At 59.6% G+C, this 55,752-nt stretch carries 51 protein-coding genes, 2 tRNA genes, 3 rRNA genes and 2 pseudogenes (1 of these 58 only partly in view); 40 read left to right on the top strand and 18 right to left on the bottom strand.

Annotation, left to right across the window (positions count from 1 at the left end):
• The 6 genes and pseudogenes from LOY67_RS19410 to LOY67_RS28630 form a co-directional block, all read left to right on the top strand.
• Positions 1-193: the 3' portion of a hypothetical protein gene (locus LOY67_RS19410; RefSeq protein WP_265064007.1), read on the top strand. The gene continues 44 nt to the left of window position 1, outside the view; only the last 193 of its 237 coding nucleotides appear in the window; its start codon lies off the left edge, out of view; its stop codon occupies positions 191-193.
• Positions 194-264: 71 nt separating this feature from the next.
• A complete protein-coding gene (locus LOY67_RS19405) occupies positions 265-486 on the top strand; it encodes a hypothetical protein (RefSeq protein WP_265064006.1) in 222 nt (73 codons plus the stop codon).
• A 525-nt stretch (positions 487-1,011) separates the two neighbouring features.
• The gene (locus LOY67_RS19400; protein WP_265064005.1) at positions 1,012-1,500 is read left to right on the top strand and encodes a hypothetical protein; all 489 of its coding nucleotides are present in this window, start codon (positions 1,012-1,014) and stop codon (positions 1,498-1,500) included.
• 219 nt (positions 1,501-1,719) lie between these two features.
• Entirely contained in the window at positions 1,720-2,922 is a 1,203-nt protein-coding gene (locus LOY67_RS19395; RefSeq protein ID WP_265064004.1) for an MFS transporter, read from the top strand.
• 115 nt (positions 2,923-3,037) lie between these two features.
• Positions 3,038-3,265, top strand: coding sequence for a zinc ribbon domain-containing protein (locus LOY67_RS19390; RefSeq protein WP_265064003.1), 228 nt, complete (start codon positions 3,038-3,040; stop codon positions 3,263-3,265).
• A gap of 140 nt (positions 3,266-3,405) precedes the next feature.
• Positions 3,406-3,507 (top strand): annotated as a pseudogene (locus LOY67_RS28630) (TetR/AcrR family transcriptional regulator); the annotation flags it as partial.
• On the opposite strand, the gene LOY67_RS19385 reads toward LOY67_RS28630, so the two are convergent.
• Positions 3,504-4,079 (bottom strand): TetR/AcrR family transcriptional regulator, encoded by a 576-nt coding sequence (locus tag LOY67_RS19385; RefSeq protein ID WP_265064002.1) that lies wholly within the window; start codon positions 4,077-4,079, stop codon positions 3,504-3,506. The pseudogene LOY67_RS28630 and the gene LOY67_RS19385 overlap by 4 nt on opposite strands.
• Positions 4,080-4,251: 172 nt before the next feature.
• Between LOY67_RS19385 and LOY67_RS19380 the strand changes: the two genes are divergently transcribed.
• The 3 genes from LOY67_RS19380 to LOY67_RS19370 all read left to right on the top strand — a co-directional run bounded on the left by LOY67_RS19380 (position 4,252) and on the right by LOY67_RS19370 (position 6,887).
• A complete protein-coding gene (locus tag LOY67_RS19380; RefSeq protein WP_265064001.1) occupies positions 4,252-5,049 on the top strand; it encodes a crotonase/enoyl-CoA hydratase family protein in 798 nt (265 codons plus the stop codon).
• 86 nt (positions 5,050-5,135) lie between these two features.
• Positions 5,136-6,035: an alpha/beta fold hydrolase gene (locus LOY67_RS19375; RefSeq protein ID WP_265067788.1), complete on the top strand. Its 900-nt coding sequence runs from the start codon at positions 5,136-5,138 to the stop codon at positions 6,033-6,035.
• Positions 6,036-6,053: 18 nt separating this feature from the next.
• Positions 6,054-6,887 carry an enoyl-CoA hydratase/isomerase family protein gene (locus LOY67_RS19370; protein ID WP_265064000.1) on the top strand — a complete coding sequence of 278 codons (834 nt, stop codon included), beginning with the start codon at positions 6,054-6,056 and terminating at the stop codon, positions 6,885-6,887.
• Between the two features lie 73 nt (positions 6,888-6,960).
• Here the strand turns inward: LOY67_RS19370 and LOY67_RS19365 are convergent, their stop codons facing one another.
• Positions 6,961-7,893: a helix-turn-helix transcriptional regulator gene (locus LOY67_RS19365; RefSeq protein WP_265063999.1), complete on the bottom strand. Its 933-nt coding sequence runs from the start codon at positions 7,891-7,893 to the stop codon at positions 6,961-6,963.
• 405 nt (positions 7,894-8,298) lie between these two features.
• On the opposite strand from LOY67_RS19365, the gene LOY67_RS19360 reads away from it, so the two are divergent.
• From LOY67_RS19360 to LOY67_RS19345, 4 genes are all read left to right on the top strand, one after another.
• Positions 8,299-9,651 (top strand): MFS transporter, encoded by a 1,353-nt coding sequence (locus LOY67_RS19360; protein ID WP_265063998.1) that lies wholly within the window; start codon positions 8,299-8,301, stop codon positions 9,649-9,651.
• A 92-nt stretch (positions 9,652-9,743) separates the two neighbouring features.
• Positions 9,744-10,436, top strand: coding sequence for a fumarylacetoacetate hydrolase family protein (locus tag LOY67_RS19355; protein ID WP_265063997.1), 693 nt, complete (start codon positions 9,744-9,746; stop codon positions 10,434-10,436).
• 41 nt (positions 10,437-10,477) lie between these two features.
• Positions 10,478-11,236: an SDR family oxidoreductase gene (locus LOY67_RS19350; RefSeq protein WP_265063996.1), complete on the top strand. Its 759-nt coding sequence runs from the start codon at positions 10,478-10,480 to the stop codon at positions 11,234-11,236.
• Positions 11,237-11,265: 29 nt separating this feature from the next.
• Entirely contained in the window at positions 11,266-12,222 is a 957-nt protein-coding gene (locus LOY67_RS19345; RefSeq protein WP_265063995.1) for a 2-hydroxyacid dehydrogenase, read from the top strand.
• A 206-nt stretch (positions 12,223-12,428) separates the two neighbouring features.
• Here LOY67_RS19345 and LOY67_RS19340 read toward each other — a convergent pair whose 3' ends face one another.
• A complete protein-coding gene (locus LOY67_RS19340; protein ID WP_265063994.1) occupies positions 12,429-13,385 on the bottom strand; it encodes a LysR family transcriptional regulator in 957 nt (318 codons plus the stop codon).
• 158 nt (positions 13,386-13,543) lie between these two features.
• Here LOY67_RS19340 and LOY67_RS19335 point away from each other — a divergent pair, with 158 nt between their 5' ends.
• The 8 genes from LOY67_RS19335 (at position 13,544) to LOY67_RS19300 (ending at position 21,195) form a co-directional block, all read left to right on the top strand.
• Positions 13,544-14,275: an AzlC family ABC transporter permease gene (locus LOY67_RS19335; protein ID WP_265063993.1), complete on the top strand. Its 732-nt coding sequence runs from the start codon at positions 13,544-13,546 to the stop codon at positions 14,273-14,275.
• Positions 14,272-14,598, top strand: coding sequence for an AzlD domain-containing protein (locus LOY67_RS19330; RefSeq protein WP_265063992.1), 327 nt, complete (start codon positions 14,272-14,274; stop codon positions 14,596-14,598). Before LOY67_RS19335 ends, LOY67_RS19330 begins: the two co-directional genes overlap by 4 nt.
• A 114-nt stretch (positions 14,599-14,712) precedes the next feature.
• On the top strand, positions 14,713-15,741 hold the full coding sequence (locus LOY67_RS19325; RefSeq protein ID WP_265063991.1) for a sterol desaturase family protein: 1,029 nt from the start codon (positions 14,713-14,715) through the stop codon (positions 15,739-15,741).
• 336 nt (positions 15,742-16,077) lie between these two features.
• A complete protein-coding gene (locus LOY67_RS19320) occupies positions 16,078-18,267 on the top strand; it encodes a response regulator (protein WP_265063990.1) in 2,190 nt (729 codons plus the stop codon).
• 682 nt (positions 18,268-18,949) lie between these two features.
• Positions 18,950-19,357: a glycine zipper domain-containing protein gene (locus LOY67_RS19315; RefSeq protein WP_188258699.1), complete on the top strand. Its 408-nt coding sequence runs from the start codon at positions 18,950-18,952 to the stop codon at positions 19,355-19,357.
• Positions 19,358-19,567: 210 nt separating this feature from the next.
• Positions 19,568-19,777, top strand: coding sequence for a hypothetical protein (locus LOY67_RS19310; protein ID WP_265067787.1), 210 nt, complete (start codon positions 19,568-19,570; stop codon positions 19,775-19,777).
• Positions 19,778-19,865: 88 nt separating this feature from the next.
• Positions 19,866-20,222, top strand: coding sequence for a hypothetical protein (locus tag LOY67_RS19305; RefSeq protein ID WP_265063989.1), 357 nt, complete (start codon positions 19,866-19,868; stop codon positions 20,220-20,222).
• A gap of 277 nt (positions 20,223-20,499) precedes the next feature.
• Entirely contained in the window at positions 20,500-21,195 is a 696-nt protein-coding gene (locus LOY67_RS19300; RefSeq protein ID WP_041021378.1) for an HAD-IA family hydrolase, read from the top strand.
• 69 nt (positions 21,196-21,264) lie between these two features.
• Here the strand turns inward: LOY67_RS19300 and LOY67_RS19295 are convergent, their stop codons facing one another.
• Positions 21,265-22,011 (bottom strand): 3-oxoacyl-ACP reductase family protein, encoded by a 747-nt coding sequence (locus tag LOY67_RS19295; RefSeq protein WP_265063988.1) that lies wholly within the window; start codon positions 22,009-22,011, stop codon positions 21,265-21,267.
• A gap of 125 nt (positions 22,012-22,136) precedes the next feature.
• Between LOY67_RS19295 and LOY67_RS19290 the strand changes: the two genes are divergently transcribed.
• Complete coding sequence (locus tag LOY67_RS19290; protein ID WP_265063987.1) at positions 22,137-23,060, top strand: LysR family transcriptional regulator; 924 nt, start codon at positions 22,137-22,139, stop codon at positions 23,058-23,060.
• A gap of 143 nt (positions 23,061-23,203) precedes the next feature.
• Here the strand turns inward: LOY67_RS19290 and LOY67_RS19285 are convergent, their stop codons facing one another.
• The 3 genes from LOY67_RS19285 to LOY67_RS19275 form a co-directional block, all read right to left on the bottom strand.
• Positions 23,204-23,932 (bottom strand): aspartate/glutamate racemase family protein, encoded by a 729-nt coding sequence (locus LOY67_RS19285; protein WP_265063986.1) that lies wholly within the window; start codon positions 23,930-23,932, stop codon positions 23,204-23,206.
• Between the two features lie 61 nt (positions 23,933-23,993).
• On the bottom strand, positions 23,994-25,523 hold the full coding sequence (locus LOY67_RS19280; RefSeq protein WP_265063985.1) for an NCS1 family nucleobase:cation symporter-1: 1,530 nt from the start codon (positions 25,521-25,523) through the stop codon (positions 23,994-23,996).
• Positions 25,524-25,978: 455 nt separating this feature from the next.
• On the bottom strand, positions 25,979-26,719 hold the full coding sequence (locus LOY67_RS19275; RefSeq protein WP_265063984.1) for a phosphoadenylyl-sulfate reductase: 741 nt from the start codon (positions 26,717-26,719) through the stop codon (positions 25,979-25,981).
• Between the two features lie 156 nt (positions 26,720-26,875).
• On the opposite strand from LOY67_RS19275, the gene thrH reads away from it, so the two are divergent.
• Positions 26,876-27,493 (top strand): bifunctional phosphoserine phosphatase/homoserine phosphotransferase ThrH, encoded by a 618-nt coding sequence (thrH, locus tag LOY67_RS19270; protein ID WP_041021372.1) that lies wholly within the window; start codon positions 26,876-26,878, stop codon positions 27,491-27,493.
• 70 nt (positions 27,494-27,563) lie between these two features.
• On the opposite strand, the gene pabB is transcribed toward thrH, so the two are convergent.
• From pabB to LOY67_RS19250, 4 genes are all read right to left on the bottom strand, one after another.
• Entirely contained in the window at positions 27,564-28,907 is a 1,344-nt protein-coding gene (gene pabB, locus LOY67_RS19265; RefSeq protein ID WP_265063983.1) for an aminodeoxychorismate synthase component I, read from the bottom strand.
• Between the two features lie 279 nt (positions 28,908-29,186).
• Complete coding sequence (locus tag LOY67_RS19260; RefSeq protein WP_047699229.1) at positions 29,187-30,173, bottom strand: alpha-L-glutamate ligase-like protein; 987 nt, start codon at positions 30,171-30,173, stop codon at positions 29,187-29,189.
• On the bottom strand, positions 30,173-31,705 hold the full coding sequence (locus tag LOY67_RS19255) for an inactive transglutaminase family protein (protein WP_265063982.1): 1,533 nt from the start codon (positions 31,703-31,705) through the stop codon (positions 30,173-30,175). Before LOY67_RS19255 ends, LOY67_RS19260 begins: the two co-directional genes overlap by 1 nt.
• 5 nt (positions 31,706-31,710) lie before the next feature.
• Entirely contained in the window at positions 31,711-32,247 is a 537-nt protein-coding gene (locus tag LOY67_RS19250) for an ATP-dependent zinc protease (protein ID WP_047699233.1), read from the bottom strand.
• 291 nt (positions 32,248-32,538) lie between these two features.
• On the opposite strand from LOY67_RS19250, the gene LOY67_RS19245 reads away from it, so the two are divergent.
• The 5 genes from LOY67_RS19245 (at position 32,539) to prpF (ending at position 39,402) form a co-directional block, all read left to right on the top strand.
• Complete coding sequence (locus tag LOY67_RS19245; protein ID WP_265063981.1) at positions 32,539-33,252, top strand: GntR family transcriptional regulator; 714 nt, start codon at positions 32,539-32,541, stop codon at positions 33,250-33,252.
• Positions 33,249-34,139 carry a methylisocitrate lyase gene (gene prpB, locus LOY67_RS19240; RefSeq protein WP_265063980.1) on the top strand — a complete coding sequence of 297 codons (891 nt, stop codon included), beginning with the start codon at positions 33,249-33,251 and terminating at the stop codon, positions 34,137-34,139. The genes LOY67_RS19245 and prpB overlap by 4 nt, the downstream gene beginning before the upstream one ends.
• Positions 34,140-34,266: 127 nt before the next feature.
• Positions 34,267-35,394 carry a 2-methylcitrate synthase gene (gene prpC / locus LOY67_RS19235; RefSeq protein WP_265063979.1) on the top strand — a complete coding sequence of 376 codons (1,128 nt, stop codon included), beginning with the start codon at positions 34,267-34,269 and terminating at the stop codon, positions 35,392-35,394.
• A gap of 198 nt (positions 35,395-35,592) precedes the next feature.
• Positions 35,593-38,184, top strand: a complete 2,592-nt coding sequence (gene acnD, locus LOY67_RS19230; protein ID WP_265063978.1) for a Fe/S-dependent 2-methylisocitrate dehydratase AcnD — start codon at positions 35,593-35,595, stop codon at positions 38,182-38,184.
• A 27-nt stretch (positions 38,185-38,211) separates the two neighbouring features.
• The gene (prpF, locus tag LOY67_RS19225; RefSeq protein ID WP_265063977.1) at positions 38,212-39,402 is read left to right on the top strand and encodes a 2-methylaconitate cis-trans isomerase PrpF; all 1,191 of its coding nucleotides are present in this window, start codon (positions 38,212-38,214) and stop codon (positions 39,400-39,402) included.
• Between the two features lie 156 nt (positions 39,403-39,558).
• On the opposite strand, the gene LOY67_RS19220 is transcribed toward prpF, so the two are convergent.
• Both LOY67_RS19220 and soxR read right to left on the bottom strand, forming a co-directional pair.
• Positions 39,559-40,017, bottom strand: coding sequence for a VOC family protein (locus tag LOY67_RS19220; protein ID WP_265063976.1), 459 nt, complete (start codon positions 40,015-40,017; stop codon positions 39,559-39,561).
• A gap of 102 nt (positions 40,018-40,119) precedes the next feature.
• Positions 40,120-40,572 carry a redox-sensitive transcriptional activator SoxR gene (soxR, locus tag LOY67_RS19215; protein WP_265063975.1) on the bottom strand — a complete coding sequence of 151 codons (453 nt, stop codon included), beginning with the start codon at positions 40,570-40,572 and terminating at the stop codon, positions 40,120-40,122.
• A 94-nt stretch (positions 40,573-40,666) separates the two neighbouring features.
• On the opposite strand from soxR, the gene LOY67_RS19210 reads away from it, so the two are divergent.
• From LOY67_RS19210 to LOY67_RS19190, 5 genes and pseudogenes are all read left to right on the top strand, one after another.
• Positions 40,667-41,032 carry an antibiotic biosynthesis monooxygenase gene (locus tag LOY67_RS19210; protein ID WP_265063974.1) on the top strand — a complete coding sequence of 122 codons (366 nt, stop codon included), beginning with the start codon at positions 40,667-40,669 and terminating at the stop codon, positions 41,030-41,032.
• 111 nt (positions 41,033-41,143) lie between these two features.
• The gene (locus LOY67_RS19205) at positions 41,144-41,410 is read left to right on the top strand and encodes a hypothetical protein (RefSeq protein WP_265063973.1); all 267 of its coding nucleotides are present in this window, start codon (positions 41,144-41,146) and stop codon (positions 41,408-41,410) included.
• Between the two features lie 96 nt (positions 41,411-41,506).
• A pseudogene (locus LOY67_RS19200) lies at positions 41,507-42,120 on the top strand (LysE family translocator).
• Positions 42,121-42,274: 154 nt separating this feature from the next.
• A complete protein-coding gene (locus LOY67_RS19195) occupies positions 42,275-43,441 on the top strand; it encodes a cysteine desulfurase family protein (protein ID WP_265063972.1) in 1,167 nt (388 codons plus the stop codon).
• 48 nt (positions 43,442-43,489) lie between these two features.
• A complete protein-coding gene (locus LOY67_RS19190) occupies positions 43,490-45,298 on the top strand; it encodes an aminopeptidase P family protein (RefSeq protein WP_265063971.1) in 1,809 nt (602 codons plus the stop codon).
• 8 nt (positions 45,299-45,306) lie between these two features.
• On the opposite strand, the gene LOY67_RS19185 is transcribed toward LOY67_RS19190, so the two are convergent.
• Positions 45,307-45,897, bottom strand: coding sequence for a 2-hydroxychromene-2-carboxylate isomerase (locus LOY67_RS19185; protein WP_265063970.1), 591 nt, complete (start codon positions 45,895-45,897; stop codon positions 45,307-45,309).
• A 30-nt stretch (positions 45,898-45,927) separates the two neighbouring features.
• A complete protein-coding gene (locus tag LOY67_RS19180) occupies positions 45,928-46,656 on the bottom strand; it encodes an SDR family oxidoreductase (RefSeq protein ID WP_265063969.1) in 729 nt (242 codons plus the stop codon).
• Positions 46,657-46,746: 90 nt separating this feature from the next.
• Here LOY67_RS19180 and LOY67_RS19175 point away from each other — a divergent pair, with 90 nt between their 5' ends.
• Positions 46,747-47,316 carry a TetR/AcrR family transcriptional regulator gene (locus tag LOY67_RS19175; protein WP_265063968.1) on the top strand — a complete coding sequence of 190 codons (570 nt, stop codon included), beginning with the start codon at positions 46,747-46,749 and terminating at the stop codon, positions 47,314-47,316.
• 10 nt (positions 47,317-47,326) lie between these two features.
• Here LOY67_RS19175 and LOY67_RS19170 read toward each other — a convergent pair whose 3' ends face one another.
• Together LOY67_RS19170 and rhtA are read right to left on the bottom strand one after the other, a co-directional pair.
• The gene (locus LOY67_RS19170) at positions 47,327-47,608 is read right to left on the bottom strand and encodes a hypothetical protein (protein WP_265063967.1); all 282 of its coding nucleotides are present in this window, start codon (positions 47,606-47,608) and stop codon (positions 47,327-47,329) included.
• A 167-nt stretch (positions 47,609-47,775) separates the two neighbouring features.
• Positions 47,776-48,663, bottom strand: coding sequence for a threonine/homoserine exporter RhtA (gene rhtA / locus LOY67_RS19165; RefSeq protein ID WP_265063966.1), 888 nt, complete (start codon positions 48,661-48,663; stop codon positions 47,776-47,778).
• Positions 48,664-49,337: 674 nt separating this feature from the next.
• On the opposite strand from rhtA, the gene LOY67_RS19160 reads away from it, so the two are divergent.
• From LOY67_RS19160 to rrf, 5 genes are all read left to right on the top strand, one after another.
• Positions 49,338-50,874, top strand: a 16S ribosomal RNA gene (locus tag LOY67_RS19160).
• Between the two features lie 81 nt (positions 50,875-50,955).
• Positions 50,956-51,032: transfer RNA gene (locus LOY67_RS19155), tRNA-Ile, on the top strand.
• 30 nt (positions 51,033-51,062) lie between these two features.
• Positions 51,063-51,138, top strand: a tRNA-Ala gene (locus LOY67_RS19150).
• A 246-nt stretch (positions 51,139-51,384) separates the two neighbouring features.
• Positions 51,385-54,276 (top strand): 23S ribosomal RNA (locus LOY67_RS19145).
• A gap of 156 nt (positions 54,277-54,432) precedes the next feature.
• A 5S ribosomal RNA gene (rrf, locus tag LOY67_RS19140) occupies positions 54,433-54,548 on the top strand.
• Together the 16S, 23S and 5S rRNA genes with 2 tRNA genes alongside form the textbook arrangement of a ribosomal RNA operon.
• Positions 54,549-54,689: 141 nt before the next feature.
• Here rrf and LOY67_RS19135 read toward each other — a convergent pair.
• Complete coding sequence (locus tag LOY67_RS19135; protein WP_265063965.1) at positions 54,690-55,091, bottom strand: lysozyme inhibitor LprI family protein; 402 nt, start codon at positions 55,089-55,091, stop codon at positions 54,690-54,692.
• Positions 55,092-55,247: 156 nt separating this feature from the next.
• Between LOY67_RS19135 and LOY67_RS19130 the strand changes: the two genes are divergently transcribed.
• Entirely contained in the window at positions 55,248-55,706 is a 459-nt protein-coding gene (locus LOY67_RS19130) for an SRPBCC family protein (RefSeq protein WP_265063964.1), read from the top strand.
• Positions 55,707-55,752: the final 46 nt, after the last annotated feature.

Genomic DNA, 55,752 nt, shown 5'->3' with positions numbered 1-55,752 from the left:
TCCGGAAGGCATAAAAATTGGTGAAATCAACCACGGTGAGTATTTCGAAGGCGGCTGGCACGCTGGCGGTATTAAAGATAAACAGTTCTACTACGACGGCGCACTGGCTGGCCGAGTGGAGGGATTAACGTTAGTGCGACTCGATCCCCCAGGTGCGCCTGAAACACGTTTTACGTTGGTGCCGACGAAGTAGGGCCGACCGAATTACTGAACGACTCTGCCCGGACGACTATCCTTATTGGGCCAATCGTAGGAGCAAGAACGATGCAGTTGCATGAAGTGGACGTGATTCAGGAGCTATTCAGCGTTAAGGATGTCAACGAAGCACTGGCCGACGGTTGGCGGATTGTCGCTGTGACATCCTCGGCTGAGCTGGCAACTGGCGAATCGGCGCCGGTTGCTTGCTATGTTATGGGCCGCAGGATTAAGAAACCCCAGCCTACCCTTACCGGAGCGGACATCGCCCGTGCGCACAAGCGCAGCTGATGCTCTGCGGATAACGCCACTTATGTAAAGGTCAACCTTTTTGATCAGGAGCAAAGCTTTCATCGACCAAGCGTTGATGGCAAAAACGTAAAAAGACGCCGTAGGCGTCTCTTTTTTGGTAACGCAGATCCAGACACCACTTACGAACCGCCTTGCGCGGTTACGGCTTTTGCCGCTGGGAAGCGCTCAATCTCATCTGGTCAGTCGCTTCGACGGGGCGAAATCTAGAGAAAATTGGCATGCTCGTCAATCGATCCTCGCTGCTAGCTGTTGGGAAGGCCGAGCTGCCCCACTTGAGCCCCGCCCAAATAATCGGTTGGCTATCTGCCTACCTAGCTCCAGCCCTTTCGCCATCAACCAAATCAATTTGTTTATCGGATCATTGGTGAAACCATGTTCATGTAAGCGATTCATGGTCTCGTGCCTTCGGCCGTCTGCGTTGTAAAAAACCGACCGCAAGGGGAATCCCGGTGGCATGGCTCGAGGTATGAAACTACCCTAGACCCCATTGCTCCCCGATTGGAAATGGAAAAAATGAAAAGGATTTCATCGGCAGCGGTCGCATTGACGCTGCTCATCACTTGCTCAACTACCGTTCAAGCTGATGCAGCTTCGCTTAATGAGGCTCGCGTGCTCGTTGCCCAGACTGGACTGGGCAAGAAACTCTCTTCCCTTGCACTGCTGACGGCGAAAAGCACGACAACCTACGCAATGATCGCCGATAAGCTTGGCAATGCCAGCGCGAACAGTGCGCTATCCGACGAGATCAATGCGTTGTTGCCGCAATACCAGCCCAAATGGGATGAGAGCCTTGCCGTAGCTTATGAGAAGTCCTTCTCCGGGGAAGAGTTGTCGTCGCTCGTTGCCCAGGGCCGCGCTTCGAAGTACGCAGCGGAAGTGAAAGAACGGCAAGCCGGAATCGGGCGCTACATGCAGGCCAATGCCCAGCCGATCCTGGTTGCTCTTGTCTCCGATGCGCTTAAGGCGACCTTGTCCAAGCATGTTCAGCAATAGGCTGCGAGGCAACGCAGGGGATCCAGGGTTCCCTGCGAGTTTGCCAGAGGGCATCTGGCAAACAAGGTGGAGTGGGTAGGCATGCCCTGTCGCTAGTGTCCTGCTACTGCGCAGTTCCCAAAAGGTGCAACTTTCCTAATCTTGACTCCGTTATCACGATGTCTATTCTCGCGCGCGGCCATGCTACATAGAGGTCTGGCCCACGCGTGAGAAATACCGATGCCGCTTCTCTCAGATAACAAACCCGCCCATCGATTCGGCCTGTTTTGCGTAGCCAGTTTCCTGCTGTCCATTGCTTACGGCGCCACCTTTCTGGTCTCGTTGCTCGTGTCTACCTTGGGGGGAACTGAGCGCGACGCCGGGCAAGTCTTTGCCGTTGCCATGGTGAGTACGCTCGCGGCGGTGGTGGGCTCGGGGCATTTGATGCAGCGCATCGGCATGGCACGGTGCATGGCCCTGGCTGCCGTCTTTCTGGTCCTTGCATCGTTGGGTTTTGCCCTGCTACCAGGGCTTGGCAACGCGTTGTTGGCTTGCGGTTTGTTGTTGGGGATCGGATGGGGGCTGTTCTATACGGTGGGGCCAATCATGGTCGCGGCCATGATCGAGCCGTCCAGGCGAACTCATTGTTTCGCGCTTCTTTCAGGCAGCATGTTGTCCGGAATCGGCAGCGGACCTTTCGCAGGCAAGCTGGCAAGCCACTGGGGGTTACCTGTCCAGACAGCCTTTTTCTGTGCGGCGGCCTCGGCTGTGCTGGGTGGCTTGTATTTTTGGTGGATCGGAAGGGACTTCGCTGAGTCGCAGCGTCGGTCTGGCAATAAGGTACAACTTGGCCTGAAATCGGCTGTGCAGGTACTGCGCTCACGTTCGGCGTTGTCCATCCTCATGGTGGGTTTGGGAGGCGCGATCTTCGGCGGACTGGGCAGTTTTCAGACCAGTTATGCCGCCAGTCAAGGATTGGACTACTCCCTGTTTTTTCTTGGGTTCATGGGTGCCGCTATCGCTTGTCGGTTGTTGATTGCCGGTTGGGTCGTCAAACGTAATCCATTCGCGACTTCCTGCGCATTGACCACATTGATGTCGATCGCTGTGATGGGTTTCGGTTCGTGGGTTCACGACAGTCTCAGCTATGCATTGACTGCTGCCTTGCTTGGCGTCGGCTATGGTCTTAACTATTCGGTGATTAACGGGCTGGCTGCCAACGAAGCGCCACCGGGATTGACGGCACAGGCGCTCCTGCTTTTCAGTCTGGCGTACTTCATAGGAGTGTTCGGGTTTCCCTTCATCGCTGGCAAGCTCATCAGCAATGTCGGCGTACACGGAATGTTGTTAGGTGTGGGATTGATCGCATTAATTGCCTGGGCCTTGAGTACTGGCCGTTGGTTGGCCTGGCAACTCTGGAAACCGCGAATCCTTCCGGAATGAGAGCTACTCGACGTCTCATGAAAGTTCTATCCAAACGGCTACGCTTGGTTCAGAACAAAAAAGCTGATGAGTGGTCTGTTGAGTGGCCGAAGTCCAACCCACCTGAGGTAGCGCAATGAGTCTGATCGATTGTCCTGAATGCTCTTCCCGTATTTCCGACAAGGCCTACGCTTGCCCTCAATGCGGCAACCCTTTTCGCGAGCCGAGTTTCCGCCTGACGGAGAAAAACGTCGGGCAGATTGCCGGGGTGACCGGCATCTGGCTGACAGCACCGTGGATTGCCCGCATGGTATTCGGCGTGGTGCTGGTGACTGCGGTGGCGGCGGTGTTGATTCTGCGCTGATGCGGGTGGAATGCAGTCTGGGGACACTCATGAAAACGGCTCGTTGAGTAACGAGCCGTTGGCGACGCAATGGGTTTATCACTCAACGCTGCCGCTGGTGACCACCGTGAACTTGCGGCTGAACTCCAGCACTTCACACATTCGTCGCGCAATGGCGCAAGACCCTCGAGGAGTCTGATTTCCAGGCGGGCTGCGCGGTTTTGGCCGTGTCGGTTGAGCAGTATGTGTCCGACCAGATCTAGGCACCAATCCTGGTGAGCTCCAGCTGACGCAAACCACGCTCGGTCACGGCATCGATATAACTTGGATCGCCGTAGATCCGGGCCAGCAGGATCGCCCCCTCGAAATCAGCCACCAATTGCCGCGCCAGGCTTTGCGCTTCGGCCTGGCTGCAGGTAACGCGATAGAGCTCGGCGAACGCGGCAGTCCAATCATCCAGGAAGCGCCGGATCGGTGCCATCAGCTCCACCTTTCCATACGTGGCATCGACGGCAATGACGCCCATCAGGCAACCAATCGAATCATCCTGGAAAAGCCGCTTGGCCTTGCGCCCCATGCGGGCGAGGCGTTCCTGCGCAGACAGGTTCTCATCGAAGGCAATGCTGAACAGCGACTGTTTCAAGCACTCATGCGTCCAGTCCAGCACATCCCGCAAGAGCGCTTCCTTGTTGGGGTAGTGGTGGTAGAAGGACGCCTTGGTCAGGCCGCAGGCGGACGACAATTCGTCCATGGTGGTGCCGTGATAGCCAAGGCGCTTGAAGGTATTGGCGCAGCGCAGCAGCAGCTCATCGCGTGGAATTTTCGGTGGGCGCACGGGTTACTCCTGCTATCAATCATGCAAATTGATTCTACGTCATAAGCCTGGGGCCCTCAATTTGACGGTTACCGAATGTTTGTTTAATTTGTATAAACCGAACGTTCGGTAAGTAATGAAAGGCTGCCTGGATCATTCAGGCTCACCCTCATGAAGCCAGGAGAGTTTTTCCATGAGCGAAGCAAACAGCGGTCCGGGTCGCGTCACCCGGGAGCAGCGCGGGCACCTGTTCCTGATCGGCCTGGATCGGGCCGGCAAGCGCAATGCTTTCGACAGCGCGATGTTGACCGACCTTGCCCTGGCCCTGGGTGAATACGAGCGCGACGGTGAGATGCGTTGCGCCGTCGTGTTTGCCCATGGCGAGCATTTCACCGCCGGCCTCGATCTGATGGAACTGACACCGAAGCTGGCGTCGGGGGCTTTCAAATACCCGGATGAAGGCATTGATCCATGGGGCGTATCGAAGCCGCGTCGTAGCAAACCGGTGGTCGTTGCGGTGCAAGGCACCTGCTGGACCGCGGGCATTGAATTGGTGCTCAACGCCGACATTGCGATCGCCGCCCGTGACGCGCGCTTCGCTCACCTGGAAGTGCTGCGCGGCATTTCACCGTCTGGTGGTTCCACCGTGCGTTTCACCCAGGCTGCCGGTTGGACCGATGCCATGCGCTACATGCTGACCGGCGAAGCGTTCGACGCCGACGATGCGCTGCGCATGCGCCTGCTGGCCGAGGTCGTGGAGCCGGGCCAGGAGCTGGCTCGCGCCATTGAATACGCCGAGCGCATTGCCAAGGCGGCCCCTTTGGCGATCAAGGCCACCTTGCAATCGGCCTTCCACGCCCGCGACGAGGGTGACGATGCGGCACTCTCCCAGCTCAACGAATTGTTGTTCACCCTGATCAAGAGCGAAGACGTGCGTGAAGGCGTCATGGCCATGATGCAGAAGCGTGAACCGGTGTTCAAAGGCCGTTAACTCAAAGGGCAGGGCAAACGATGCAGCAATACCAGGCGCCGTTGGCGGCGCGCAATTTACCCCATGCATCCGTACTGGATCTGGCCATGATCGAGCCATTGACGTTGGTGGCTGACGATGGCTATCGGCTGGCCGCTACCCGATATTCGGCTCGGGGACGATTGCAGGGCAATCTCATCATGGCCGGTGCGACCGGCGTGCAACAGCGCTTCTACCGCCGCTTCGCCGAGCATGCCAGCAAACAGGGTTTCAATGTCCTGACGATGGATTACCGGGGCGTCGGGGCGTCCGGGCCAGATTCCTTGAAAGGCTTCGAAATGTCCTATCTCGATTGGGGACTGCGCGACCTGGCAGCGGCCGTCGAGTACATGGACGATGGCGTGACCCCGCTGTATTGGGTCGGCCACTCTTTTGGCGGGCATGCATTGGGATTACTGCCCAATCACCACAAGGTCACCGCGGCCTATTGCTTCGGTACCGGCGCTGGGTGGGCTGGGTGGATGCCCAGGCTGGAGGCGTTCAAGGTTCGCTTGCTGTGGCGGTGCGTCCTGCCGCTGATCGTCGCGTACAAGGGCTACATGGCCTGGAGCGTGCTGGGCATGGGCGACGACCTGCCGCTGGGTGTCTACAAGGACTGGCGGCGCTGGTGCGTCTACCCCCATTACTTCTTCGACGACCCGTCAATGACCCATGTCGCCGCACTTTATGCACAGGTGCGCACGCCCTGCGTGTTTGCCAATGCGGTGGACGATCCCTGGGCGCCGCCTGTCTCGCGGGACGCATTCATCAAGGGCTATCGCAATGCTCCGTTTCGGGTACGTGACCTCCATCCCGAGACGAAAAAACAGCCCATCGGCCACATGGGGTATTTCCGGCCGTCGGCAGAGCCCCTCTGGGATGAAGTGCTCAATTGGCTCGTTACACAGAAGCGGCAGGCCGTGGGGCGAGCCGATGCCTTTGTTGCCGAAGCCGTGTCCGGTCGATAACAACCACAGGAATCCCTCATGACCTTCACAGAAATCGAATATGAAACCCATGGTCCGGTCAGGATCATTCGCTTCAACCGCCCGGAAAAGCGCAATTGCATCGGCCCCACCACGCACCTGGAGCTGGTGGAAGCCTGGACACGCTTTCGGGACGATCCAGAGGCGCTGGTTGCCATCATCACTGGTGCCGGTGAAAAGGCTTTCTGTGCCGGTGGAGACCTTGAAGCAGGTTTCGCCCTCGCGCCCTCCACAGCGGAGGAAATTGCTGCGCACGACAGGGGGGAGCGCCCGGGCATTCTTGGGCCCAGTCGCTGGACCAACATCTATAAACCGGTGATCGCCGCAGTGAACGGTGTTGCCTACGCCGGTGGCCTGGAGTGGGCCTGCTTTGCCGACATGCGCATTGCCGAAGAACACGCGTCCTTTGGCGTGACCTGCCGGCGTTGGAACATCGGTCTCGCCGATGGTGGCAGCCAGCGCCTGCCCAGGATTGTGGGGATGGGCCGGGCGATGGAGATGATCCTCACCGGCAAGGTCATCGGCGCCGCAGAGGCACTCAACATCGGTCTGGCCAATGAAGTCGTGCCTAGCGGACAGTCACTGGCACGAGCCATGGAGTTGGCGCACTTTCTCTGCACCCTGCCGCAACCTGCCATGCGCTCGGACAAGGAGGCCGCGGTCCGAGGCTATGGCCAGCCTTTGGCGGAAGGCTTGCGCATCGAGGCGGAATGTTTCAACCGCTCGATACACCAGCAGGAAACCCGTGAAGGCCTACGCCGTTTCCTGGAGCGCGACCATCCCGACCGCAGGCGTGACGTACCCACCAGGACACCTGGGTTGATCCGGGACTAAGCCAACAGTCGTGCGGTTTGAAACCGCGTTTGCCCGCTGCTGTCGTCAAATCGGTAGCGGCCCTCAGCAGCGGTCACGTATTCAACGCCGACTGCGGCGTATCCGGATTCAACTGCTGCTTTCTGAACTGCCCCGGCGGCTGGCCGTGGATCTGACGAAAGCGCCGTGAAAAATAAGCCTCGTCGGCGAACCCGCACAACCGCGCCACTTCACCCACGGGGCGCGTTCCATTGAGCAGGTAGTTGCGCGCCGCGTGCATCCTGCGCTCGAGCACCAGCTCGGTGAAGGTCTTGCCGATTTCCTTGCGCAGCCAGTGGGTCAAGTAGGTCGGCGACAGATAGGTCGCGGCGGCCACCTTGATCAGGTTGAGGTCGGGGTCGGCAATATTCCTGCGCAGGTATTCGGACATTCTGCCCAGTGCATCGCGCCGGCTGATTTCGGCCGCGTTCTCTTCGGCCAACTGCTTGAGCGGCTCGGCATACAAGGCACAGACGCTGCCGATCAGTTGCAGCAACAACCCCTTGAGGATCTCCCGGGTGCCGAACTGACGGTGCTTGTCCAGGACACGCATCTGCTCGATCAGCCCACAGACTTGAGTGAAATCCTCTTGGCCCAGAATGAAATCCAGATGCTCCTGGAAACGGAACGGTGACAACTCGGGTGCCAGCAGAATCGAGACTTCTTCCAGGTCCATCGGGTCGCACTGCAGGTGTGGCAGCAGGAAGGTCTGGGAGAAGTTGATCACCATGAAATTGCTGTCCGCCGGGTGCGGAATCACATGCACGCGATGGGGCAGGATGAACGCCAGGGTGTTGCGCGGGAACGGGCGCTCGACATGACCGATGTGCTGCACGGTGTCGCCACCCAGGTTGATCTGGATCTGGAAATACTCGTGACGATGGGGGCTGGTTTCGGCGCGCCGTCCCTTCTTGTCGCGGATGTAAAAGTCCGTCAGTTCGCTGCGTTGCTGCATGAAATAGGTGGGGACTTGGCTCGGTGATGACATCGCCTGGGGATCCTCGACAACGGCTTGGGCGACGTGATTGTGAGGGCGTACTCAGCTGAATTTCAACATCTCATACGATGACGTCCATCCGGTACTGAATTTATCTACTCAAGGGAAGAGGGAAGCTTGTCCAAAAAATGATAGGTGCCAGTTATGTATATTTTCTTTTTAAAACAAGCTATTAGTTAAATTTATGGAAATTATCCGCAAAAAATTCAGCGCGGATTTTTTTGGACAGGCTCACCAATCGCGGTCTCCCAGAGAAAAAATGATCTAACGCCTCAATTGATTTCACATGGTTGTACGACCACATTGGCGGCCATGCAGCCGCCTGCTTATCTCCAACAATCAAGGTGCGCTGCTGGCAAGTATTTCGATTCGTCTAACAATAATGAAGGTCCATCCATGTCGAATTCCCACACCTCCCAGACCACCGCGCCGCCGCTGACGGCCAGCGCCCGGGACGCTGCCGGGTCCGCCCGGCTGCCTTCCCGCCGACGTTGGTTCATGCTGTCGTTGCTGTTGATTGCGACGATCATCAACTACATCGATCGGGTGAACATCTCGATTGCGGCCCCCTTCCTGGCCAAGGACCTGGGCCTGGACAAGATCGAAATGGGCCTGATCTTTTCCGCCTTCGCCTGGACCTACGCCATCGCATTGGTGCCCGCCGGGTTCATCGCCGATCGCTTCGGTTCGCGGTTCACTTACGGGGTGTCGCTGATCAGTTGGTCGACGGTCACCGTGTGCCAGGGGTTCGCCACCGGATTCGCTTCGCTGTTTGGCCTGCGCCTGGCCGTCGGTGCGATGGAAGCGCCGGCGTTTCCGGCCAACAGTCGGGCGGTCACAGTGTGGTTTCCGGCGCGGGAGCGGGGCATGGCGAGCAGCATCTACGTCTGCGGCCAATACCTGGGCACGGCGTTGTTTACCGGTGCGCTGCTATGGCTGGCAACCACCTACGACTGGCGACATGTGTTCTACAGCACCGGTGCATTGGGCATTGTTTTCGGCGTGCTCTGGTTGTACCTGTACCGCGATCCGATGAACTGCAAGAAAGTCAGCAAGGAAGAACTGAAGTACATCGAGGCCGGAGGAGGCCTGGTCAAGAGCAGTCAGGAGCGTACCCGTTTCAACTGGCGGCAGATCGCCGAGCTGTTCAGCTATCGGCAGGTCTGGGCGATCTGCATCGGTAAGTTCGCCAGCACGTCGGCACTGTACTTCTTTCTCACCTGGTTCCCGACGTACCTGATCGAAGAGCGTCAACTGACCATGATCAAGGCCGGGATCTTCGCCGTGCTGCCGTTCGTGGGCGCGACGGTGGGTATTCTGCTGGCCGGGATCATTTCCGACCTGCTGATCCGCCGTGGCTGTTCGTTGTCCTTTGCCCGCAAGTTGCCGCTGGTGGTGGGCTCGATGCTGGGCATGTCCATCGTCCTGGTGAACTTCACCGACTCGAACGCCATCTGCATTGCCATCCTGACCATCGCCTTCTTCGCCCAGGGCATTGCCTCGTCCTCATGGGCTGCGGTGTCGGAAGTTGCACCCAAGGAACTCATCGGGCTCACCGGCGGGATCACCAGTCTGGCCGCCAACATCGGTGGCATCGTCACCCCCATCGTGATCGGCGCGATTGTCCACAAGACCGGCTCGTTTGCCTTGGCCTTCTGGTTCATTGGCGGCGTGGCGCTGATCGGCACCTTGTCCTATTCGTTCCTGCTGGGGCGGTTGTATCGCATCGAACTCAAGACCCGCGCCTGAACCCCGTTTTTCTCCAAGACGAGGCGGCTTTTGTCCAACTTTGACAAAGATTGCCGCCGTACGCTGACGCTTCTACCAGGACTTTTATCAGGATGAACATGACCGAATATGTCTTTACCCCGGACCTGCCAGTGACCTTGCCGGTTGTCGGCACCCCGCAGCGTTTTCCCGTCGGTCGGGTGTTTTGTGTCGGTCGCAATTACCCGTGGCCCGATGCCCAGGGGCAGAACCGCTTGCCGCCGGTGTTCTTCATGAAGCCGGCCAGCAGCGTGATGGATGCGGTCGGTGTGGTGCCGTTTCCGTCGGTGACTGAAGAGTTTGTGCATGAAATCGAATTGGTCGTGGCCATCGGTGAAGGCGGCGCGAATATCCCCGAGAGCCAGGCGCTGGCTTATGTGTGGGGCTACGCCGTGGGGCTTGACCTGACGCGCCGAGATGTCCAGCGCCTGGCCAAGCGCAACGGTTTGCCGTGGGAGGGCGCCAAGGTGTTTGACGGCGCCGCGCCGATGACCGCCATCGTGCCGGTCTCCAAGGCGGGTCACCCCGAGGGTGATTTGTGGCTGAACGTGAACGGCCAGGAGCGCCAGCGCGACAGCCTCGACAGCCAGATCTGGTCGGTCAGTGAAATGATCAGCCGAATCTCGCAATCGGTGCCGCTCAGGGCCGGGGATCTGATCATGACCGGCAGCCCATCAGGCGTTGACGAGCTGCGGCCCGGCGACATTATCAGCGCCGGGATCGACGGCATCGGCCAACTGGAAATGCGTGTCGGCCAACGGCCTTGAGCGCGGTACTTATCCACTGATTCGAGAAAGGAAACAGCAGCATGTCCAACCCATTGAAAGTGGCCCTGGTCACCGGCGCCGGCAGTGGCATCGGCCGCGCCGTGGCCCTGGGCTTGATGGAAGACGGATACACATTGGTGTTGGCCGGACGCCGTCCCGAGCCGTTGCAGGCATTGGTCGAGCTGGCGGCCAGCGAGGGGCGGGAAGCGTTGGCGGTGCCCACCGATGTGCGCGATCAGGCGAGTGTCGACGCGCTGTTTGCAACCATCACCGTGACGTTCGGCCGCCTGGACGTGGTGTTCAACAATGCCGGGGTCAATGCGCCCGCCGTGCCGTTGGATGAGCTGACGTTCGAGCAATGGCGCAACGTGATCGACACCAACCTCAACGGAGTTTTCCTTTGTGCCCGTGGGGCCTTCGGATTGATGCGCCGGCAACAGCCACAGGGCGGACGGATCATCAACAACGGTTCGATCTCTGCCCATACCCCGCGTCCGTTCAGCAGCGCCTACACCGCCAGTAAACACGCGGTGCTGGGGCTGACCAAATCCCTGGCCCTGGACGGCCGGGATTTCAACATCGCCTGCAGCCAGATCGACATCGGCAATGCCCTGACCGAAATGTCCGTGCGCATGACCCAGGGCGTGCGCCAGGCCAACGGCACCATCGCCGTAGAGCCGATGGTGGACGTCAAGCACGTGGCCGATGCCGTGCGCTACATCGCTGGCCTGCCGCTGTCGGCCAACGTCCTGAACATGACAGTCATGGCCACGGCCATGCCTTTTGCCGGTCGCGGTTGAGCCGGCTTTTTTATTTGTTTGAGGTATCCATGAAACCAGAAGTCTTGCAGCTCAGCCCGATCCTGATTCCTGAAATCAACACCCGGCTCAATGAGTTGTTTACCGTCAGGCGCTACTTTGAACAGGCCGACAAACCAGCCTATCTGCAGGCGCACGGCGCCCATATCCGTGGCGTGATCACCGGCGGGCATACCGGCATCAGCCAGGCGCTCATGGCGCAACTGCCCAAGCTGGAGGTGGTTGCGGTCAACGGCGTGGGCACCGATGCGGTGGACCTGGCCTACGCCCGGGATCGCGGGATCCGCGTAACCGCCACCATCGGCGCGCTGACCGAAGACGTTGCCGATCTGGCCGTCGGCCTGTTGATCGCCGTGTGCCGCGGCCTGTGCACCGGTGATCGCTATGCGCGCTCGGGCCAATGGCCCCACAGCCCGACGCCGTTGGCACCGTTGCCACTGGCCCGCCAGGTGTCCGGCATGCGCGTCGGCATCGTCGGCATGGGGCGCGTCGGCCGGGCCGTGGCAACGCGACTCGCGGCGTTCGGTTGCACGATCAGCTACACCGATCTGCAACCCATGAGCGATGTGACTCACACCTTCATCGCCGATCTCAAGCAACTGGCCAGCGCCAGCGATGCCCTGATCCTCGCAGCCGCCGCCGACCAGGCCGAAGCCATTATCGATGCCCAGGTACTGAACGCCTTGGGCAAGGGCGGTTACCTGATCAACGTGGCTCGCGGCAAACTGGTCAACGAAGCCGATCTGGTGGCGGCATTGGCCGCTGGCGACATCGCGGGGGCGGGGCTGGATGTGTTCGTCGATGAGCCCAATGTTCCCGAGGCCTTGTTTGGCAACGAGCAAGTGGTCCTGCAACCCCACCGCGCCAGCGCAACGCTGCAGACCCGCACACGAATGGGGGAGATGGTGGTGGCGAGCCTGGTGGACAGTTTTGCCGGGAAAGTGCCGCAGGGGTGTGTGACGGGTTGAGGCTGTCACGCAGGTGTTGAATGTGCCGGCGTCATCGCGAGCGTGCTCGCTCCCACAGGTTTTGCGTCGTACACAGATGTCAGCGCCACGCAGATCCAATGTGGGAGCGAGCCTGCTCGCGATAGCGGTGGGGCGGTATCAAGAGTGCTGGATGATGCCCCCGGCACCGTCGATCAATTAAGCAGATACGGCCGCTAAACACGGCTCTATCCGTGAAACTGATCGAGCAACCACCCCTTCAAGCGCACGCACGCAGGATCATCCTTTTTATCCTCATTGATCATCAGGTACTGCACCGACTCCCTGAGCGCCAGTTCCTGCGCGACTGGCCGGAGCAGGCGGCCCTGTTGCACGAGATGCCTGACCAGATGATCCCAGCCCAGTGCGACGCCTTGATCATCCAGGGTCATTTGCAGGAGGAGGCTGTAGTCGTTGCTACTGAAGTAATGGGGACTTTCCGATACAGGCAGTTGCAAGTCGTGGGACTGGTAGGCGAACCATACATTCCAGTCGATCTGCTCCGACTGTTGGGAGCGACCATAAGGGTTCAGGTCCAGCAGGGTGCTGTTACGCAGGCCTTCCAATGTTCGCAATTGAGGATGCATCTCCAGATAGCGGGGAGTGCACACTGGATAGATGACTTCGTGAAACAGCGCTTGACGCAGGTAGCCGGGGTAATGATCGCTGCTTTTGGCGATGAAGATGTCCGGATTGATGCCTGGCTCCAGGGTCAGGAAGTGCTGGGTGGTGATGACATTCAGGTCAATGTCGGGGTTGGCGCTGAAGAAGTCCTTCAGCTTGTGGGATAGCCAGAGTGTCGACATTGCGGGGGTACAGCACAGGGTGAGGATGTGCTTTTCGCTTTTTTTCCGGCGGATTCTTTCCGTGGCCTGGAAAATATTGAGCAACGACAGCTGCGCGGCATCGAAGAGCGCTGCCCCCGAAGGCGTCAGCTTGAGTTCTCTTCCCGTGCGAATAAGCAGCTCTGTGCCCAGGTAGATTTCCAGATCGCGGATCTGGCGGCTGATCGCCGCCTGAGTGACGCATAACGCCTCCGCCGCCCGGGTAAAGTTGCGATACCTGGCTGCCGCGACAAAGGACCTCATGGCCTTGAACGAGGGCATCTTCATCAGCGCCTGATCAGGCTGGGCGTTTCTTGCCATAACAAAAACTACCTGTTTACCCGGAAAAAAAGTTGGTTCTGCCCATCGGTTTCCGATGCCTACACTCTATCGCACCCTGCCCTGGGTGATGCTGGCACAAGCGACGTTTTGTCGCGGGTTGGCGACGCTTCGGCGCGTACAGCGAACAAGGAAACGAGATGCCCTACCAAAGTGGAAAAGAAGCTTTCATGCAAGGCGTTCGGATGCTCCTTCCATTGATCCCGGGCGTCATCCCATTCGGGCTGGTGACCGGGGTCATGGCCATCGAAATGGGCCTGTCGCCCGGCATGAGCATGGGCATGACGATACTGTTCTATTCCGGCTCCGCCCAGATGGTTGCACTCCAGTTGCTGCACAACGGCGTCATGCCGGCGGCGATCGTGGCCACGGCCCTGGTGATCAACCTGCGTTTCATCATGTACAGCGCTTCCCTGGCCCCGCACCTGCACCATTTTCCCCGTCGCTGGACCTGGCCGATGGCCTACCTGCTTTCGGACCAATCCTATGCGCTGTGCAGCTTGAAATTCTCGTCGGGCGAATTGGGACCATTCGCCCATCATTTCTATGCCGGGACCGCGGTGGCGATGTGGCTGGCCTGGCAACTATCGGTGCTGGCCGGGGTATACCTGGGCGCGAGCATCCCGGACACCTGGTCCTTGAGTTTTGCCATACCCCTTTCCTTCCTGGCGTTGCTCATTCCCGGCCTGCGCAGCGGGGCGAGTTGGGGCGCCGCAGCGGTTGGGGGGCTGCTTGCCGTACTGGCAGTCCAGCTGCCCTACAACCTGGGGTTGATCACCGCGTCCATCGGCGGCGTCCTGGCAGGGTTGCTGATTGAAAGTATTCGCTCAAACCGTGCAACCGCTGAAGGCGTTGAAGGAGAGCCCTCATGAGCGATCTTGCCTTGTGGGGCCTGTTTCTGGCGGCCGGCTTGGGAACCTTCTTCATACGGCTGTCCTTCATCGAGCTTTATGGCCGCTGGCGGATTCCACCCCTGATCCGTCGGGCCTTGATGTACGTGCCGGCGAGCGTATTGGCGGCCCTGGTACTGCCTGCGGTGGTGTATCCCAATGGGCATGGGGCGTTCGTGTTGGCGAATCCTCAGATACCGGCGGCGATTGTGGCAGCGTGGGTGGCCTGGCGGTGGCGCAGTACGCTGCTGACATTGGTGGTGGGGATGGTGGCGTTGTGGGGCGTGAAGTTCATCGGCGTGTGAGCATGTCCTTTCAGTGAAGGCGTCGATGCTTCGGGGAGCAGCGGTCGGTTCTGGAGTGCCGGGTCCGTCCCGGCTGATCTACAATGGCCTCTCTCCAACAGAGGCCGGCCTTTCGTGGATGTGTTTTCCCTGATCTACCAACAACTGATTGAGTGGGTCATCGCGCCTATCACCGAACAGTTCTACAGCATCTTCAGCTTCAATGGCCGCCTCGGGGTTTTGTTCCTCTGTGCTTCCTATGGCGTGGCCTATGGGCTGTTTCGCTTCAGAAAACAGCGCGGCCTGACTGACGCTCATTCGTTCTGGCAGTTTATCGGTGGCAGTCGGGTGTATTTTCATCGCTCTGCGTGGCTGGATTGTCGCTACTACCTGTTGCGCAAGATCCTCAAGCTCGCGCTTGTATTGCCCATCGTTCATCTGGTCGATCCGTACATCCTGCGATCCGGAGACTACCTGGCATTCTTCAACAACCTCTGGGGCGCGCGGCCGCGCCCGGGGGACGGGTTATCGCTGGCTTTGCTCTATGGGCTGGGGGTGTTCCTGGTGAAAGACTTCGCCCACTACTGGGTGCATCGGGCGTTTCACTCACGCTGGTTGTGGGCTTTTCACAAGGTTCATCATTCAGCACCGGTGCTGGTACCGGCGACGGCGAGCCGGATTCATTTTGTGGAGAGGATCGTCGGAAACCTCGGCATCACCGCCTGCCTTGGCCTCTACGTTGGTACTTTCTGGTACCTGAGCGGCGGGGAGATCAGCCACTACAGGTTGTTCGGTGTGACCTACGTGGTGTTCATCTTCAATAGCCTGGCGGCTAATTTGCGCCATACCCACGTCTGGCTGTCATTCGGCCCGGCGCTCGAACACGTGCTGAACAGCCCCGCCCAGCACCAGATCCACCACAGCGATGCGCCCCGTCACTTCAATCGTAACTTCGGCACCAACCTGTCGCTCTGGGACTGGATGTTCGGCACGCTCTATGTCACCAGCGCCCGGCCCGAGCCTCTGCGCTTTGGCACCGGGGAACAGGATCACCAGCGGTACCTGACGGTGTACAGCCTGATTGTCACGCCTTTTGTCGAAATCGCCGGCAAGTTGCTGGGGAAACGCTTGCGAGGGATCAAGACGCAGACGCCGTATTCATAGCGCCTGTCGTTGCAGCGTGGGCAGCCCCTTCAATCTGCCTGAAGCATTGGCTTGTCTGGTTTCAGGGCCGCTTTGCGGCCCAGCGGGGCGGTGCGACGTTTCGCTAAATCCCCTCGCCACAGAGGGCGGCGCCTGACAGAGCGTCACCCGATGTCCAATGATTTGTAGGACATCACCGTAGTCCCACCAGCCTTCCCCGCCACTCACCCACGAATTAATACGCTCCGTCCTTCAGAATCCGTCGCACATTCCCACACCGAGCGGGATAATACGCACCGGTCCGAAGCAGGAGCGCTTCGGACCTCGATTGAATGGGCGGCAGAAGGATCTAACGCAATGACAGACTGGCTGCAAAGCTATGGGGAAATGGCCGAACGGGTGCGGCGCCATGATTGGGCGAGCACACCCCTTGGGTTGCCGACGCAGTGGCCCGATGTATTGAAGACCACCGTGGCGCTCAGTTTCGCCTCCCATTTTCCCCAGGCCATTGTGTGGGGGCCGGACCTGATCATGCTGTACAACGATGCGTTTGTGCCCATCCTCGGCAATAAACCCGATGCGCTGGGCCGGCGGTTCGATGAGGTCTGGCAGGAGGCCTGGAACGAGATCGGCCCGATCGTGCAGGCGGCCTTCGACGGGCAGGCGACCTATATCGAGAACTTCCCCCTCGTCATCGAACGTGGCGACGGTCCCGAGCAAGCCTATTTCACATTCTGCTACAGCCCCATCCGTGACCAGTTCGGCAAGGTCGTGGGCATGCTGGATACTGTCACCGAAACCACCTCGACGGTGTTCATGAACCAGCGCCTGGCTGTGCTGGATGCCATCGGTACTGCCGTGGCGAACGTCACTGATCCGCAGGACATCATGGCGGCCACCACGCGCATCCTGGCGGCGCACCTGAACCTGTCCAATTGCGCTTATGCCGACATGGATGAGGACGAAGACGGCTTCACGATTCGCGGCGACTGGGCCAGGGCGGGCTCGCCCAGTATTGTCGGGCATTATCGGCTGGCGGATTTCGGTCGGTTGGCGGTCACTAACCTTCGAGCCGGCAAGGCCTTGGTGGTGGGCAATAACCTGGCGGAACTGGCGCCGCAGGAAGCGGCGGCGTTCCAGTCCCTCGGCATCGCCGCGACCATTTGCGTCCCGTTGATCAAGGGTGGGCGGTTGACGGCGCTGATGGCGATCCATGACAAGACGCCCCGGTGCTGGTCTTCATACGATCTGGCACTGCTCAAGGAAGTCACCGAGCGATCCTGGGCCCATATCGAGCGCGCCCGTGCGGACGCTGCCGTGCGTGAAGGCCTGGCGGCCCTGGCCGAGTTGAATGCAACGCTTGAGGAGCGGGTCGAGGAACGCAGTACGCGCCTGAAGCAGACTGAAGCTGCGTTGCGCCAGTCGCAAAAGCTCGAGGCCATCGGCCAGCTCACCGGCGGCGTGGCCCATGATTTCAACAACCTGTTGACGATCATCCGTTCTTCCGTCGATTTCCTGCGCATGCCCGACCTGTCCAATGAGCGCCGTCAGCGCTACATGACGGCGGTTTCCGAAACGGTGGACCGTGCCGCCAAGCTGACCAGTCAGCTATTGGCTTTTGCCCGACGCCAGCCGTTGAAACCGGAAGTCATCGATGTCGGCAAGCAGGTGCAGAACCTGGGAGACATGCTGGAAACCATCACAGGGGCGCGGATGCAGGTCAAGGTCGAGGTGTGCGACCGACCGTGTTACATCCGCGCGGACCTGAGCCAGTTTGAAACGGCCCTGATCAATATGGCCTTGAATGCCCGGGATGCCATGAGTGGCCAGGGCACGTTGTGGCTTCGACTCAAATGCGGTGAAGGCATGCCGCCGATCCGTGGTCATGCGGGGTCCGGCCAGCCCTTTGTCGCGGTAGCCCTGGCGGACACCGGTACTGGCATTGCCTCAGAAGACCTCGAACACATTTTCGAACCCTTCTTCACCACCAAGGAGGTGGGCAAGGGCACGGGGTTGGGGTTGTCCCAGGTGTTCGGCTTTGCCAAGCAGTCCGGTGGCAATGTCGACGTTTCGACCGTGGTTGACGAGGGCACCGTGTTTACGCTGTTCCTTCCGGAAGTCGAAGCCGAAAAACTGCATGACCCCGCCCGGGAAGAAACCATGCACCTGATCCTGGAAAAGGGCAGGCGCCGGGTGTTGATCGTGGAGGACAACCTGGAGGTAGGGCGTTTTGCCAATCAGATCCTGCAAGACCTGGGCTACGAAACCGCCTGGGCAACCAACGCCGAGGAGGCGCTGGAGATGGTCGGCCCGGACGCTGCTGCATTCGATGCGATATTTTCCGATGTGGTCATGCCCGGCATCAGCGGCATTGCCCTGGCCCGGGAGCTGCGTCGGCGCCGCAAGGATCTGCCGGTGATCCTCACGTCGGGCTACAGCGAGGAACTGGCCTATAGTGGTCATGAGGGGTTTGAGTTCTTGTCCAAACCCTATTCCGCCGACCAGGTTTCCCGGGTTTTGAGCCGGACAATGCGCGCTACCGATTGAGTGTTTCCCTTTTGAAACAGTGAGTTCCATTCGTCGGGCAGTGCTGTCATGGCCGTGCGGTCTGTTGCTGACCGACTAGTCTCAAGCTCGTGAAGGTCGATATGGTTCAGGCAATCGGTTGATGCCGGTATCGATCTCGATGAAAAGGGGAAAGGCGATGGGAGCACCGTACAGCGAGGAAAACGCAGCCGTATACCCGATCAATGAAGGGCTGCAGTGTGGTCAATCGGCGTATCGGTCGGACTTTGGCGACGAGCCGATCAAGTCCATCCGGACGAAGGTTGCGAAGGTACAGCGAGGGGAAAAAGCCAAGTTCCTGCCCAGGGTACCTGCCAGCAAATAACTCAAACACAACCCCGCCACTGAAGTCATTCAATGGAATGAGCCTGTGGCGAGGGGCTTGCTCCCTCGCTTCAGAGCATTCCTGTCGTTGGTGTAGATATTTCTACTCTTTTTCCTACGAGCGATTTCTTTCACGTTTCTTTCACACTCGGAAACGTAGGCTGAGCTCATCCGTTAGAAAGCAGTACCTGCCCGTTTCCCCAGCGGGCTTTTTTTTGCCTGTCATAAAACTCCCCCTGCATTCGTTGTCCAACCAGCATGGTTGATGCCGTTTGGCGTAAACTCGCGCCCCGCGCGCACCGGCCATCTTTCCCGATGCGGCATTCTTGAGGTTTTTATCATGCGTTTGACTTTGTCCACCCTGGTGCTTGGGCTTGTGGTTGCTCAAGGTGCGATGGCGGCTGGTGATGGTACTGCTGCAATCGGCGGTGGCCTTGGCGGTGTATTGGGTAATGTGGTTGGCCAGCAGATGGGCGGCAGCACAGGCGCAGCGATTGGCGCCGGTGTCGGCGGCGCGGCGGGCAGTGCGGTGGGGGCTCGCAAGGGCAGCCGCACGGAAGCAGCCATTGGCGGCGGCCTGGGGTCGGCCGGTGGTTCGATTGTCGGTAACCGCCTGGGCGGCTCCACCGGGTCGACCATTGGTGCAGGCATTGGCGGTGCGGCAGGTGGTGCGCTGGGCAGCAACCTGTCCAACGACAACGACCGTCATTCCGGCAAGAAGTACAAGCATAAAAGAAAGCATCGCTGAAGCGATGCCTGACTGAGAAACCCGGCCTTGTGCCGGGTTTTTCTTTCCCGGGATTTATCGGAACGTTTACTGTCCCCCCGCCTCGAATTGATACATCCATTTGCAAATGCGAGGTGTGTCATGACGCCGGAAACCGAAGGCAAGGAAGAAAAAGGCCCGTCGGGTGTGCCTTTCGTCAATGATCCGGGCAATGAAGACCCAGGCTCGCTGATGGATGATGCCCTGGTTCCCCTGATCGAGACCGAGGACGAAACCCCGGAATACCCTTTACCCTCGCCAACCAACTCCCTGGGCCGCGACCAACGACCACCGGATGATGAGAATGGCGCGGAGCCGGTGCCGAGCGAGGATGAAGAGGTCGAGGCGAGCCCGGATGATCCGGATATCGCCGGGGACGATGCTTCCGGCAAACCGAGCTGACGGCCTGGCCCGCCTGTCGATTTCTCGGCACCATCTGCCCAGCAGGGTTGCCCACATCTGGTAAGCATCTCGAAAAAGGAGACTCACTATGATGAAGTCACACATGACGGCACTGATCCTTGCCGGAATTCTTTCAATCAGTCCACTGGTGGCTGTCGCCCAGTCCTCGGGCGGCAGTCCTCCCGTGGATAAGGGCGGCATGCCACCCTCCACTCAGATGGATGCCGGCGGCACCACCGACGCCAACGGCAATGCACTGCCTCCCGGTTCCGTGAGTGGCGGTAACGGTGGCGACGCCAACGGCAGCAGCACGAACCCCGGCACCGGAAGCGGCTCCACCAGCGGTGGCAGCACCATGGGCGGCGATTCCTCCAGCAGCGGCACCGGAGCCGGTAGCAGCGACAGCGGCGGTAGCTCGAGCGGTTCCAGCAGCTCAAGCCAATGACCAAGCAGTGATGGAGCGCTGTAGGAGCTGTCGAGCGTAGCGAGGCTGCGATCTTTTCCCGATGCTCACAAGTCTTGGGAACATCAAGATCAAAAGATCGCAGCCTCGCTACGCTCGACAGCTCCTACCGGGCAGCTTCATCCTGATGTCGTACGATTTCCCGTTGCCTCTCCCAGCCCCCCCTCGCTATTCTGCTGAATCCTTTAAGGCAAACACATTGCTCCGGACGCTCCTGAGCCATCCCCTGGAATGTTGTGTTGATAACGGATCAGATGCGATGAATGCACCGTTGAAAGAGTTTGGCCCGATCAAAGCCGTGATTTTCGACATGGATGGGCTGTTGCTGGACACCGAGGGCATCTACACCGAGGTCACGTCCATCATCGCTGAGCGCTACGGGCGCACGTTCGACTGGAGCGTCAAGCAGAACATCATCGGCCGCGGCGCCGGGGATCTGGCCCGCTATGTGGTCCAGGCCCTGGAGTTACCGATCACCCCGGAGGAATTCCTGGTGATCCGCGAGCCGTTGATGCGCGAGCGTTTTCCCCATGCCCTGGCAATGCCGGGCGCCGAGGAACTGGTGCGGCACCTCAAGGCCAGTGGCGTGCCTATTGCGGTGGGCACCAGCTCGTCGCGGCATACCTTCGCCTTGAAAACCACCCTGCACCGGGATTGGTTTGCGCTGTTCGACTTCATCGTCACCGCGGACGATCCGGAAGTGGGCGCGGCAAAGCCGGCGCCGGATATCTTCCTCGTCGCGGCCCGTCGCCTGGGCGTCGATCCTCGTGATTGCCTAGTGTTCGAGGATTCTCCGTTTGGCGTCACCGCAGCGAAAGCGGCGGGCATGACCGCCATCGCCATCCCGGATCCGGCCATGGCCGACGAAAAATATGCCCACGCCGACGGGATCATCCGTTCGCTGAAAATGTTCCAGCCAGGGCTCTGTGGTCTGCCGGAGCTGGAGCGGGCCTGACAACCTGCAGTTCCACAACGAAACGCCGGTCATGGTTGAACCCATGACCGGCGTTTTTTCATGCCCGGCTCAGGCGCCGAAACCACCGTCGATGCTCAGGCTGGCCCCGGTGATATAGGCCGCTTCCGGGCCTGCCAGGTAGCTGACGAAGCTGGCGATTTCGTCGACCTTGCCGTAGCGCCCGATGGCCATCAGCGACATCAGGCTGGACGCGAAGTCGCTGTCGGCCGGGTTCATGTCGGTGTCGACCGGGCCCGGCTGCACGTTGTTGACCGTGATGCCCCGGGGGCCAAGGTCACGGGCCAGGCCTTTGGTCAGGCCCACCAGTGCGGCTTTGCTCATGGCGTAAGGGGCGCCGCCGGCAAAGGGCATGCGGTCGGCGTTGGTGCTGCCGATATTGATCACCCGACCGCCTTCGGTCATGTGGCGTGCGGCGGCTTGCGTAGCGATGAATACACTGCGCACGTTGACGGCCAGGGTCTGGTCGAAGTCTTCGAGCTTGAACTCGTCCAGCGGTGCCATTGCCAGGACGCCGGCGTTGTTGACCAGAATGTCCAGCCCGCCGAAAGCCTCGGCGGTCGCTTCGACAGCGTTGCGGATGGCATCGGCGTCGGCGCTGTCGGCTTTGATCGCCAGGGCTTTGCCGCCGGTTGCGGTGATGCTGTTCTGCAGTGCTTCAGCCTTGGCGGCTGAGCTGACATAGGTGAAGGCCACGGCGGCGCCCTCTGCGGCCAGGCGCTTGACGATGGCGGCGCCGATGCCGCGGGAACCGCCCTGGACCAAGGCGACCTTACCCTTCAGTGTTTGAGTACTCATGATGTTCTCCAAAATGTACCGGGGCGAGATGCCGCGGCGATGGGGGGAGTATCAGGATCGCGTCTCTGGTTGTGTAGACCGTCATTGCTATAGTCTGTGTAAACCAGAAGTTTAGAATGGTGATCATGGAAAAATTTGGTAGTATCGAATGCTTCGTCCGCAGCGCCGAAGTCGGCAGTTTTGCCGAAGCGGCTCGCCGCTTGAGCGTGACCCCGGCGGCGGTGGGCAAGAGCGTGGCCAAGCTCGAGGCGCGGCTGGGTGTACGACTGTTCCAGCGTAGCACCCGTCGCCTGACGCTGACCGAAGCCGGTCAGCTGTTCCTGAGCGAAGTGAGCGGCAGCCTCAATACCATCCAGAACGCGGTCGCCAACCTCGCCAGCGCGGGCGGGCAACCGGCGGGTACGCTTAAGGTGAGCATGGGCACGGCGTTCGGCCGGTTGTATGTGGTGCCGTTGCTGGGCACTTTTCTACAGCGGTACCCGGCGATCAATCCGGACTGGCACTTCGATAACCGGCAGGTGGACTTGATCGGCCAGGGCTTCGATGCGGCCATCGGCGGCGGTTTCGAACTGCCCCTTGGTGTGGTGGCGCGCAAGCTGGCGGTGGCTCATCGAGTGCTGGTGGCCTCCAAGGACTATCTGCAAAGCCATGCGGCGGTGATCGAGCCGGACGATCTGGTGCACCATCAGGGGATCCTGATCCGTTCGCCCCAGACCGGGCGTGTCCGGTCATGGCAACTGACCAGTCGCACAGGGCAGCATCGTCCGCTCATGCTCAAGGCACGCATGACCATGAGTGACTCGGAGGCCGATTGCGCCGCCGCAGCGCAAGGGCTGGGCATCGGGCTGGTGAGCATGCCGGTGGCTGTTCCGTACCTGGAATCCGGTGCGTTGCAACGGGTGCTGACGGACTGGTACGTCGACGATGGCAACATCTCCATTTATTACGCCGAGCACAAACTGCTGCCGGGCAAGACCCGGGCGTTTGTGGACTTCATCATCGAGCAGTTTGCCGCGCAGGGGTTGGGGGAGCGGTTCAGTGCGGTTTGAGCTTGGCTTGGGACCGAGTCGGCTCCATCGCGAGCAGGCTCGCTCCCACAGGGGATTTGTGTTGGGCTTCAATTTTATGTCCACCACAATCCAACTGTGGGAGCCTGCTCGCGATGGAGTCGACTCGGTCTAGAGTGGAGAACTCACCGCCCAAACCGCCCCGGCCAGCCCACAATGTGCTTGGGCCGAGGCGTCGCATAGGTGCGTACCTTCGACGTCGACAACCCCAACCGCACCAACGATTCGGCAACGGTCACCGCCGCTGTCACCCCATCGACCACCGGCACCCCGGTGCGCTGGCGGATCTGTTCATCGAGCCCGGCCATGCCGCCGCAGCCCAGGCAGATGACTTCGGCCTTGTCCTGGCTGACCGCCAGTTCAGCCTGGTGGACGATGGCTTCGACCGCTCGCTGCGGGTCTTCCTCCAGCTCCAGCACCGCCAGGCCACTGGCCCGCACGGAGGCGCAGCGGTCGTACAGGCCGGAGAGCTTGAGGCGGTCTTCGATCAGCGGCACGGTGCGGTCCAGGGTGGTGACCACCGAGTAGGCATGACCGAGAAACATGGCGGTGCTGGCGCCCGCGTCGGTGATGTCCACCACCGGGACGTTGAGTAGTTCCTGCAAACCTTCACGACCGTGCTCGCCGTAGCCGGCCTGGATCACCGCGTCGAACGGCTGGTCGTAGGACATCACTCGATCCATCACGGCGATGGCGGCCAGGTAACTTTCGAAATTGCCTTCGATAGAGTCGGCACCGAAATGCGGCGTGAGCCCGACAATCTCGGTGCCGGGGGCGGCCACGGCCTGGGCTTGCCGGGCGATGGCCTCGGTGATGGATTCGGTGGTGTTGACGTTGACCACAAGAATTCGCATGAGCTGTTTCCCTTAACGCAGAAAAGTCAGCGGCCCGCACCTGGCGGGCCGCCTTGAACAATCAATGGCTGACGTTATCCACAGCGATGGATTCACCGCTGACGTCCTCGTAATACGCTTGGCGCTTGGCGATGATCAGGTACAGCAGCCCCGCAATCGAAGCGCCGATCAGCCAGGAAAACGGTGAGACGCTATCGAAGCCGGGCACCAGTGCCAGGATGATCGCGATCAACGCCGCCGGAATGAACGCCGCCACGGCCCGCAGGTTGACCCCGTTGCTGTAGAAGTACGCACCGTTCGGGTCTTCGCTGTACAACTGCGGCACGTTGATGCGGCCTTTTCGCAGCAACCAGTAATCGACCATGATCACGCCGTACAGCGGGCCGAGCAGGGCGCCGAGGCCGGACAGGAAGTACACGATCACCAGCGGGCTGTTGTAGAGGTTCCACGGCAGGATCAACACAGCGATGGCGGCGCTGATCAACCCGGCGCGGCGGAAGTTCAGGTACTTGGGCGCCAGGTTGCTGAGCACGAAGGCCGGGGCGACGAAGTTGGCCATGATGTTCACCGCCACGGTGACGATCAGGAACGCCAGGCAGCCCAGCACCAGGAAGAAGGTGTTGGGAATCGAGGCGATCACCTGGGTCGGGCTCTCGATGATCTGTCCGTTGATCTGGAACTGCGCACCGCACAACAGGACGGTGATGGCGGCAAACACCAGGATATTCACCGGCAGGCCCCAGAAGTTGCCGACGATGATGGTCCGACGGCACGGCGAAGAACGGGCAAAGTCGCAGAAGTTGAGCACCAACGTGCCGTAGATCGCCAGCCACAGCGCACCGCCGGCGAAGATATTGCGCCACATTTCGCCGCCGGTCAGCGGTTCGCGGATCGACCAGGCAATGGTTGCGCCGGCCTGGGTGTACATCCATCCGGCCAGGGCCGCGACGGTCACCAGGATCACCGGCCCGGCGAAGCCTTCGTAACGGCGCACCGTTTCCATGCCGTAGGCCAGGATCATCAGTTGCACGAACCAGATCGCCACGAAGCACACCCAGCCCAGGCTCGACAGACCCAGGATCGAGTTGTGGTCGTATTCGGCGAAGCCTGGATGAATCGCCGTCAGCAACACCCGGAAAACCACCGACGCGAGGTAGGTCTGGATGCCAAACCAGGCGATGGCGATCACGGCCCTGATCAATGCGGGAATCTGTGCGCCGTGGATGCCGAAGCTGATCCGGCTGATCACCGGGAACGGCACCCCGGTCTTCTGCCCCATGTAGCCGGACAGGTTCATGAAACCGTACACCAGGGCCGCGCCGATCCCCAGGGACAGCAGGATCTGCCAGCCCCCCAGGCCCAGCGCATAGAGGCCGATGGCGAAGGAATAGTTGGCGATGTTGTGTACGTCGTTGGTCCACAGGGCAAAGATGCTATAGCGGCCCCAACGTCGGCCTTCGGCCTTGGTCGGCGCCAGGTCCTTGTTGTGCAGCCTCGGGCTCAGGGCCAGGGCGGCCGCGGTTTGGTCATCGAAGGCAGCGGTTGAAGAGGGTAGATCCAGCGCGATGTTATTGGAGAGACTTGTACGCATTCCGGCAGGCTCCTGATTCTCGGCGCAGCGATGACTGTGCATGAGCGCGGGGCTCGGCAATCTTCGTCGCGACGCGGCAAGCATCATTGGTGATGGGGCATCTGCAGCCTGTACGGGATAGGGCGCTTCAGGCTTGCGGATCTAAAGTGTGTGTATGTTTTATTAGGTTTGTATACAAAACACTTGTCGTCTCAAGCCAGATTTATGCCAGCCTTGGATCTAACAAAAGGCACGTTGATTTCGATTAGTTATCTAATGCGTGTAAGTCGCTGAAATCAAGCGTTTATAAATTGACCGTTTGAACAGGTATTTATTTTTTGAGGTGGGGAAGGGAAAGGCGAAGGTCGGGGGAAGAAACGTAAAAATGTAACTTTTCGGTGCGTTACTCGATGGAGTGCACACAAAAAATGCCACTTGAAGTGACATTTTTTGTGTACAGAAGGCCGGGCTACAGATCAGGTCTTGGATTTGCTGATGATGTTACCGGCGTGCAACCCGCATTCCTTCTGCGTGGCTTCCTCCCACCACCAGCGGCCTTCGCGTTCGTGCTGGTTCGGCAGTACCGGGCGGGTGCAGGGCTCGCAGCCGATGCTGATGAAGCCGCGTTCATGCAGGCTGTTGTAAGGCAGCTCCAGCATGCGGATGTAGCCCCAGACTTCCTCGCTGGTCATTTGCGACAGCGGGTTGAACTTGTAAAGGGTGCGCTCTGGCGTGGAAAACGCCGTGTCGATTTCCAGCACGGCCACCTGGCTGCGGGTGCCAGGGCTCTGGTCGCGGCGCTGGCCGGTGGCCCAGGCGCGGACGTCGGACAGCTTGCGGCGCAGTGGCTCGATCTTGCGGATGCCGCAGCACTCGCCATGGCCGTCCTTGTAGAAACTGAACAGGCCTTTTTCCTTCACGAAAGGCTCCAGTTTCGTATGGTCCGGCGAGACCAGTTCGATGTCGATCTTGTAGTGCTCGCGCACCTGATCGATGAACCGATAGGTTTCCGGGTGCAGGCGACCGGTGTCGAGGCTGAACACCTTGACGTTCTTGTTCAGCTTCCAGGCCATGTCCACCAGCACCACATCCTCGGCGCCGCTGAAAGATATCCACAGGTCATCGCCGAATTCGGCGAAGGCCAGCTTGAGGATGTCTTGTGGAGACTTGTTGGCATAGGTCGTGGCGAGTTCCACGACGTCAAACGATGGGCTCATCAGGGCGGTTTCCTACAGGTCGGTGGCGCTGAGCGCTCTATATGAGGCTGATGGTAACAAAAGTGGCCGGGGCTGGCGCGTTCCTGTGCGTTGCGGCTAGAGTCGGCAGGCCTTTTGTTCGCTCAACCGATAAACATCCAAAAATGGGAGTGTCTTGTGGAAATTGCCTGTCTTGACCTGGAAGGTGTGCTGGTCCCGGAAATCTGGATCGCCTTTGCCGAAAAAACCGGGATTGAATCCCTCAGGGCAACCACCCGGGACATTCCCGACTACGACGTGCTGATGAAGCAGCGGCTGCGCATCCTCGACGAACATGGCCTCAAGCTCTCCGACATCCAGGAGGTCATCGCCACCCTCAAGCCGCTGGACGGTGCCATCGAGTTCGTCGACTGGCTGCGCGAACGCTTCCAGGTGGTGATTCTTTCCGACACGTTCTATGAATTTTCCCAACCCCTGATGCGCCAACTGGGCTTCCCGACGTTGCTGTGCCATCGTCTGATCACGGATGAAGGTGGGCGGGTTACCGGCTATCAATTGCGTCAGAAAGATCCCAAGCGGCAGTCGGTCCTGGCCTTCAAGAGCTTGTACTACCGGGTGATCGCGGCGGGGGATTCCTACAATGACACCACGATGCTTGGCGAAGCCGACGCCGGGATTCTGTTCCATGCGCCGGACAATGTGATCCGAGAATTTCCGCAATTCCCGGCGGTGCACAGCTTTGCCGAGTTGAAACAGGAGTTCCTCAAGGCCTCGAACCGCAATCTGAGCCTGTAACCCCATACGTTGTTGATCGATCGTTCCCACGCAGAGCGTGGGAACGATCAAAACAGGAGGCTGTGTGGTGTCAGAGGCTCTGCAGAGTCTCGAGCAGCACCTTCACCTTGGTAATCGACTCCTGATACTCCGCCTGCCAGTGCGAGTCCGCGACAATCCCGCCGCCGCCCCAGCAACACACCTGTCCGTCCTTGACCAGCAGGCTGCGGATGGCGATGGAGCTGTCCATTTCCCCGCGCACGTCCAGGTACAGCAACGAGCCGCAATACAGCCCGCGTCGGGTCGGTTCGAGTTCGTCGATGATCTGCATGGCGCGGATCTTCGGTGCGCCGGTGATGGAGCCGCCGGGGAAGCTGCCGGCGATCAGGTCCAGGGCATCCTTGCCGTCGGCCAGCTCGCCGGTCACGCTGCTGACCAGGTGATGCACGTTCGGGTAGCTTTCCAGGCTGAACAGTTCCGGCACGCGCACCGAGCCGATCCGACAGGTGCGGCCCAGGTCGTTGCGCAGCAGATCGACAATCATCAGGTTTTCCGCCCGGTCCTTGGGGCTGGCCAGCAGCTCGGCGGCGTGGGCCGCGTCTTCGCCGGGCGTCGTACCACGGGGGCGGGTGCCCTTGATCGGGCGGGTTTCCACGTGGCTTTCGCTGACTTTGACGAAGCGTTCGGGCGACAGGCTCAGCACGGCGCCGCCATCGGGCAGGCTCTGGAAGCCGGAAAACGGCGTCGGGCACGCCGCGCGCAGCGCCTGGTAGGCGGCCCAGGCATCGCCCTGGCAGGGTGCCCGGAAACGCTGGGCAAAGTTGACCTGGTAACAATCGCCGGCCTGGATATAACCGTGGATACGCTCGATGGCCTGCCGATATTCATCGGCGCTGAGGTCGGGAGCCATCGGGCTTTCAAGTCTGAAGCCGGCCTCTGTTGCCGGGATCGGCTGGCTGAACAGCGCGATCAGGCGCTGGCGTTCGCTTTCGTGGCAATGGGGATGGAATACCAGTTGGCTGGTGCCGGCCTGGTGGTCGCTGACCAGTGCCCAGTCGTACACGCCGAAACGGGCATCCGGCAGTTGCAGGTCGTCCTTGGCGTGGGATGGCAGCGCTTCGAGGTGTCGGCCGAAGTCATAACTCAAGTAGCCGATCAGGCCGCCGGCAAAGGGCAATTGCACCTTGCCTGGCAGTACAGCATGCCCCAGCTGCGTCAGTTGAGCGCGCAGCCGTTGCAGGAAATCGGCACCGCTCTCTTCCGGCAGCACGGCCAATTGTTCCAGTGGCCAGGCACTGAGCAGGTCATAACGTCCGCGCTCCGCACTGGGCCGGCCGCTGTCGAGCAGCACGCTGCCCGGGGCATGACGAATCGCCGCGAAATACTCGGCGGGGTTGGCGCGGTAGGGTAACGGGTGTACAGAACAGGTAGGCATGGGCGGGTGGGTCGGCCGTTCAGGCGGGGTGGGGATTGTAATCCCTGTGTAGGATTTGCTCCTAGAGGGATGTCGGAGATGGGCAAGTCCGGGGTTTTGAGCTACCTGCAGTATGAGCTCTTGTGGCGAGGGGATTTATCCCCGCTGGGGTGCGAAGCAGCCCTAAATCCTGGCACCTCGGTGTATCAGACAGATTGAGCTAACTTTGTTGGGGCTGCTGCGCAGCCCAGCGGGGATAAATCCCCTCGCCACAGGTTTTCTATCAAGTCGGTTAGGTGCTCAGCCCTCAACCGGCGGAATATGCCCAAACAACTCCTGGGCAAACGCCACCCGCTCTTCCACGGTTTCAACCACGCCCCGGGCCTTGAGCTCTTCCAGGTGGGCTTCCACGGCGTGGGTGCGCAGGGTCAGGCCGCAGTCGTTGGCGATCTGGATGTTCAGTCCCGGCCGGGCGTTCAATTCCAGGATCAACGGGCCTTTTTCCTGGTCCAGCACCATGTCCACGCCGATGTAGCCCAGTCCGCACAGCTCATAGCAACCGGCGGCGAGTTTCATGAAGCCGTCCCAGTAGGGCAGTTGCACACCGTCCACCGCGTTGGTGGTGTCGGGGTGTTTGGCAATGATGTTGTTCAGCCAGGTGCCGCGCAGGGTCAGGCCGGTGGCGAGGTCCACGCCGACGCCGATGGCACCCTGGTGCAGGTTGGCCTTGCCGCCGGACTGACGGGTCGGCAGGCGCAGCATGGCCATCACCGGATAACCCATCAGCACGATGATGCGGATGTCCGGCACGCCTTCATAACTGATGCTCTTGAAGATCTGGTCCGGCACCACGCGGTACTCGATCAGTGCCCGGTCCCGGTGTCCGCCCAAGGAGTACAGGCCGGTGAGGATACTGGAAATATGGTGCTCGATTTCCTCGTGGCTGATGATCTTGCCGGACACGGTGCGATAGCGGCCTTCGAAGCGGTCGGCGATCACGATGATGCCGTCGCCGCCGGCGCCCTGGGCCGGCTTGATCACAAAGTCGGTGCGCCCGCCGATGATCCCGTCGAGTTTATCGATTTCCTTCTCGGTGGAGATGATCCCGTACAGTTCCGGCACGTGGATGCCGGCCGCGATGGCCCGTTCCTTGGTGATGATCTTGTCATCGACGATGGGGTACAGGCTGCGCTTGTTGTACTTGAGCACGTAGTCGGCATTGCGCCGGTTGATGCCCATGATCCCCCGGGCTTCCAGGGCCTTCCAGGTTTTCCAGAAACCGAACATTACGAGTCAGCCTTGAGGAAGGCCTTGAACCGCACCAGCTCGGTCAGGCGGTAGCCGCGGTAGCGACCCATGGCCAGCATGAAGCCCACGAGGATCAGCAGGATCGCCGGGAAGGTGAAGACGAAGTACACCAGCTCCGGCACGCTCATGATCAGGTGCGCCAGGGACGCGGCGAACAGGGTGCCGATGGCGACCTTCATGGCGTGACCGCCGCCGCGCTCTTCCCAGGTGATGGACAGGCGTTCGATGGTCATGGTCAGGATCACCATCGGGAACAGCGCCACCGACAGGCCACGCTCCAGGCCCAGCTTATGGCTGAACAGGCTGATGGCGGCGATCAGCACCACCACGAACGTCAGCACCACCGAAAGCCTTGGCAGCATCTGCAACTTGAGGTGTTCCAGGTAGGAGCGCAGCGACAGGCCCAGCGCCGTGATCACCGTGAACAGGACGATCCCGAACCCCAACTGGGTTTCGCGGAAAGCCAGGGCGATCAGCACCGGGGTAAAGGTCCCCAGGGTCTGCAGGCCGATCAGGTTGCGCAGGATCAGGATCACCAGCACGCCGATGGGGATCATCACCATGATCATGAAGGTCTGCTGGGTTTGCAGGGGCAGGCCGTAGAGCGAGTATTCGAGGAAGTTGGCGTCGGTGTTCTCGTCCGTCAGCTTGGCCAGGCGAATGGCGTTCATTTCGCTGTTGTTCATGCTGAAGGTGACGGTGGCTTTCTTGCCGCCATCGACGGTGATCAGGTTCTCATCGCCGGTCCACCACAGCAGACGGTCGGTGGGCAGGCCCTGTTCGCCGGTGTCCGGGTTGAAATACAGCCAGTCATTGCCGTTGAAGCTGCGCAGCCACAGTTCCGGGGTTTGCGGCTGATCGGCCACCAGGCGGATGGTATGGACCTTTTCCACCGGCACGTGGGCGATGGACAGCACCAGCTCGACGATTCTGGCCTTGTTGCTCGACGACGGATCGCCGGCCAGCAACAGCTTGACGTTGTCGTCGTTGAGGTTGTTGACCCGCTTGATGGCTTCGCTGATGAAGGTTTCGACGTCGGCCGAGTGCTGGCGGATCGGTGCGAGCAGGGCTTCGGCGGCAATCTTCTCCGGGCCTTCGATGGCGATGCTGTCGCGGAAGGTCGGCCCCTTGACCTTGGTTTTTTCGGCGCTGTAGCGCTTGGTCAGCACCAGGCGGTAATAAAGTGTCTGGTTGCCCTTGGCCCGGCGGGCCGACCACGTCACCTTGCGGTTGCCGTCGATCCGGTTCACCGCTACGCCGTAGTTATTGGAAATGAAACTTTCGTTGAGGCTGACGTAGTCGCGGCTCAGCGGTGGCACGAACATCTGGATCTTCACCGGATCCTTGGCGTTGGGCACGAATTCGACCTTGGCATCGATGTTCCACAAATCGTCCGTGGCGTCTTCGGTCACCGGGATGCCGAGCACGAAAATCTGATAGGCCGTCACCGACAGGCCCAGCACCACCAGGATGGCGATCAGCATTTTCAGATGGAGGGTAAGAGCGCGCATTGGAATTACTCTGCGGTAAGAGCGGCAGTGGTGCAGGCGGGTTTGCCGGCAGCGTATTTAAGACTGGGGTCGACCAGTGCGTCGAAGCGCTTGAGCGCCTCGGAACCGATCAGCAACGGGTATTGGAAGGCGCTGCGGTCGGTCAGGTTCACTTCGATACTGCGCAGGGCCGAGCCCATGCAGATATCCAGTTCGATGACCGGCCGGGCCGTGTATTTCTTGCCTTCTTCCGGGTCGTAGTCACCGGCGCGGCGCTTGATCTTGCTGACCCGGGCCAGCGGGCGTTCGATGGGGTGCGAATGGGCCGCGTCGATGGCCAGGTAAAAGCGCACCCAGGATTCACCGTTGCGCTTGAAGCGCTTGATGTCGCGGGCGCTGAGGGAAGCGGTCTTGGCGCCGGTGTCCAGCTTGGCGGCAACCTCCAGGTCGATGCCCTGCAGCGCTGCATATTCGTTGAGGCCGTACACGGTTTTTTCACCCGCCGCAGCAAGCCCCGGCAGGCACATGAAGCAGAGGACAGCGGATAAGGGCTTGAATGTCATAGATCCTGGTGCACGGCGTTCCGTTTATCGGTTCAGGCCCTGGCATTACTGCACAAGCTCCTTCGGTAGCCTTCTCTCTCTATTAGAAGAGCAGGAGAGCGGCAAACAGCGGCGGCATTCTAGCACGGTGGTTTTCTGACGCCACCGCTGGCCGGACGCTACGAACCCTGCGAAGAGGCGGTTATTGTGGATAGCTTTATTAGACGATTGTCGACAATATTGTTTTTTGTTTTGACGGATAGGCTTTGATTGGGTAGTTTTTGCCGTATTGATTTTCAAGGTGTCGACAATATGCTCGATCAGCTCGAAACGCCGGTGCTGGCCCAGGACGACTCGGAGACCCTTTCCGAAAACGTCTTCCGGCGTATCCAGGCCGCCATCGTCAAAGGCGAGATCGCCCCCGGCAGCAAGATCTCCGAGCCCGAGCTGGCCCGCACCTATGGCATCAGCCGTGGGCCGTTGCGCGAAGCGATCCATCGCCTGGAAGGCCAGCGCCTGCTGGTACGGGTGCCTCATGTCGGCGCCCGGGTAGTCTCCCTGAGCCATGCCGAGCTGCTGGAACTCTACGAAATCCGCGAGTCCCTGGAAGGCATGGCCTGCCGCCTGGCGGCCGAGCGCATGACCCTGGCAGAAATCGACGAGCTGCGCCAGGTGCTGGAAACCCACGAGCGCGACGCGGCATTCCAGGCCGGCGTGGGCTATTACCAACAGGAAGGCGATTTCGACTTTCATTACCGGATCATCCAGGGCAGCGGCAACCGCACCCTGACGCAGATGCTCTGCGGCGAGCTGTATCAACTGGTGCGCATGTACCGCATCCAGTTTTCCACTACGCCCAACCGGCCGCGCCAGGCCTTTGCCGAGCATCACCGGATTCTCGATGCCATCGCCGACCGTGACGGCGAACTGGCTGAATTATTGATGCGCCGACACATCGGCGCTTCCAAACGCAACATCGCGCGTCATTTCCAGGACAGCGCCGCCACTGAACGAGGTGAGTCATGAGTTCCAGCAAGAGCACGCCAGGCCAGCGATTCCGCGATGCGGTCGCCTCCGAGCACCCGTTGCAAGTGGTCGGCACCATCAATGCCAACCATGCACTGCTGGCCAAACGCGCCGGTTTCAAGGCGATTTACCTCTCGGGCGGCGGTGTCGCGGCCGGTTCCCTCGGCGTGCCGGACCTGGGCATCACCGGCCTGGACGACGTGCTGACCGATGTGCGGCGGATCACCGACGTCTGCGACCTGCCGTTGCTGGTGGACGTGGACACCGGTTTCGGTTCCTCGGCGTTCAACGTGGCTCGCACCGTCAAGTCGATGAGCAAGTTCGGCGCGGCGGCGATCCACATCGAAGACCAGGTCGGCGCCAAGCGCTGCGGTCATCGGCCGAACAAGGAAATTGTCTCGCAACAGGAAATGGTCGACCGCATCAAGGCTGCCGTCGATGCCCGTACCGATGACAGCTTCGTGATCATGGCCCGCACCGATGCCCTGGCAGTGGAGGGCCTGGAGTCTGCGCTGGACCGCGCTGCCGCCTGCATCGAGGCCGGCGCCGACATGATCTTCCCCGAAGCGATAACCGAACTCGAAATGTACAAGCTGTTCGCCAACCGCGTGAAGGCGCCGATCCTGGCCAACATCACCGAGTTCGGCGCGACGCCGCTCTACACCACCGAACAACTGGCCGGTGCCGACGTGTCCCTGGTGCTGTACCCGTTGTCGGCGTTCCGCGCCATGAACAAGGCCGCTGAGAACGTCTACACCGCGATCCGTCGCGACGGCACGCAACAGAATGTCATCGACACCATGCAGACCCGCATGGAGCTTTACGATCGTATCGACTACCACACCTTCGAGCAGAAGCTCGATGCGTTGTTCGCTGCGAAGAAATGAAACAGATCGCAGCCTCGCTTCGCTCGACAGCTCCTACATTGATCGAGCAGGTCTGTAGGAGCTGCTGAGTGAAACGAAGCTGCGATCTTTGCCACCTTCTACAAATCTAAAAAACTGGAGACAGCAAATGGCCGAAGCAAAAGTACTCAGTGGTGCCGGGCTCCGTGGCCAGGTGGCCGGGCAAACCGCATTGTCCACCGTGGGCCAGTCCGGTGCCGGCCTGACCTATCGCGGCTACGACGTTCGCGACCTGGCGGCGGATGCGCAGTTCGAAGAAGTGGCCTACCTGCTGCTGTACGGCGAACTGCCGACCCAGGCGCAGCTGGGTGCTTACATCGGCAAACTGCGCCAACTGCGGGACCTGCCCCAAGCCCTTAAAGAAGTGCTGGAACGCATTCCCGCCGACGCCCATCCGATGGACGTAATGCGCACCGGTTGCTCGTTCCTGGGCAACCTGGAGCCTGAGGAAAGCTTTTCCGCACAGCACGACAAGACCGACCGCCTGCTGGCCGCGTTCCCGGCGATCATGTGCTACTGGTACCGCTTCAGCCACCAGGGCCAGCGCATCGAATGCGTGACCGATGAAGCCTCCATTGGCGGCCATTTCCTGCACTTGCTGCACGGCAAGAAACCGAGCGAGTTGCACGTCAAGGTGATGAACGTGTCGCTGATCCTCTACGCCGAGCACGAATTCAACGCCTCGACCTTCACCGCCCGGGTGTGTGCTTCGACCCTGTCGGACCTGTTTTCCTGCATCACCGCCGCCATCGGTTCGCTGCGTGGCCCGTTGCATGGCGGCGCCAACGAAGCGGCCATGGAAATGATCGAACGCTTCGATTCGCCGGAAGCGGCGATCAAGGGCACCCTGGCGATGCTCGAGCGCAAGGACAAGATCATGGGCTTCGGCCACGCGATCTATAAGGACAACGACCCGCGCAACGAGGTGATCAAGGGCTGGTCGAAAAAACTCGCCGACGAAGTGGGCGACACGGTGCTGTTCCCTGTCTCCGAAGCCATCGACAAGACCATGTGGGAACAGAAAAAACTGTTTCCCAACGCCGACTTTTACCATGCCTCGGCGTACCACTTCATGGGCATCCCGACCAAGCTGTTCACGCCGATCTTTGTCTGCTCGCGCCTGACCGGCTGGGCCGCCCATGTGTTCGAACAGCGTGCCAACAACCGCATCATCCGCCCGAGCGCCGAATACACCGGCGTCGAACAGCGCAAGTTCGTGCCAATCGAACAACGCTGAGCTGGAGGGGCTAACCGCAGGTACTGAAGAAACCCGGAACCCTGTGGGAGCGAGCCTGCTCGCGATAGCGTCGGGTCAGCAACATCATTGTTGACTGACCCACCACAATCGCGAGCAGGCTCGCTCCCACAGGGGAACAGGTTCACTTCAATGGCTGCGCCAGCCCCTCCTGAACCCACCGTGACCCGAGTCCCGACCATGAACACAGAATTTCGCAAACCGCTGCCCGGCACTTCGCTGGATTATTTCGACGTTCGCGGGGCCGTGGATGCCATCCGCCCCGGCGCCTACGACGGCCTGCCGTACACTTCCCGCGTGCTGGCGGAAAACCTGGTCCGTCGCTGCGCCCCGGCCACCCTGGGCGAATCGCTGCTGCAACTGATCGAGCGCAAGCGCGACCTGGACTTCCCGTGGTTTCCGGCCCGGGTGGTCTGCCATGACATTCTCGGCCAGACCGCCTTGGTGGACCTCGCCGGCCTGCGCGACGCCATTGCCCAGCAGGGCGGCGACCCGGCGCAGGTCAACCCGGTGGTGCCGACCCAACTGATCGTCGACCATTCCCTGGCAGTGGAAAGCGCCGGCTTCGATCCTCAGGCATTCGCCAAGAACCGTGCGATCGAAGACCGTCGCAACGAGGATCGCTTCCACTTCATCAACTGGACCAAGAAGGCCTTCAAGAACGTCGATGTGATTCCGCCGGGCAATGGGATCATGCACCAGATCAACCTGGAGAAAATGTCCCCAGTGATCCAGCAACGGGATGGCGTGGCGTTCCCCGACACCTGCGTCGGCACCGACAGTCACACGCCCCATGTCGATGCGCTGGGTGTGATTGCCATCGGCGTCGGCGGCCTGGAGGCAGAAAGCGTCATGCTCGGCCGCGCCTCGTGGATGCGCCTGCCGGAAATCGTCGGCGTCGAGCTGACTGGCAAGCTGCAGCCGGGCATCACCGCCACCGACATGGTGCTGGCGCTGACCGAATTCCTGCGCAAGCAAAAAGTCGTCGGCGCCTGGCTGGAGTTTTTCGGTGAAGGCGCCCAGGCGCTGACCCTGGGCGACCGCGCCACCATCTCCAACATGGCCCCGGAATACGGCGCCACGGCGGCGATGTTCTACATCGACCAGCAGACCATCGACTACCTGAAACTTACCGGTCGCGAAGATGCGCAGGTGCAGTTGGTGGAGACCTACGCCCGGCAGGTGGGCCTGTGGGCCGACAGCCTCAAGGGTGCGCAATACGAGCGCGGCCTGACGTTCGACCTGTCCTCGGTGGTGCGCAACATGGCCGGGCCGAGCAACCCCCATGCCCGCGTCGCGACCGCCGATCTGGCGGCCAACGGCATCGCCGGGCAATGGACCGAAGTGCCGGGGCAGATGCCCGACGGCGCGGTGATCATTGCCGCCATCACCAGTTGCACCAACACCAGCAACCCGCGCAACGTGATCGCCGCAGGCCTGCTGGCGCGCAACGCCAATCGCCTGGGCCTGGTCCGCAAGCCATGGGTCAAGTCGTCCCTGGCGCCCGGTTCGAAAACCGTGGCGCTGTACCTGGATGAAGCCGGTCTGACCCAGGAACTGGAGCAACTGGGCTTCGGCGTGGTGGCCTTCGCCTGCACCACCTGCAACGGTATGTCCGGCGCGCTGGACCCGGTGATCCAGCAGGAAATCATCGACCGCGACCTGTACGCCACTGCCGTGCTGTCGGGTAACCGCAACTTCGACGGGCGTATCCATCCATACGCCAAACAGGCGTTCCTTGCCTCGCCGCCACTGGTGGTGGCCTACGCCATTGCCGGGACCATCCGCTTCGACATCGAGAAGGATGTGCTGGGCGTTGTCGACGGTCGGGAAATCCGTCTCAAGGACATCTGGCCGAGCGACGAGGAAATCGAAGCGGTGGTCAAGGCTTCGGTGAAGCCGGAACAGTTCCGCCAGGTGTACATCCCGATGTTCGCCATCCAGGAGGACACCGGGCCGAAGGTCACGCCGCTGTACGACTGGCGTCCGCAAAGCACCTACATCCGCCGTCCGCCTTATTGGGAAGGGGCGCTGGCAGGGGCGCGGCCGCTCAAGGGCATGCGCCCGCTGGCGGTGCTGCCGGACAACATCACCACCGACCACCTGTCGCCATCCAACGCGATCATGCTGGACAGCGCCGCCGGTGAATACCTGGCGAAAATGGGCCTGCCGGAAGAAGACTTCAACTCCTACGCCACGCACCGGGGCGATCATTTGACCGCCCAGCGCGCCACCTTCGCCAACCCGAAACTGTTCAACGAAATGGTCCAGGAAAACGGCAAGGTCAAGCAGGGTTCCCTGGCACGGGTCGAGCCTGAAGGCAAGGTCATGCGCATGTGGGAAGCCATCGAAACTTATATGGAGCGCAAGCAGCCGCTGATCATCATCGCTGGCGCCGACTACGGCCAGGGCTCGTCCCGGGACTGGGCGGCCAAGGGCGTGCGCCTGGCCGGTGTCGAGGCGATTGCCGCCGAAGGCTTCGAGCGCATCCATCGCACCAACCTGGTGGGCATGGGCGTGTTGCCACTGGAGTTCAAGCCCGGCACGGATCGCAAGACCCTGGGCATTGATGGCAGCGAAATCTATGACGTGATTGGCGAGCGCACGCCGCGCGCGACCCTGACCCTGGTCATCACCCGCAAGAACGGCGAGCGCGTCGAGGTGCCGGTGACCTGCCGTCTCGATACGGCTGAAGAGGTGTCGATTTATGAAGCGGGTGGCGTGTTGCAGCGCTTTGCCCAGGACTTTCTTGAATCGGCGGTCGCCGTTTAAAACTCACGATAGGGAGTAGGAGCGTCCATGGCTCACGCACCGCAAATCAGAATACCCGCCACCTACATGCGTGGCGGCACCAGCAAAGGCGTGTTCTTCAATTTGACGGACCTGCCCGAAGCCGCCCGTGTCCCCGGCGCGGCACGCGATGCCTTGCTGCTGCGGGTTATCGGCAGCCCCGACCCGTATGAGAAGCAGATCGACGGCATGGGCGGTGCAACGTCCAGCACCAGCAAGACGGTGATCCTGTCCAAGAGCACCCGGGCCGACCATGACGTCGATTACCTGTTCGGCCAGGTGTCCATCGACAAACCGTTCGTGGACTGGAGCGGCAACTGCGGCAACCTGTCGGCGGCGGTGGGTTCGTTTGCCATCAGCAGTGGTCTGGTGGAATCCAGCCGCATTCCACAAAACGGTGTGGCCGTGGTGCGGATCTGGCAGGCCAACATCGGCAAGACCATCATTGCCCATGTGCCGATAACCGATGGCGCGGTGCAGGAAACCGGTGATTTCGAACTCGACGGGGTGACTTTTCCGGCGGCAGAAGTGCAACTGGAGTTCATGGATCCGGCGGCTGAGGAAGAAGGTGGTGGCGGTTCGATGTTTCCCACCGGCAACCTGGTGGACGACCTGGAAGTGCCCGGCGTCGGTACGCTCAAGGCGACGCTGATCAACGCCGGGATCCCGACGATTTTCATCAACGCCCGGGACGTCGGTTATACCGGCACTGAGTTGCAGGGCGCCATCAACGGCGACCCCAAGGCCCTGGCGATGTTCGAAACCATCCGTGCCCACGGCGCTTTGCGCATGGGCCTGATCAAGCAGTTAGACGAAGCCGCCCAGCGCCAGCACACGCCGAAAGTGGCGTTTGTCGCACCGCCGACGGACTACGTTTCATCGAGTGGCAAAGCCGTAGCTGCAGGGGATGTCGACTTGCTGGTGCGGGCGCTGTCCATGGGCAAACTCCACCACGCCATGATGGGCACCGCCGCAGTCGCCATCGGCACCGCCGCCGCCATTTCCGGCACGCTGGTGAACCTGGCCGCCGGCGGTATCGAGCGCAACGCCGTGCGCTTCGGCCATCCTTCCGGCACCTTGCGCGTCGGCGCCGAGGCCAGCCAGGTCAACGGCGAATGGACGGTGAGCAAAGCCATCATGAGTCGCAGTGCGCGGGTGTTGATGGAAGGGTTGGTGCGGGTGCCGGCAGGCGCGTTCTGATCCACCACAGGCGGGCTGGATTTTGCAGTCACCGCCGAATCATTGTGGGAGCGAGCCTGCTCGCGATAGCGTCGGGTCAGCAACATCATTGTTGGCTGACACACCGCCATCGCGAGCAGGCTCCCACAAGGTTGGGGTTTGACTGATCGGGGAAGTTCAGCCCTGTTGAAACATCTCCCTGGCCCGTTGCTCGATCTGTTCCTGAGTCAGGTCCTCTTTGTGCGTAGCCAGGAACCACACATGTCCATAGGGATCCTTCAGGCTGCCGGAGCGATCACCATAAAACTGATCCTTGACCTCGGCGATCACCGTGCCACCGGCGGCAATCGCCTGGGCAAACATGCGGTCCACATCCTCGACATATAAATGCAGGCCCACCGACGGCGATTGGTCCGGATTGCGCAGCGGGCCTTGATCGCACGGTGTGCCGAGCATGATCGGGCTGCCGCCGATCCGCAGTTCGGCATGACCGATGCCCCCGTCGGGCATGGCCAGGCGCATGACTTCGGTGGCATTGAAGGCTTTCTTGTAGAACTCGATGGCTTCGGCGGCTTTCTGGATGCCCAGGTAGGGCGTAACGCTGTGGAAACCTTCGGGAATGGCTTTGACGCCCATGACGTTTCTCCTTTTTGCATCAGGCGAAGAGAGGCTTCGTCGATTTGCGCCCATTCACTATAGGCCAGTGACTTCGAGGCGACCCAGGTCCCGACGAACGCCTTAGGACGGGCCCAGCAGATGCGCACCCGGTCCACGCTCCCCCAGCACATCGCCCTGGTTACGCAGCGGGCAGGCCTCCATCGACAGGCAGCCGCAGCCGATACAACCGTTCAGCCGGTCACGCAGCGCCATCAATTGGTTGATGCGTTCATCCAGGTCCCGGCTCCACTGAGCCGACAGGACCTGCCAATCGGCAGCCGTCGGGGCGCGGTTGTCCGGCAGGGCTTTCAACGCCTCGCCGATTTCCGCCAAGGGAATGCCCAGGCGCTGGGCCACCTTGATCAGCGCCACGCGCCGCAACACCCCCCGCGGGTAGCGGCGTTGGTTGCCCTGGTTGCGGGTACTTTTGATCAGTCCCTTGGCTTCGTAGAAGTGCAGGGCGGTGACGGCCACGCCGCTGCGGGCGGCCACTTGGCCAACGGTGAGTTCTTTGTGGATATCTATCTGCGCCATAGCGGATTCATTGCTTGACCTTGACTTAAGTAGAGGTTTTACGCTGCACGCCTTCGGATCGCAAGATTCACCTTACGTGTATCGAGGAACTTTCATGCAGTCGCCAAGGAACAATCGCAGCTTCACCCAACTGATCGAATTCGACATCGAACCTCACTGGCAACAGGCATTGATCACGGCCCTGTCGGAGCAGACGGAGCATCTGGCGCGGGAGCATCAGGGCTTCCTGAGTGCCAGCATCCAGATCAGCGAGGACGGCAGGCGCGTACTCAATTATCTACAGTGGCAAACCCGCGAGGCGGGGGAGGCGGCGTTTCGACGGTTTGAAAGCGGCGAGCAGGATTTCTGGCGGCTGATCCAGGCTCACCGGGCCAAAGCCGTGACGTTTGGCTCGTTCCAGGTGATCCACAGCATTGAGCGCAGCCAGGATAATGCGCTGCATTGCCAGTGGGTGGATTGAGTGCAATGAGCGATACGGAGGGGCGATACCCACTATCAAGAGGGTTGATTTCTGCCCAGCAGAGCCGGCGGGTAGCCTTCATTCATCGCCCCAAGACACCGGACACTCATCATGAATCGTATCCTTGCCGTTTCGCTGCTGTTGGCCGTCACTGTATTGAGTGGCTGCGCATCATCGTCACCTGAACTGCGCCCTTACACCGCCGAAGAAACCCGCGAGCTGGCCCTTGAAGCCTTGAATCGCCGGGGCCTGTCGTTCGATGAATACCACGCGAAAAAAGCCGAACTGCTCGGCCCGTCGCAGAAAAACAGTGGTTTCGACGATCGCGGCGAAATGAGCGCCGGACAGCCCGTGCAATTATCTGGAAAGCCAAGCTGAGAGACTGTACCGCCGGAAGTTTTACCCAACTGTCCATGGGTTTGCGACAGAACCAGGAGTAGGGTCATCACCTGACCACACGACGGACTGATCGCCATGACCCTTTCGCTGGACCTGCTGCTGGGCTTCGCCCTGTTTGCCCTTGTCACCTCGATCACACCGGGTCCCAACAACACCATGTTGCTGGCTTCGGGGGTGAATTTCGGCTTCAACCGCAGCATCCCTCATATGCTGGGCATCAGCTGTGGTTTCTTTGTCCTGGTGCTGGCGGTGGGCTTTGGCCTGGGCGCGGTGTTCCAGGCGTATCCGCTGCTTTACACCGTGCTGCGCTACGTTGGCGCGGCGTACCTGTTGTACCTGGCGTGGAAAATTGCTCACTCCGGCCCGGTCTCCGAGAGCGGATCGGGGAGCGCACGCCGATCACCTACTGGGGCGCCGCGGCATTTCAATGGGTCAATCCCAAGGCCTGGATCATGGCCATTGGTGCCATCAGCACCTACACGCCGCTTCAAGGCTACTTCTTTAATGTGGTGGTGATCGCCGCGGTGTTCGCCCTGATCAATCTGCCCAGTGTCAGCCTGTGGGTGGTCTGCGGCAGCCTGTTGCGCAACTTGCTGCGTGATCGTCGCTGGCTGCGTCTGTTCAATTGGGGGATGGCACTGCTGCTGGTGGCCTCGCTGTATCCGTTGTTGCTCGAAAGCCTGAGATGAGGGCTGAGCTTCGACCGGATGCCTGCTAAGCTCGCTGTTCAGGAGCGTTCCTACGCACTTTTAAACGAAGTCTCACTTCTTTAAGGTTGATCAGGTAGTAGTCTCGAACCCAACGAGAGCGCCCGATCCCGGAACAGGCTCTGCGAGTTTCCCCATGAATAAACGTCCTCTGTATTTCGATTACGCCGCCACCACGCCGGTGGATGAGCGGGTCATCCAGGTCATGGTCGAATGCCTGGGCTTCGATGGCAACTTCGGCAACCCGGCCTCCAGCTCCCATGCCTTCGGCCAGGAGGCCCGGCGCTCGGTGGAGCGGGCGCGTCAGCAGGTGGCGCAATTGGTGGGGGCGCAGGCGCAGCAGATCGTCTGGACTTCCGGCGCCACCGAATCCAACAACCTGGCGCTCAAGGGAGTGACCCAGGCGCGCGGGGCGTGCGGCGGTCATGTCATCACCAGCCTGATCGAACACAAGGCGATTCTCGACACCGCCCGGCAGCTTGAAGAGAGCGGCGTCGCGGTGACCTGGCTGGCGCCGGACGCCGATGGGCTGATCAGTCCGCAAGCTGTCCGCGAGGCCCTGCGCGAGGACACCTTCCTGGTGTCGCTGATGCTGGTGAACAACGAGCTGGGCACCGTCAATGACGTGGTAGCCATCGGCGAGCTCATCCGTGGGCACGGCGCGCTGTTCCATGTGGATGCCGCCCAGGGCGCGGGCAAGGTCAGGATTGACCTGGCCCGCTGGCCGGTGGACCTGATGTCCTTTTCCGCGCACAAAATCTACGGCCCCAAAGGCATCGGCGCGCTCTACGTCGGCGAGCGTGCCCGACCGCGTCTTTCTGCGCAGATCCATGGGGGCGGGCACGAAGGCGGTTTTCGCTCCGGAACCCTGGCCACTCATCAGATCGCGGCCATGGGCGCGGCGTTCGAGCTGGCGGCCCAGTCGTTCGACGACGAGCTCGACAAAATCGTCCGCTTGCGCAATCGTTTGCTGGAACCGCTGCTGGCCCTGCCCGGTGTGTGTATCAACGGCAGCGCGACTCAACGCATTCCCCACACGTTGAGCCTGACGTTCCATGAAGGTGAGTTCAACGCGGTTGCATTGGGTACTTCGCTTGCATTTTCCGCGACGTCAGCCTGCAATTCGGCGAATAACACCCCGTCCCATGTGCTGCTGGCCTTGGGGCACGATGCTCGGGCGGCTGGGCGGACGATTCGCCTGAGCCTGGGGCGCTTCACCCGTGAACAGGATATCGACGAGGCCGTGCGGCTGATCAAGGTGGCCTGTATCGCTGCACCGGCATTCTGGGCCAGTACCCCCTGAGCCGGATGCTTGCGCACCGAACAATAATATTGAGAAACAGGAGAAACGATGAGTACCGAGTCTTTGACCCATGGACTGGTTCCCCAGCGCCTTGCCCGCGTCCGCCAACTGATGAGCCGGGAGGGCATCCACGCGCTGCTGGTGCCGTCGGCTGATCCGCATCTGTCGGAATATCTGCCGGGCTATTGGCAGGGGCGGCAATGGTTGTCGGGCTTCCATGGCTCGGTCGGTACCTTGATCGTGACGAAGGACTTCGCCGGGGTCTGGGCCGACAGTCGTTATTGGGAGCAGGCCGCCCATGAGCTGAAGGGCAGCGGCATCGAACTGGTCAAGCTCATTGCGGGTCAACCCGGCCCCCTGGATTGGCTGGCCGAACAGACTCCCGAAGGTGGGGTGGTCGCGGTCGACGGTGCGGTGATGGCCGTGGCGTCAGCCCGAACCCTGGGGAGCAAGCTTGAAGAGCGAGGCGCGCGCTTGCGCACCGACATCGATCTGCTGGATGAGGCGTGGTCCGACCGCCCAGGCCTGCCGGATCAGCCGGTGTATGCGCACCTGCCACCCCAGGCGACCGTCAGCCGGGTCGAGAAACTCGCCAGGCTGCGTGAAACCCTCAAGACGCGTGGCGCCGACTGGCATTTCATCGCTACGTTGGATGACATCGCCTGGCTGTTCAACCTGCGCGGCGCGGATGTGTCGTTCAATCCCGTGTTCGTTTCCTTTGCCTTGATCAACCAGCAACAGGCAACCTTGTTCGTGGCCCTGGACAAGGTGGATGGAGCATTGCGTGCGGTCCTTGAGCAGGACGGCGTAACCCTGCGTGATTACCGCGAAGCGGCGAGCGCATTACGTGAAGTGCCTGGCGGCGCGAGCCTGCAGGTCGATCCGGCTCGGGTCACGGTCGGTTTGCTGGATAACCTGGACCGTGGCGTGAAGCTGGTGGAAGGGCTCAATCCCACGACGCTGGCCAAGTCTTGCAAGAGCCTGGCCGACGCCGAGCATATCCGTCGCGCCATGGAGCAGGATGGTGCCGCGCTCTGTGAGTTCTTCGCCTGGTTGGAAAGTGCCTGGGGTCGTGAGCGCATCACCGAACTGACCGTCGATGAACACCTGACCGCGGCCCGCAAACGTCGGCCGGATTTTGTCTCCCTGAGCTTCAACACCATCGCCGCTTTTAACGCCAACGGTGCGATGCCCCATTATCACGCCACGGAAGAGGCCCATGCGGTCATCGAGGGTGATGGGCTGTTGTTGATCGATTCGGGTGGTCAGTACCTTGGAGGTACCACCGACATCACGCGCATGGTGCCGGTCGGAACCCCCACGGCTGAGCAGAAACGCGATTGCACCCGTGTGCTCAAGGGTGTGATTGCGTTGTCCAGGGCGAAGTTTCCGCGAGGCATCCTCTCGCCTCTGCTGGACGCCATCGCCCGCGCGCCGATCTGGGCTGAACAGGTGGATTATGGTCACGGCACCGGCCACGGTGTCGGTTATTTCCTCAACGTTCATGAAGGCCCGCAGGTCATCGCCTATCAGGCGGCCGCCACACCGCAAACCGCGATGCAACCCGGCATGATCACGTCCATAGAACCGGGTACTTATCGTCCTGGGCGGTGGGGTGTGCGCATCGAGAACCTGGCGTTGAATCGCGAGGCAGGTAGCAGTGAGTTTGGCGAATTCCTTGAGTTCGAAACCCTGACCTTGTGCCCGATTGATACCCGCTGCCTGGAGCCATCGCTGCTGACCCGGGAGGAGAAAGACTGGTTCAACGCCTATCATGCCGAGGTTCAGCATCGGTTGAGCCCGTTGCTGGAAGGTAGCGCTCTGCAATGGCTGCAGATGCGAACGATGGCAATCTGAGGCCGGGATCAGCCGAGGGCTTCACGGACGAAGTCCAGCCGATCCTGGCCAAAGAACAACTCATCGCCGACGAACATGCTGGGGGCACCGAACACGCCCCGGGCAATGGCTTCTTCGGTGGTGGCCTTGAGTGCTTCCTTGACTTGCTCCTCAGTTGTCAGCGCCAGCACATGGCCCGGGTCGAAACCGCCTTCATCCAGTACCGCCGCTACGGTCTGCGGATGGCTGAGATCGCGGGCGTCCACCCATAACGCACGGAACAGACAGTCGATGAACACTGTGAAACGTTCAGGATGACGCAGTTGCATGCCGGTTATGGCGCGCATCAATGACAGTGTGTTGATCGGAAAGTGCGGATTGAGCTTGAAAGCCACGCCGTAACGCTTGGCGAAGCGATCCAGGTCCTTGGCCATATGCGCGCCTTTGGCCGGTACGGTAATCGGCGATGCATTGCCTGTTGCCTTGAAGACACCCCCCAGCAACATGGGCCGGTAGACCAGTTCGCTGCCGGTGTGTGCGCAAAGCTGCGGGAGTTGGGTATACGCCAGGTAGGTCGCCGGGCTGCCAAGATCAAAGAAAAACTCTACTGATTTGCTCATGATCACAGCTCTCTTGTTGTAATGGGGGGCTTACCAGCGTTCGCTCCAGGGGCGCAGGTCCAGCTCGAAGGTCCAGGCGTCGCGTGGTTGGGTATGCAGGTACCAATAGTTATCGGCGATGTGTTCGGGATTGAGGATGCCGTCTTCATCCTTGGTCGCATATTTTTCTGGAAAGTTATCGCGGATGAAGTCGGTATCGATGGCGCCGTCCACCACGACATGAGCCACATGGATATTCAGGGGACCCAATTCGCGAGCCATGCTCTGGGCCAGTGCACGAATGCCATGTTTGGCTCCCGCGAACGCGGCGAACCCCGAGGCGCCCCGCAAGCCCGCCGTGGCACCGGTAAACAGAATGGTCCCGCGCTGGCGCTTGACCATACGTTTAGCCACTTCCCGGGCGTTGAGGAAACCGGAGAAACAGGCCATCTCCCAGATCTTGAAGTATTTGCGGGCGGTCTCTTCGAGAATGCTGCAGGGCACGTTGGCGCCGATGTTGAAGACAAAAGCCTCGATGGGGCCGATCTGACTCTCGATTTGCTCGATGAGCGCGATCACGTCGTCTTCCTTGCGTGCATCACAGGAAAAGCCGTGGGCTTCGCCGCCCTGAGCGCCTATCGCCTCGACCAGCGGAGCGAGTTTGTCAGCGCTACGGCGGGTTACGCACGCTACAAATCCTTCCTGCGCGAAACGTTTGGCTATCGCGCCACCTGTGGCATCGCCCGCGCCAACAACCAGTACGACCTTCTTGTTATCCATGATTCGCCTCATTGGTAAACGATCGTTAGCTGAACGAACGTTATGCTAAGCTCAGCTACACGTCAAGTTGAGCGATCAGAGGCAGGATTCATGCGTTATTCAGCCAATCACAAAATGGAGACCCGCGAAAAACTGCTCGCCAGCAGTGCCGTATCCGCCAAGAAGTCCGGCTTTTCGACAGTGGGTGTCGATGGTCTGATGAAGGCGATCGGATTGAGCGGCGGGGCGTTTTATAGTCATTTTTCCTCCAAGGACGAACTGTTCAAGGCCATCGTCGAGCGGGAGCTCACTCAAAGCCTGGAGCGCCTGAGCGGTGACCATGTGCTGGACTCGGCCAGGTTGGAGTGTTGTCTCAAGCAGTACCTGAGCATGAGCCACGTCGATCAACCTGAGGCTGGTTGTGCGCTGCCGGTGCTTGGCGCTGAAATTGCGCGCTCGGATGTACAGGTGCGGGAGGCTGCGCAAACGTGGATCTGTCGTTTGCATGAGAACTGGGCGCGGATACTGGAAAGCGACAGCCTGGCCTGGGCCATCCTGTCGCAATGCGTTGGGGCGCTGGTCGTTGCGCGCATGCTGGTCGCGCCAGAGATCCAGCGTAATGTCCTCAAGTCCAGCCAAGAGGAGATAAGCCAACGAATGGCCGGGCAGCGGGTTGGTTGAGGATCGTTGGCTACTTGCAGATGACGATCATGCTGCGGCTGGTGTAACCGGCAGGGTTGAGTCCGAAAGGATAATCCCCCGGTTCCTCAACCGCGTCCCCCGACTTGGCGATGACCTTGTAATTCTTGGGGGCGCATGAATTGGCGGCACTGGCGGCGCACTGGTCCCAGGACGACGTCAGGCCGGAGCAATTGATGTGCAGAGCTTTCTTGCCGCGTTTGACTTCAGTTTTCGTCGTCGCCGCGCAGCCCGCAATTGCAAGTACGGCGACCAATATCAAGATTCGTTTCATTCCCGTCCTTAACGCCGTCGTGAATCTCTGTCCACGTATGACTACATTCGCTTTCGCTTGAAGCGCTTATGACGTCCTGTATGAAAAACTCCATGACTGACATTGGGTTACGGACCTAAACATGGCCTAAATACGTGGCAAATGCCAGACCTTCGTTAAATCCTGCTTCAATCCGCCGCGATGGCAGGCTTGACGGCGTTGTTCAGGGTCAGGGTTGCACCGATTGACGCAAGAATGATGCAGGCAATCGCCATCCATTGGGCCAATGACAGGTACTCCTGGAGAAATACGAACCCTGACAGGGCAGCGACCGCGGGTTCGATGCTCATCAGGGTGCCAAAGGTGCGGGCAGGCAGGCGGGTCAAGGCGATCATTTCAAGGGTGTAAGGCAGGGCAGTGGACAGGATTGCAACACCAATGGCGATCGGAATCAGGCTCGGTGTCAGTAGGGTGGCTCCGGCATGGACGATGCCGATAGGGGCAACGAACAGGGCGGCGATCACTACGCCCAACGCGGCAGTCTGTACGCCATTGTCTGCACCGGCCTTCTGGCCAAACAGGATATAGAGCGCCCAGCAGACACCCGCTCCCAACGCATAGCCGGCGCCGATCGGGTCAATGCCAGCGGTGGTGGCTCCCGTTGGTATCAGCAGAAGGAGGCCGATCACCGCCAGGGCAATCCAGAGAAAGTCGATTGCCCGGCGAGAGTTATAAATAGCCACCGCCAGGGGACCGGTAAACTCCAACGCCACGGCGATTCCCAGTGGGGTCGTGCGCACTGACATATAGAACAGGAAGTTCATGCCTCCCAATGCCATTCCGTAGACGACCACGGTACGCAAGGATTGGGCGGTCAGCTTGGCGCGCCAGGGGCGCAGCAGTAGCAGCATGATGATGCTGGCAAAAATGAGCCTTAACGTCGTAGTGCCTTGTGCGCCTATTACCGGGAACATACTTTTGGCCAGTGAAGCGCCGGACTGGATGGATGCCATAGCGATCAACAGCAGGGCAACCGGGTACAAGGTGGAGGCCAGGCTGCGGTGTGGGGAATTCATTACGAAGGGTCGTCCTGGATAAGGGCAGGGGAAGCGTTTGATTTGAGCAATATACTGCTCACTTGAAAGGGTTCCGTCTATATATAAGGCGGATTTCATTGCCGGATGACGTGGATGGATAGAAAAGCGTAATTAAGGGTTGACGGCAGATTCTGAGTCTCTATAATTCGCCCCACTTCCGGCGCAGTCGAAACGGAAAACTCCTTGAGTTTCAATGAGTTAGATGTTTTCTGGCGGTACAGGGCTTCAGTTCATCGAAGTCCGGAAGGAGTGGGTAGAGCAGTGTTGTTTGGCTCTATCGACGGTTCGATCGTCTCGGTCGAAAGCGGTGAAAAAGAGGTGTTGACAGCAGCGAGTAACGCTGTAGAATTCGCCTCCCGCTGACGAGAGATCGGAAGCGCAAGTGGTTGAAGTTGATAAGGAAACTTGGAAAACTTCTTAAAATAACCGCTTGACAGTAACGCCAGGCGCTGTAGAATGCGCGCCTCGGTTGAGACGAAAGACTCAGCCAACCGCTCTTTAACAACTGAATCAAGCAATTCGTGTGGGTGCTTGTGGAGTCAGACTGCTAGTCAACAGATTATCAGCATCACAAGTTACTCCGCGAGAAATCAAAGATGTAACCAACGATTGCTGAGCCAAGTTTAGGGTTTTCTCAAAACCCAAAGATGTTTGAACTGAAGAGTTTGATCATGGCTCAGATTGAACGCTGGCGGCAGGCCTAACACATGCAAGTCGAGCGGTAGAGAGGTGCTTGCACCTCTTGAGAGCGGCGGACGGGTGAGTAATGCCTAGGAATCTGCCTGGTAGTGGGGGATAACGTTCGGAAACGGACGCTAATACCGCATACGTCCTACGGGAGAAAGCAGGGGACCTTCGGGCCTTGCGCTATCAGATGAGCCTAGGTCGGATTAGCTAGTTGGTGAGGTAATGGCTCACCAAGGCGACGATCCGTAACTGGTCTGAGAGGATGATCAGTCACACTGGAACTGAGACACGGTCCAGACTCCTACGGGAGGCAGCAGTGGGGAATATTGGACAATGGGCGAAAGCCTGATCCAGCCATGCCGCGTGTGTGAAGAAGGTCTTCGGATTGTAAAGCACTTTAAGTTGGGAGGAAGGGCCGTTCCCTAATACGTGATGGTTTTGACGTTACCGACAGAATAAGCACCGGCTAACTCTGTGCCAGCAGCCGCGGTAATACAGAGGGTGCAAGCGTTAATCGGAATTACTGGGCGTAAAGCGCGCGTAGGTGGTTCGTTAAGTTGGATGTGAAAGCCCCGGGCTCAACCTGGGAACTGCATTCAAAACTGTCGAGCTAGAGTATGGTAGAGGGTGGTGGAATTTCCTGTGTAGCGGTGAAATGCGTAGATATAGGAAGGAACACCAGTGGCGAAGGCGACCACCTGGACTGATACTGACACTGAGGTGCGAAAGCGTGGGGAGCAAACAGGATTAGATACCCTGGTAGTCCACGCCGTAAACGATGTCAACTAGCCGTTGGGAGCCTTGAGCTCTTAGTGGCGCAGCTAACGCATTAAGTTGACCGCCTGGGGAGTACGGCCGCAAGGTTAAAACTCAAATGAATTGACGGGGGCCCGCACAAGCGGTGGAGCATGTGGTTTAATTCGAAGCAACGCGAAGAACCTTACCAGGCCTTGACATCCAATGAACTTTCCAGAGATGGATTGGTGCCTTCGGGAGCATTGAGACAGGTGCTGCATGGCTGTCGTCAGCTCGTGTCGTGAGATGTTGGGTTAAGTCCCGTAACGAGCGCAACCCTTGTCCTTAGTTACCAGCACGTTAAGGTGGGCACTCTAAGGAGACTGCCGGTGACAAACCGGAGGAAGGTGGGGATGACGTCAAGTCATCATGGCCCTTACGGCCTGGGCTACACACGTGCTACAATGGTCGGTACAGAGGGTTGCCAAGCCGCGAGGTGGAGCTAATCCCATAAAACCGATCGTAGTCCGGATCGCAGTCTGCAACTCGACTGCGTGAAGTCGGAATCGCTAGTAATCGCGAATCAGAATGTCGCGGTGAATACGTTCCCGGGCCTTGTACACACCGCCCGTCACACCATGGGAGTGGGTTGCACCAGAAGTAGCTAGTCTAACCTTCGGGGGGACGGTTACCACGGTGTGATTCATGACTGGGGTGAAGTCGTAACAAGGTAGCCGTAGGGGAACCTGCGGCTGGATCACCTCCTTAATCGACGACAGCAGCTGCTCCATGAGCTCCCACACGAATTGCTTGATTCATTGAAGAAGACGATAGAAGCAGCCCGAAATTGGGTCTGTAGCTCAGTTGGTTAGAGCGCACCCCTGATAAGGGTGAGGTCGGCAGTTCGAATCTGCCCAGACCCACCAATTTTGTGTGGGAAACGCCTGTAGAAATACGGGGCCATAGCTCAGCTGGGAGAGCGCCTGCCTTGCACGCAGGAGGTCAGCGGTTCGATCCCGCTTGGCTCCACCACTACTGCTTCTGTGACTGAAAGCTTAGAAATGAGCATTCCATCGAGACGATGGTGAATGTTGATTTCTAGTCTTTTGATTAGATCGTTCTTTAAAAATTTGGGTATGTGATAGAAAGATAGACTGGATGGCACTTTCACTGGTGTTGTTCAGGCTAAGGTAAAATTTGTGAGTTCTCGTAATTGAGAAATTCGAATTTTCGGCGAATGTCGTCTTCACAGTATAACCAGATTGCTTGGGGTTATATGGTCAAGTGAAGAAGCGCATACGGTGGATGCCTTGGCAGTCAGAGGCGATGAAAGACGTGGTAGCCTGCGAAAAGCTTCGGGGAGTCGGCAAACAGACTGTGATCCGGAGATGTCTGAATGGGGGAACCCAGCCATCACAAGATGGTTATCTTGTACTGAATACATAGGTGCAAGAAGCGAACCAGGGGAACTGAAACATCTAAGTACCCTGAGGAAAAGAAATCAACCGAGATTCCCTTAGTAGTGGCGAGCGAACGGGGACTAGCCCTTAAGCTTCTTTGATTTTAGCGGAACGCTCTGGAAAGTGCGGCCATAGTGGGTGATAGCCCTGTACGCGAAAGGATCTTAGAAGTGAAATCGAGTAGGACGGAGCACGAGAAACTTTGTCTGAATATGGGGGGACCATCCTCCAAGGCTAAATACTACTGACTGACCGATAGTGAACCAGTACCGTGAGGGAAAGGCGAAAAGAACCCCGGAGAGGGGAGTGAAATAGATCCTGAAACCGTATGCGTACAAGCAGTGGGAGCCCACTTTGTTGGGTGACTGCGTACCTTTTGTATAATGGGTCAGCGACTTATTTTCAGTGGCGAGCTTAACCGAATAGGGGAGGCGTAGCGAAAGCGAGTCTTAATAGGGCGTCTAGTCGCTGGGAATAGACCCGAAACCGGGCGATCTATCCATGGGCAGGTTGAAGGTTAGGTAACACTGACTGGAGGACCGAACCGACTACCGTTGAAAAGTTAGCGGATGACCTGTGGATCGGAGTGAAAGGCTAATCAAGCTCGGAGATAGCTGGTTCTCCTCGAAAGCTATTTAGGTAGCGCCTCATGTATCACTGTAGGGGGTAGAGCACTGTTTCGGCTAGGGGGTCATCCCGACTTACCAAACCGATGCAAACTCCGAATACCTACAAGTGCCGAGCATGGGAGACACACGGCGGGTGCTAACGTCCGTCGTGAAAAGGGAAACAACCCAGACCGTCAGCTAAGGTCCCAAAGTTATGGTTAAGTGGGAAACGATGTGGGAAGGCTTAGACAGCTAGGAGGTTGGCTTAGAAGCAGCCACCCTTTAAAGAAAGCGTAATAGCTCACTAGTCGAGTCGGCCTGCGCGGAAGATGTAACGGGGCTCAAACCATACACCGAAGCTACGGGTATCACGTAAGTGATGCGGTAGAGGAGCGTTCTGTAAGCCTGTGAAGGTGAGTTGAGAAGCTTGCTGGAGGTATCAGAAGTGCGAATGCTGACATGAGTAACGACAATGGGTGTGAAAAACACCCACGCCGAAAGACCAAGGTTTCCTGCGCAACGTTAATCGACGCAGGGTTAGTCGGTCCCTAAGGCGAGGCTGAAAAGCGTAGTCGATGGAAAACAGGTTAATATTCCTGTACTTCTGGTTATTGCGATGGAGGGACGGAGAAGGCTAGGCCAGCTTGGCGTTGGTTGTCCAAGTTTAAGGTGGTAGGCTGGAATCTTAGGTAAATCCGGGATTCCAAGGCCGAGAGCTGATGACGAGTTACCCTCTGGGTGACGAAGTGGTTGATGCCATGCTTCCAAGAAAAGCTTCTAAGCTTCAGGTAACCAGGAACCGTACCCCAAACCGACACAGGTGGTTGGGTAGAGAATACCAAGGCGCTTGAGAGAACTCGGGTGAAGGAACTAGGCAAAATGGCACCGTAACTTCGGGAGAAGGTGCGCCGGTGAGGGTGAAGCACTTGCTGCGTAAGCCCACGCCGGTCGAAGATACCAGGCCGCTGCGACTGTTTATTAAAAACACAGCACTCTGCAAACACGAAAGTGGACGTATAGGGTGTGACGCCTGCCCGGTGCCGGAAGGTTAATTGATGGGGTTAGCTAACGCGAAGCTCTTGATCGAAGCCCCGGTAAACGGCGGCCGTAACTATAACGGTCCTAAGGTAGCGAAATTCCTTGTCGGGTAAGTTCCGACCTGCACGAATGGCGTAACGATGGCGGCGCTGTCTCCACCCGAGACTCAGTGAAATTGAAATCGCTGTGAAGATGCAGTGTATCCGCGGCTAGACGGAAAGACCCCGTGAACCTTTACTATAGCTTTGCACTGGACTTTGAATTTGCTTGTGTAGGATAGGTGGGAGGCTTTGAAGCGTGGACGCCAGTCTGCGTGGAGCCATCCTTGAAATACCACCCTGGCAACTTTGAGGTTCTAACTCAGGTCCGTTATCCGGATCGAGGACAGTGTATGGTGGGTAGTTTGACTGGGGCGGTCTCCTCCTAAAGAGTAACGGAGGAGTACGAAGGTGCGCTCAGACCGGTCGGAAATCGGTCGTAGAGTATAAAGGCAAAAGCGCGCTTGACTGCGAGACAGACACGTCGAGCAGGTACGAAAGTAGGTCTTAGTGATCCGGTGGTTCTGTATGGAAGGGCCATCGCTCAACGGATAAAAGGTACTCCGGGGATAACAGGCTGATACCGCCCAAGAGTTCATATCGACGGCGGTGTTTGGCACCTCGATGTCGGCTCATCACATCCTGGGGCTGAAGCCGGTCCCAAGGGTATGGCTGTTCGCCATTTAAAGTGGTACGCGAGCTGGGTTTAGAACGTCGTGAGACAGTTCGGTCCCTATCTGCCGTGGACGTTTGAGATTTGAGAGGGGCTGCTCCTAGTACGAGAGGACCGGAGTGGACGAACCTCTGGTGTTCCGGTTGTCACGCCAGTGGCATTGCCGGGTAGCTATGTTCGGAAAAGATAACCGCTGAAAGCATCTAAGCGGGAAACTTGCCTCAAGATGAGATCTCACTGGAGCCTTGAGCTCCCTGAAGGGCCGTCGAAGACTACGACGTTGATAGGCAGGGTGTGTAAGCGCTGTGAGGCGTTGAGCTAACCTGTACTAATTGCCCGTGAGGCTTGACCATATAACACCCAAGCAATTTGCTGACCCGAAAGGGCACCAGATTGCGGTGTGTGAAGACGAAGTGAACCGAAAGTTCGACTGACGCGCAAAACACCGACTGTCACATACCCAATTTGCTGAAGCGAGGCCAACCGGTCCCGACTCAGTACCCGAATTTCTTGACGACCATAGAGCGTTGGAACCACCTGATCCCATCCCGAACTCAGCAGTGAAACGATGCATCGCCGATGGTAGTGTGGGGTTTCCCCATGTGAGAGTAGGTCATCGTCAAGATTAAATTCCGAAACCCCTATCTGCTGACGCAGGTAGGGGTTTTGTTTTGGTTCACAAAAAAGCTCGTAGTCACTGCGGGCGTCTGGGATTAGGTGCCTACCGCATCGATGGACACCCGTTTAGCCGCGTAGGGTATGACGCTTATGCCTCAGGCACCGGGCAGCTCAGGTCCCCTTCCTTGCACTTGAGATAGGTCTTGAAGGTCTCGACTCGCGCCTTGGTGAGCGCCGTGATGCAGTTGCCGTAGATCAGAGGATAAACACTGCCACCTTCAACGCCAGACGCAGAGAAATTGCATTCGGTATCACGGAAGCTGATCCAGGCCCGCTGTGCCTTGACCAGCAACTGCTTGGCCTCGGGATTGTCTTTCAGGCGCGCAGTGATCTGCTTGTAAAGGTTGTTCAATTCGGTGTCGGCGGCGTTCTTCTCTTGGGCCGCGCATTGGTTCATCTCGCTCTGGGTGATGGCATTGGTGCAGTCGTCGGCTTGGGCTGCGGCGATAAAGAGCAACGGTGTCAGAGCCAGAAGCAAGCGTGGGGGCATGGTCGATCTCTCCTTGAAAGGCTTGAAAAATGCCGGAGGAGTGTACATCGCTCCAAGGGTTTCTAGCGTCGACCCATGGTCAAACAACGGACTGATACAACTTTCCGGTTGGCCTTGTGGTCTTACAGGCCTACTGTTGAACACAGGAGGTGACCCATGCATTTATCCGATCGCATCGAAAGAAAGATCCTGCTCAAGGCGCCGCGTTCCCAGGTCTGGCGGGCCCTGGCCAATGCCGAAGCCTTTGGCAGATGGTTTGGCGTGGCCCTGGAAGGCAAACGGTTTGTGGCCGGTGAACGGACCCAGGGACAGATCACTTATCCCGGTTATGAGCACCTTACCTGGGACGTGGCGGTGGAGCGGGTCGAGCCCGAACGGGTGTTCTCGTTTCGCTGGCATCCCTACGCCATCGAACCCCAGGTGGATTACTCCCAAGAGCCCGAGACGCGGGTTCAGTTCGAGTTGGAGGATATCGACGGAGGCACCTTGCTCAAGGTGGTGGAGTCAGGGTTTGACGGCATTCCCGAGGCGCGCCGACTCAAGGCTTTTCGCATGGACAGCCGCGGTTGGGACGAGCAGATGGCCAATATCGAGGAGTTCCTGACCAGGTCCTGAGCCGGTAGCGATCAATGGCTGATGGTTCTCGCCTGAGGAAACTAAG

It is taken from the genome of Pseudomonas sp. B21-056 (assembly GCF_026016325.1).
Classification (GTDB): Bacteria; Pseudomonadota; Gammaproteobacteria; order Pseudomonadales; family Pseudomonadaceae; genus Aquipseudomonas.
This window is presented reverse-complemented; position numbering and strand designations above follow the sequence as displayed.

What these genes read in the sequence shown, in the direction of transcription:
- prpC (WP_265063979.1), top strand. Translation starts at nt 34,267, where the DNA reads ATGGCCGAAGCAAAAGTACTCAGTGGTGCCGGGCTCCGTGGCCAGGTG.
- LOY67_RS19350 (WP_265063996.1), top strand. Translation starts at nt 10,478, where the DNA reads ATGTCCAACCCATTGAAAGTGGCCCTGGTCACCGGCGCCGGCAGTGGC.
- LOY67_RS19375 (WP_265067788.1), top strand. Translation starts at nt 5,136, where the DNA reads ATGATCGAGCCATTGACGTTGGTGGCTGACGATGGCTATCGGCTGGCC.
- LOY67_RS19305 (WP_265063989.1), top strand. Translation starts at nt 19,866, where the DNA reads ATGATGAAGTCACACATGACGGCACTGATCCTTGCCGGAATTCTTTCA.
- LOY67_RS19380 (WP_265064001.1), top strand. Translation starts at nt 4,252, where the DNA reads ATGAGCGAAGCAAACAGCGGTCCGGGTCGCGTCACCCGGGAGCAGCGC.
- LOY67_RS19400 (WP_265064005.1), top strand. Translation starts at nt 1,012, where the DNA reads ATGGAAAAAATGAAAAGGATTTCATCGGCAGCGGTCGCATTGACGCTG.
- LOY67_RS19390 (WP_265064003.1), top strand. Translation starts at nt 3,038, where the DNA reads ATGAGTCTGATCGATTGTCCTGAATGCTCTTCCCGTATTTCCGACAAG.
- LOY67_RS19370 (WP_265064000.1), top strand. Translation starts at nt 6,054, where the DNA reads ATGACCTTCACAGAAATCGAATATGAAACCCATGGTCCGGTCAGGATC.
- LOY67_RS19205 (WP_265063973.1), top strand. Translation starts at nt 41,144, where the DNA reads ATGAATCGTATCCTTGCCGTTTCGCTGCTGTTGGCCGTCACTGTATTG.
- rhtA (WP_265063966.1), bottom strand. Translation starts at nt 48,663, where the DNA reads ATGAATTCCCCACACCGCAGCCTGGCCTCCACCTTGTACCCGGTTGCC.
- LOY67_RS19255 (WP_265063982.1), bottom strand. Translation starts at nt 31,705, where the DNA reads ATGCGCGCTCTTACCCTCCATCTGAAAATGCTGATCGCCATCCTGGTG.
- prpB (WP_265063980.1), top strand. Translation starts at nt 33,249, where the DNA reads ATGAGTTCCAGCAAGAGCACGCCAGGCCAGCGATTCCGCGATGCGGTC.
- LOY67_RS19185 (WP_265063970.1), bottom strand. Translation starts at nt 45,897, where the DNA reads ATGAGCAAATCAGTAGAGTTTTTCTTTGATCTTGGCAGCCCGGCGACC.
- soxR (WP_265063975.1), bottom strand. Translation starts at nt 40,572, where the DNA reads ATGGCGCAGATAGATATCCACAAAGAACTCACCGTTGGCCAAGTGGCC.
- LOY67_RS19170 (WP_265063967.1), bottom strand. Translation starts at nt 47,608, where the DNA reads ATGAAACGAATCTTGATATTGGTCGCCGTACTTGCAATTGCGGGCTGC.
- LOY67_RS19130 (WP_265063964.1), top strand. Translation starts at nt 55,248, where the DNA reads ATGCATTTATCCGATCGCATCGAAAGAAAGATCCTGCTCAAGGCGCCG.
- LOY67_RS19180 (WP_265063969.1), bottom strand. Translation starts at nt 46,656, where the DNA reads ATGGATAACAAGAAGGTCGTACTGGTTGTTGGCGCGGGCGATGCCACA.
- LOY67_RS19365 (WP_265063999.1), bottom strand. Translation starts at nt 7,893, where the DNA reads ATGTCATCACCGAGCCAAGTCCCCACCTATTTCATGCAGCAACGCAGC.
- LOY67_RS19345 (WP_265063995.1), top strand. Translation starts at nt 11,266, where the DNA reads ATGAAACCAGAAGTCTTGCAGCTCAGCCCGATCCTGATTCCTGAAATC.
- LOY67_RS19245 (WP_265063981.1), top strand. Translation starts at nt 32,539, where the DNA reads ATGCTCGATCAGCTCGAAACGCCGGTGCTGGCCCAGGACGACTCGGAG.
- LOY67_RS19190 (WP_265063971.1), top strand. Translation starts at nt 43,490, where the DNA reads ATGAGTACCGAGTCTTTGACCCATGGACTGGTTCCCCAGCGCCTTGCC.
- LOY67_RS19290 (WP_265063987.1), top strand. Translation starts at nt 22,137, where the DNA reads ATGGAAAAATTTGGTAGTATCGAATGCTTCGTCCGCAGCGCCGAAGTC.
- LOY67_RS19280 (WP_265063985.1), bottom strand. Translation starts at nt 25,523, where the DNA reads ATGCGTACAAGTCTCTCCAATAACATCGCGCTGGATCTACCCTCTTCA.
- LOY67_RS19260 (WP_047699229.1), bottom strand. Translation starts at nt 30,173, where the DNA reads ATGTTCGGTTTCTGGAAAACCTGGAAGGCCCTGGAAGCCCGGGGGATC.
- acnD (WP_265063978.1), top strand. Translation starts at nt 35,593, where the DNA reads ATGAACACAGAATTTCGCAAACCGCTGCCCGGCACTTCGCTGGATTAT.
- LOY67_RS19355 (WP_265063997.1), top strand. Translation starts at nt 9,744, where the DNA reads ATGAACATGACCGAATATGTCTTTACCCCGGACCTGCCAGTGACCTTG.
- LOY67_RS19335 (WP_265063993.1), top strand. Translation starts at nt 13,544, where the DNA reads ATGCCCTACCAAAGTGGAAAAGAAGCTTTCATGCAAGGCGTTCGGATG.
- LOY67_RS19195 (WP_265063972.1), top strand. Translation starts at nt 42,275, where the DNA reads ATGAATAAACGTCCTCTGTATTTCGATTACGCCGCCACCACGCCGGTG.
- LOY67_RS19315 (WP_188258699.1), top strand. Translation starts at nt 18,950, where the DNA reads ATGCGTTTGACTTTGTCCACCCTGGTGCTTGGGCTTGTGGTTGCTCAA.
- LOY67_RS19300 (WP_041021378.1), top strand. Translation starts at nt 20,500, where the DNA reads ATGAATGCACCGTTGAAAGAGTTTGGCCCGATCAAAGCCGTGATTTTC.
- LOY67_RS19275 (WP_265063984.1), bottom strand. Translation starts at nt 26,719, where the DNA reads ATGAGCCCATCGTTTGACGTCGTGGAACTCGCCACGACCTATGCCAAC.
- LOY67_RS19395 (WP_265064004.1), top strand. Translation starts at nt 1,720, where the DNA reads ATGCCGCTTCTCTCAGATAACAAACCCGCCCATCGATTCGGCCTGTTT.
- LOY67_RS19360 (WP_265063998.1), top strand. Translation starts at nt 8,299, where the DNA reads ATGTCGAATTCCCACACCTCCCAGACCACCGCGCCGCCGCTGACGGCC.
- LOY67_RS19220 (WP_265063976.1), bottom strand. Translation starts at nt 40,017, where the DNA reads ATGGGCGTCAAAGCCATTCCCGAAGGTTTCCACAGCGTTACGCCCTAC.
- LOY67_RS19310 (WP_265067787.1), top strand. Translation starts at nt 19,568, where the DNA reads ATGGATGATGCCCTGGTTCCCCTGATCGAGACCGAGGACGAAACCCCG.
- pabB (WP_265063983.1), bottom strand. Translation starts at nt 28,907, where the DNA reads ATGCCTACCTGTTCTGTACACCCGTTACCCTACCGCGCCAACCCCGCC.
- LOY67_RS19340 (WP_265063994.1), bottom strand. Translation starts at nt 13,385, where the DNA reads ATGGCAAGAAACGCCCAGCCTGATCAGGCGCTGATGAAGATGCCCTCG.
- LOY67_RS19295 (WP_265063988.1), bottom strand. Translation starts at nt 22,011, where the DNA reads ATGAGTACTCAAACACTGAAGGGTAAGGTCGCCTTGGTCCAGGGCGGT.
- LOY67_RS19135 (WP_265063965.1), bottom strand. Translation starts at nt 55,091, where the DNA reads ATGCCCCCACGCTTGCTTCTGGCTCTGACACCGTTGCTCTTTATCGCC.
- prpF (WP_265063977.1), top strand. Translation starts at nt 38,212, where the DNA reads ATGGCTCACGCACCGCAAATCAGAATACCCGCCACCTACATGCGTGGC.
- LOY67_RS19175 (WP_265063968.1), top strand. Translation starts at nt 46,747, where the DNA reads ATGCGTTATTCAGCCAATCACAAAATGGAGACCCGCGAAAAACTGCTC.
- LOY67_RS19250 (WP_047699233.1), bottom strand. Translation starts at nt 32,247, where the DNA reads ATGACATTCAAGCCCTTATCCGCTGTCCTCTGCTTCATGTGCCTGCCG.
- LOY67_RS19320 (WP_265063990.1), top strand. Translation starts at nt 16,078, where the DNA reads ATGACAGACTGGCTGCAAAGCTATGGGGAAATGGCCGAACGGGTGCGG.
- LOY67_RS19285 (WP_265063986.1), bottom strand. Translation starts at nt 23,932, where the DNA reads ATGCGAATTCTTGTGGTCAACGTCAACACCACCGAATCCATCACCGAG.
- LOY67_RS19330 (WP_265063992.1), top strand. Translation starts at nt 14,272, where the DNA reads ATGAGCGATCTTGCCTTGTGGGGCCTGTTTCTGGCGGCCGGCTTGGGA.
- LOY67_RS19405 (WP_265064006.1), top strand. Translation starts at nt 265, where the DNA reads ATGCAGTTGCATGAAGTGGACGTGATTCAGGAGCTATTCAGCGTTAAG.
- LOY67_RS19210 (WP_265063974.1), top strand. Translation starts at nt 40,667, where the DNA reads ATGCAGTCGCCAAGGAACAATCGCAGCTTCACCCAACTGATCGAATTC.